Genomic DNA, 54,375 nt, shown 5'->3' with positions numbered 1-54,375 from the left:
TGGGCAGCTGGTCGAGGAAGGGGTGCAGGGCCGCGTCGGGCGCGGCGTCGGAGTCGGTCATGGCGTTGGACGCGGAGCCGGTGACCGGCAGCAGGCCGTACTGGCGGGAGAACTCCAGGACGTTCTTCGTGCTGTAGACGAAGTTGAGGAAGTCGCCTATCCGGTCGGCGTGCCCGTTCTGCTTGAAAGCCATCATCCAGTCGGCGACGCCCATGGAGGCCCTGGCCTTGCCGGTGCGGCCCGGCATCGGCACCATGCCGAACTTCACGCCCTTCTTCTCGGCCTGCTGGATCAGCGTGGGGTGCCCGTTGAGCATGCCGACCTGGCCGTCGGCGAACGCGGTGAAGGCGTCCGCGCGGTTGAGCTTGCCGGGCGCTACCGGCCCGGTCAGGCCCTTGCCGACCAGGTCGTCCTTGAGCCAGGTGAAGGTCTCGACGTTCTGCGTCGAGTCGATGGTGTAGGTGCCGATGTCGTCGGTGTAGCCGGTGCCGCCGCTCGCGCCGCTGAGCATCCACTGCATGGTCTCGGCCTGGGCCTCCTCGGGACCGAGGGGCAGCGCGACGGGGTACTTCACGCCCTTGTCCTTGAGCACCTTGGCGTCGGCGGCCAGCTCGTCCCAGGTGGTGGGCGCGGTGGTGATGCCGGCCTTGGCGAAGAGGGTCTTGTTGTAGAAGAGCACGCGCGTGGAGGCACCGAAGGGGATGCCGTACTGCGTGTGGTTCCACTGGCCGGCGTCGGAGAGCTGGGAGAGGAAGTCGGCCTGGGTGCGGATGGAGAGCAGGTCGGAGGCCGGGTAGAGCTTGCCGGCGGCCGCGTAGTCGGCGTAGGCGCCGATCTGGGCCATGTCGGGGGCATGGCCCGCGGCGACCATGTCCTTGACCTTGGCGTCGACGTCGTTCCAGGAGTACACGCTGACGTCGACCTTCACCCCGGGGTGCTTGGCCTCGTACGCCTTGACCAGGGCGTCCCAGTACTTCTTGGAGCTGCCCGCGGCCGAGTCGCCGTAGTCGGCGGCGACCAGTCTCAAGGTCACGTCGGAGGAGCCCGTACTCCCGCAGCCGCCGAGGACCGTCGTCACGCCCAGTGCGGACACCACTGCGATCGTTCCTGCCGTACGCCGACGCAACCTCAAAGCCCCAACCCTGCTGTCTGGCCGTTCAATATATGGACAGATAAGGTCTACACCACGTGAGTGGACTAGACCTCTCGCGGGTGGGCGGGCCACACTAGAGCCGTGGTGAGACATGTCATCGCCCTGGACGTGGGCGGTACCGGGATGAAGGCCGCCCTCGTCGGCGACGACGGCGAACTGCTGCACCGTGCCCGCCGCGCCACCGGACGCGAACGCGGTCCGGACGCGGTGGTCGAGGCGATCCTCGACTTCGCCGCCGAGCTGCGGGCGTACGGCGCCGAGCACCACGGCGCACCGGCCGTCGCCGCCGGTGTCGCGGTCCCCGGCATCGTCGACGAGGAGCGGGGCGTCGCCGCCTACGCGGCCAACCTCGGCTGGCGCGACGTACCGCTGCGCGCGCTGCTCACCCGGCGGCTCGGCATCCCCGTCGCCCTCGGCCACGACGTGCGCACCGGCGGGCTCGCCGAGGGCCGGATCGGCGCGGGCCGGGGCGCCGACCGGTTCCTGTTCGTGCCGCTCGGCACCGGGATCGCGGGCGCCATCGGCATCGACGGCCGGGTCGAGGCGGGCGCGCACGGCTTCGCCGGCGAGATCGGCCACATCGTCGTACGACCGTCCGGAACCCCCTGCCCCTGCGGCCAGATGGGCTGCCTGGAGCGGTACGCCTCCGCCTCCGCCGTCAGCGAGGCCTGGGCGGCGGCCTGCGGGGATCCGGACGCGGACGCCGCCGACTGCGCCAAGGCCGTCGAGTCCGGCGACCCGAACGCCGTCCGCGTCTGGCAGGAGGCGGTGGACGCACTCGCCGACGGCCTGGTCACCGCGCTCACCCTGCTGGACCCGCGCACCCTGATCATCGGTGGCGGTCTCGCGGAGGCGGGGGAAGTGTTGTTCCAACCCCTGCGGGACGCCGTCCGGCGGCGGGTCACCTTCCAGAAGCTGCCGAGCATCGTCCCCGCCGCGCTCGGCGACACCGCCGGCTGCCTGGGCGCGGGGCTGCTCGCTCAGGACCTGCTCGACTCCACCGACCTCGACCCCACCGACCTCCCGGAGGTAACCGCCTGATGGCTCCCAGCTTGGTTCTCACAGGTGCTCGGGTGGTGCTGCCCAGCGGAGTGGTGGACGACGGTCGCGTATCGGTCGAGGGTACGCGGATCGTGGCCGCGGCTGCCGAGAACGCCCCGGTCATCGACGTATCCGGCCATTGGCTGATCCCCGGCTTCGTCGACATCCACAACCACGGCGGCGGCGGAGCCTCCTTCTCCGGCACCCCGGACGACATCCTGACGGCCGTCCGCACGCACCGCGCACACGGCACCACCACCACCGTCGCCTCCACCGTCACCGACGAGATGGACCTGCTGGTGCGCCAGGCCGGGCTGCTGAGCGAGCTGACCGAGCAGGGCGAGATCGCGGGCATCCACTTCGAGGGGCCGTTCATCTCGCCGTGCCGCAAGGGCGCCCACTCCGAGGCGCTGCTGCGCGACCCGGAGCCGGCCGAGGTGCGCAAGCTGATCGACGCGGCGCGCGGCAAGGCGAAGATGGTCACCCTCGCCACCGAACTGCCGGGCGGCGTCGACTCCGTACGGCTGCTCGCCGAGCACGGCGTGATCGCGGCGATCGGGCACACGGACGCCACCTACGAGCAGACGGCCGAGGCCATCGACGCGGGCGCCACGGTCGCCACCCACCTCTTCAACGCCATGCCCGCCCTCGGCCACCGCTCCCCCGGACCGATCGCCGCCCTGCTGGAGGACGAGCGGGTCACGGTCGAGCTGATCAACGACGGCACGCATCTGCACCCGGCCGCCCTGGAGCTGGCCTTCCACCACGCGGGCGCCTCCCGCGTCGCCTTCATCACGGACGCGATGGACGCGGCCGGCACCGGCGACGGCCGCTACATGCTCGGCCCGCTGGAGGTCGAGGTCAGCGAGGGCGTGGCCCGGCTGGTGCAGGGCGGCTCGATCGCGGGCTCCACGCTCACCCTGGACCGCGCGTTCAAGCGGGCGGTGACCATCGACAGGCTGCCGGTCGAGGACGCCGTACAGGCCCTGTCGGTCAACCCGGCCCGCCTCCTCGGCCTCTTCGACCGCATCGGCTCCCTGGAGCCAGGCAAGGACGCCGATCTGCTCGTGCTGGATGCGGACTTCGAGCTGAAGGGCGTGATGCGGCAGGGCGAGTGGGTGGTGGCTCCGCCGCGGCCGGCTCAAATTGCTTGCTCATGACAAGTTCAGGGTCCTAGATTTACGGTCATGACCAGAAAACTGAACATGTGGACGCGGGCGGCCGGCGCTGGAACGGCGGGAATCGCGCTGGCTGTCGCCGTGTCCGGCTCCGCGCACGCCGCCGCGGATCCTGAGTACGCCGGCTGCACGACGACCGGAGCGAGCGCCATCGTCAGGGACATCCAGCTGACCGCGAGCCCGAGCGGCAAGCACGACGTGCACTTCGAGATCTCGGACACCGCGAAGGACGGCCGCAACGCGCGCGTGCGGTACCTCACGCAGATGGGCAACGGAAAGACGCGTTACTGGAATTGGCACGCCAACACTGGAGGCCCCGGCACCATCGTGGTCAACACCACGGCGCAGGACAACGACAACGGAATCTTCGGAGTCGGCATCCAGGTGGCCCGCGCCAATGGCGACACGATCCTGAACTCGTGCACGGACTGGGCCTACAAGAGCGCGTGACCGGATCAGAGGTGCGGGAGCTGTGACAGCTCCCGCACCTTTGGCATGATCGAGGCCCCGGAAACGACGACACGCACCAGGACTTCGAGGGAGGCCGGCCGGGTGATCCTCACGGTCACGCTGAACACCGCTCTCGACCTCACCTATCGCGTACGGTCGCTGCGGCCGCACGCCTCGCACCGGGTCTCGGAGGTCATCGAACGGCCAGGCGGCAAGGGCGTGAACGTGGCGCGCGTGCTGGCGGCGCTCGGACACGAGGTGACGGTCACCGGCTTCGTCGGCGGCGGTACCGGCCGCGCGGTACGCGACCGGCTGTCCGGCACCGCAGGCCTGACCGACGCACTGCTCCCGGTCACCGGCGCGACCCGGCGCACCATCGCCGTCGTGGACGAACTCTCCGGCGACACAACCCAGTTGAATGAGCCTGGCCCACAGATATCCCGGCCGGAATGGGCCACCTTCCTCGCCCACTACGAGGCCCTCCTGCCTTCGATGTCGGCCGTGGCCCTGTGCGGCAGCCTCCCGCCGGGCGTCCCGGTCGGCGCCTACGCCAACCTGGTCCGCGTGGCCCGCACACGCGGCGTTCCCGTGCTGCTGGACACCAGCGGCGAACCACTGCGCCGCGGCGTCGCCGCCCGACCGGACCTCATCAAGCCGAACGCCGGCGAACTGGCCGAACTGACCGGCTCCCACGAGCCGTTGCGCGCCACGCAGGACGCCCGCCGGCGCGGCGCCCACACGGTCGTCGCCTCCCTCGGCGCGGACGGCCTGCTCGCCGTCACCCCGGAGGGTCGCTGGCGCGCCACCCCGCCGGCCCGGATACCCGGCAACCCGACCGGTGCGGGCGACTCGGCGGTCGCGGGCCTGCTGTCGGGCCTGATGGAGAAGCTCCCCTGGCCGGAGCGCCTCGCCCGCGCGGTCGCCCTGTCGGCGGCGACGGTGGCGGCCCCGGCGGCGGGCGAGTTCGACCGCAGGACGTTCGAGGAGTTGCTGGGGCGGGTCTCGCCCCGCCTTATCGCGTAGCGGAGACGCGATCGAAGAGTTCTCCCGCGATCGTGCCGAGGAGACCTTCCTCCGGTTCCTCTTCGGCATCGGCAGACCTCTTGGCCCCACCGTGCGCGCTCTCGGCCTTCTGCCCCTCGCGCTTGCCGTCACCGCCGGGGAAAGGGTGGCCGACCGCCCCCTCCGTCCTCGGATTGTGCCCAGCGGTCGCAGACGCGCCGGTCATTCCGACCGCGGCGAACAGGACAGGGGTGGCAATCGCGATGGCCAAGGCTCTACGTGCACGCATGGATTCCGCCTCGTCTAGGACAACATCACCGCCAAGCTCCCCCCGCCGATCATTCCGAAAAACCGCTCACCGAACTAACCACTCGTACGGCCGAGGCCGTTTGCGAGGTGGTCGAACTCTCCGGCCTTGACCCCCTCGATCATGGCGGCTATCTCTGATCGGGTGTAGAGGAGGGCCGGGCCATTGGGGGCCTTGCTGTGGCGAATGGCGATGCCGCCCTCATAGGCGGCGAACTCGACACAGTCACCATCACCTCCAGAGCTAGATGACTTCTGCCCTGCGACGTCCAGCGTGGAGGCGTCCGGGATTATGTGCTGCGACGGCATGCTCACTTATCCTTTGCGGTAATTGTTGAGGTGGCGGTCGACGAGTTCCAGTGATTCGACCTTTCGGAGGGAGGCCGCCACCATGAGGCGATTGAACAACCTGCTGTACGCCTGAACTTCCGCGACCTCTTCCAGGAACCTGTTACCGGTCAAACCCTCCAGATAAACAATGTCAGGCTCCCATCGCTCGGGAAATGAGAGGACGACGAACGGTCCGAATAGTGCCGCATGAGCTTCCGAGGCTTCCGGCAGTACGTGAATGTTGACCGTTCCGGGATTTCCTTCGGCCAGGATGAGTAGTTGCTCGAGTTGCTCGGCCATCACGCCGGGTCCGCCGATGGCGTGCCGGAACACAGATTCGGAGATCACACCCCAGAAAACCAAGGGATTTGCTCGATTGAAGACCTGTTGCCGCCTGTCACGAATAGCGAGCCGTTCGCGCCTCTCATCTTCCGGGATACCAGGCAAGTGCAGGTCGAGCACTGCCGCCGCGTATGAGTGCGTCTGCAACAGCCCGGGAACCAGGGCGGTTTGAACGTTGTATGTGTCTGATGCGTCCGATTCGTAGCCGATGTAATCGGCATACATGGGGCTCACGACCGACCGGATGTCGGTTTCCCAACTGCGAAGTCGTAGGCGCCGATGGTCGACGGTACGACAGGGGTCGCCCGGCGTGATAGCGGCCGTACGTAGGCGCCCCTTCAGCGGCGTACTGCGGGGTGCCAAGATGGCAGTCTCGCCCACATGGCGCGGAAGCCTGCTCGCCGTGCCCACGAGGGCCGCTTGCGCGCCAACACACCCACCCGGCTCCACGGCAACCCGACCAGCGCGGGCGGATCGGCGGTGGCGGCCTGCTGACCGGGCTCGTCGAACAGCCCCCGCGGCCCGACCGCCTGACCCGCGTGGCCGCCTTATCGGCGGCGATGATCGTGGCTCCAGCGGCGGGTGAGTTCGACCAGTCGGCGTACGAGGAACTGATGCCTCGGCCGCATGACCGCGTATGGCCGAGAATCCCCCTAATCCTCGGCGTCGAACATATGATCCCTAGTGACCAAGATCCCGTTTTCGCTGGGGGAACATGTGCGCAAGTCTAAAGCCGTCAGGCAGATCACTGCTCTCGGCATAGCCTCCGTGGGGCTCCTCGTCTCCATGAGCTCCCCGGCATCGGCGGACGTCGGCGGCGTCTGGATGAAGGGTAGTCACCCTTTCACCATCCGCGCCCAGGCCAGCGCCTCGTCCGCCAAAATTGCCACCATCACCGACCGTAACGTCCAGGTTCCTTGTCTTACCGCGGGCGGTGGCGATTGCATCCGACAGGAGCCCGGCGGCTCATACAGGTGCTGGTCTGGCGGCCCTTCCGGTAATGCCTGGCTGAAGGTGCGCTGGGCCGGCAAGAACGGTTGGGTAGCCGACGCGTGCGTCGACGTCGGGCGTATCGGCTAGTCAGGCCTGGTGACGGCTCGTCACCCAACAATGCTCTGCCCGATGGCCGTCGGAGGTCGATACCACCGACGGCCTTCCGGCCAAAAACCCCTGCCGTCAATCGTTGGACTTAACCAAGCCCTTGGCCAGCCAGAACTCGTCAATGTTGGCATCGCACCGGTCGCCGCTCCCGGCAGCGACCGTACGAGCGCCTGCGGCAGGCGAGTTCGACCGGGCGGCGTACGAGGAGCTTGCGGAGCGGGTCGCGGTGACCAGCACAGTCAGCGCGGCTTAGCTCCGCCCAACCTTGCCCTTCTTCAGCCAGAGCTGGTCCAGGAGGACGTTGCACTTGTCGCCGGGCTGGCAGGAGAGCGAGATCGTGTTGGAGCCCTTGTTCAGCGTGGGGAACGCATAGCTCTCGGTCCATGCCTGCGTCGGGTCGGACTGGTGCGTCCAGTTGGCGAAGTTGAAACCGCCGCCGAATTTCGCGCCGTTGACGGTGAGGGTCATCCTCTGGTCCTCACCGGCGTTGTCGTACCGCGCGAGCAGGGTGTAGGTGCCTTCCTCGGGGATGTTGTCCACGGTCCACGTCACCGAGGCGCCCACCGCGCTCAGGCCACCCACATACTTGCCGCCCGCACCCTGGGCACCCTTGACGTCCGACGCCATGGCGGCGCCTCCGGCCAGCTGTACGGAACTGCCCACGGCGTCGACCTTCGGCAGCCCCCCGCTCCCCTTCGAGCTGCTCCCCGACGGGCTCGGCCCCTGGCTCTGGGACTGGCTCGGGGTGTTGCCCGCCTGGTTGCCGTTCTTCTTGTCGTCGTTGCCGTTGAGCATGGCGACGCTGATGCCTATGACGACCGCGGCGACCACCGCGATCGCGCCGATCAGCAGGCCCTTGGTGTTGGGACCGCCGCGGCGGGGCGCGGGCGGCGCGGACCGGGGGCCGCTCGGCGGGGCGCCGCCGGGCATGGTCTCCGGGGCCTGGTAGTGGGCGCTCGGCTGGCCGTAGGCACCCTGCTGCTGCGGAATGGTCTGCTGCCCGTACTGCGGCTGCTGGCCGTACTGACGCTCACCGACCGGACGCACCCTGCCGACCGAGTTCGGGTAGCCGTAGCCGCCGGACGGCGGCTGGGCCCCTCTGGCCTGGCCGTCTGCGTACAGATAGCCGAACGGGTCGTCGTCCTCGGGCGTGCTCGCGCCGTTGTCGCCGGGCGTCATCCCTTGGTACTCCTCAACAGGTGCGGGCGGATGCATACGGGGTTGGAATGGCGAGCCTACCCGCTCCGGCTGAGCCAAACGGGTGACTCGCACCGCACCGCGTCGCTGACCTGCGGATCACCCGGCGCGTCGATGTTGTTTGGGACGAGATCGTTTCTCTACGTACATCCGCTCGTCAGCGGACTTCAACACCTCGTCCGCAGTCATGCCGCAGTGTGCCCATCCGATGCCGAAGCTGGCGCCCACCCGGACGGCCCGGCCCTCAGCGCGGATCGGCTGGATGATCTCGTTGCGCAGCCGTACGGCGAGGTCCTGGGCGTCGGCCCGGCCGAGGCCGTCGGCGAGGATCACGAACTCGTCGCCGCCGAGGCGGGCCACCGTGTCACCGTCGCGGACGCCGTGCGTGAGGCGCCGGGCGACCTCGATGAGGACCGCGTCGCCCGCGTTGTGCCCGAAGCGGTCGTTGATCGACTTGAAGCCGTCGAGGTCGCAGAAGAGGACCGCGAGGCCCTTGGTGCCGTCGTCGTGCCCCTCCTCGGGGGCGACGGTGTGGACGTGGTGGTCGAAGCCGTCGTAGCCCTCCGCGCCCGGCCTGAAGTCGAAGCCGTGGCCGGCGGGGGCGTCGAAGGCGGGGTGGCCGTAGGCCGCGTCCAGGGACTCCAGCTCTCCGGCGTGGGCCGGGCGCCGGCACAGCCGGGCCGCGAGGCGCGAGCGCAGCTCGGCGGAGTTCGGCAGGCCGGTGAGGGAGTCGTGGGAGGCACGGTGGGCGAGCTGCAGCTCGCGGCGCTTGCGCTCCTCTATGTCCTCGACGTGGGTGAGGAGGAAGCGGGGACCGTCGGCGGCGTCCGCGACGACGCTGTTGCGCAGGGACACCCAGACGTAGGAGCCGTCCCGGCGCCCGAGGCGCAGCTCGGCCCGGCCGCCCTCGGCCGAGGTCCGCAGCAGGGTGCCGATGTCCTCGGGGTGGACGAGGTCGGAGAAGGAGTAGCGGCGCATCGCGGAGGCGGGCCGGCCCAGCAGGCGGCACAGGGCGTCGTTGGTGCGCAGTATGCGGCCGTGCTCGTCGCCGCCCATCTCGGCGATGGCCATCCCGGAGGGGGCGTACTCGAAGGCCTGCCTGAAGCTTTCCTCACTGGCCCTGAGGGCCTGCTGGTCGCGTTCCAGGCGGACCAGTGCCCGCTGCATATTCGCGCGTAGACGCGCGTTGCTGATCGCGATGGCGGCCTGGAAGGCGTACATCTGCAGGGCCTCGCGGCCCCAGGCGCCGGGGTGGCGGCCGTTGCGCGGCCGGTCGACGGAGACGACCCCGAGCAGTTCGCCGCAGGAGCCGCCCGGCACGCCCGGTGTGTACATGGGGGCGAAGAGGCGGTCGGAGGGGTGCCACTCGTCCTCGAAACGCGGCGCGGGCCCGTCGGTGTACCACTGCGGGACGTCGTCGTCGTCGAGGACCCAGCCCTCGGTGTGCGGGATGAAGACCAGGTCGCCCCAGCGCTCACCCATGGTCAGCCGCCGCTCCCAGGACTCGCGGGAGCCCACCCGGCCGGTGATCAGGGCCTCGGCGGCCGAGTTCCCCGAGAGCGCGGCGACGACGAGATCGCCGTCCGGGCGTACCAGGTTCACGCACGCCATCTCGTACCCGAGGGCGTTCACGGCGCCGTCGGCGACGGTCTGCAGTGTGTCCGCCAGACTGCGTGCCGTGTTCATGTCGGCCATGACCTGGTGCAGCTGACGCAGGGACGCAAGACGGACATACGGCTCCGACTCGGTCTCCATGCTCGCCCTCCCCCCGAGACCTCGCAGCGAATCAAGGGTTGTCTTCGGCGCTTCCTTAGGGTGCCTCTTACGGTGTTGTCTGAGTTTCCCCGCCACTGAATCACAGCGCGCTGCCCACTCGGTACACAGGGTCAACAATTCCTGCCCCTTGTGACTCAAGTCACAGGAGAACGTGAACAATTGAGTGGAGTTTCTGCGTTTGCCCTGTGCGTTTCCTGAACGCAAGTTTTGGGTGCGTGCGCACATGATGCACGCAGTTGTCGCACGAACGACCACCGGCCGAGGTGGCGCGTTCCCGTCGGGTGCCCGACCGGCAGCGTACGGGCTCGTCCGCTGGTCCTAGGACCCGGCTCGGGCGAACGCCCGATGCGGCCCGCGCGGAGCGGAGATTAGCGTTTCCGGCGTGCTGAAGACTCCCTCACCCACCGCCACCGCCGCTCCCGGGCATGCTGAGGGGGTGAGCAACGACGAGTTCCGGGCCGTCATGTCCCGACTGGCCGCCGGGGTGGTCCTGGTGACCGCGCAGGAGCCGCCGCTGGACCCGGACGACCCGGACGCGCCCGGCGTGGAGGACGTCGGCATGACCGCCACCGCCTTCATGTCGGTCTCCCTCGACCCACCACTGGTCATGGTCAGCCTGCGCGCGGGCTCCCGCATGGACGACCTGCTCGACGAACAGCCCCTGTGGGCGGTGTCGGTGCTCACCGAGAGCCAGCGGCACATCGCGGGCCGGTTCGCGATGAAGGGCCGCATCAGCGACCGGCTGCTCTTCGCGGACGTCCCCCGCGTCCGCGGCGAGGCCACCGGCGCCCCGCTGGTCGACGGCGCGCTGGCCACCCTGGAGTGCCGCACCGAGCAGCGGGTGACGGCCGGCGACCACACCCTCGTCATCGGCCGCGTCCTGACCGCACGGGCCCCGAGCACGCAGGGCGGCCCGCTGCTGTACTTCCGCGGCCGGTACCGGCAGTTGGGCTGAGCCCCGGACCCGGGCGCCTCCTCCAGGAGTCGACCGGAGCCCGGTCAGGCGGGCTCGACGGTCAGCGTGGACAGGTCCGTCGGGTTCGTCACGATGTCGATGGACGTGATCCGGTCCGCGACGAAGGTGAACGTCAGGACGCGCTCGACACGGTCGTCGACGTACACGACCAGACCGGTCGCACCGTCCACGAGCGCGGGCCGCGCCACGCGCGCGAGATGGGCGAAGCTCTTCGCCCCGGAGGCCACCCCGGCCGCGCCGACCGTCGCGCCGCCCTCGCCGCGCGCCACCACGTCCGGGTCGAGCACGGCCAGCAGACCGTCGAAGTCACCGTCCCGCGCGGCCGCCAGAAAGGCGTCGACGACCTCCCGCTGCCGGACCAGATCGGACTCCGGCGCATCGGCCCCCCGCACCCGGCGCCGCGCCCGGCTGGCCAGCTGGCGGGCCGCGGCCGGGCTGCGCCCGAGGACGCCGCCGACCTCCTCGAACGGCACACCGAACAGATCGTGCAGCACGAACGCCAGCCGCTCGGCCGGCGAGAGCGTGTCGAGGACGACGAGCAGCGCCATCCCGACCGAGTCCGCGAGGAGCGCGTCCTGCGCCGGGTCCGGTTCGGCGGAGGGTCCCGGATGCCAGGTGTCCAGCGGCTGCTCGCCCCGGGAGCGGCGGGAGCGGAGCATGTCGAGGCAGACCCGGCCGACCACGGTCGTCAGCCAGCCGCCGAGATTGCCCACCTCACGCGCATCGGACCGGCTCAGCCGGAACCAGGCCTCCTGCACGGCGTCCTCGGCCTCCGCGGCCGAGCCCAGCATCCGGTAGGCGACGGCCCGCAGATGCCCGCGGTACGCCTCGAACCGCTCGGCGAGAAGGTCGTCGTCGCGGTGCTGCTCGTCGTCGCTCATCGGGGTCTCCGGCCTCTGCGTCGCCACACTGTTCCTGTGCCTCACTGACGATCGACGGACCGGATGTGTGACGTGTTCACCCGCGCGCGGCGGACATCTCAGGACCAGTCCCGGCCGGAGCGTCCCCGCTTGGTGTCCGACCGCTGCTTCTTCTCCCGCAGCCGGCGTTCGTTGATGCCGCGCGGGATCCGGGTCGGCCTGCGCGGCTTCGGCGGGGGCGCGCAGGCCTCCGCGAGGAGCGCGGCGAGGCGCACGGCGGCGGTCTCGCGGTTGCGCCACTGGGAGCGGTGCTCGGAGGACCGCACGGCCACCACTCCGTCGACGAGCCGGCCCGCGAGCCGCTGCAGGGCCCGCTCCTTCCACACCGGAGGGAGGGCCTCGGTGCGGGCGAGGTCGAAGCGCAGCTCCACCTGCGAGTCGCTGGTGTTGACGTGCTGCCCACCAGGCCCGGACGACCTGGAGAAACGCCACATCAGCTCGGCCTCGGGAAGCGAGACGGAGCCACGGATGAAGAGTCTTCCGGGGGCTGCTCCCCCGGACCCCGCTGAAGGACCGGACATGCCGTCCATGGTCCCGGTCCCGCGCGTCGCCGTCACCTGGATTTCCGACTTGGTAAAAAAGGTAAAGGGACCCGGAACCACCGGGACCCCTCTCGACGTTCTCCCCGGTGACGGTAGCTTTTTTCGACACAGCTCCACAGAAATCCAAAGGAAGGGACTCCCAACATGGCTGTAAGCCTGTCCAAGGGTGGCAACGTCTCGCTCACCAAGGAGGCCCCGGGCCTGACCGCCGTCACCGTGGGCCTCGGCTGGGACGTCCGCACCACCACCGGCACGGACTTCGACCTGGACGCCTCCGCCATCGCGGTCAACCCCCAGGGCAAGGTCTACTCGGACGCGCACTTCGTCTTCTTCAACAACAAGCAGACCCCGGACAACTCCATCGTCCACACGGGCGACAACCGCACGGGTGAGGGCGCGGGCGACGACGAGGCGATCAACGTCAACCTGGCCGCGCTCCCGGCCGACATCGACAAGATCGTCTTCCCGGTCTCCATCTACGACGCCGAGAACCGCAGCCAGAACTTCGGCCAGGTCCGCAACGCCTACATCCGCATCGTCAACCAGGCCGGCGGCGCCGAGATCGCCCGCTACGACCTCTCCGAGGACGCGGCGACCGAGACGGCCATGGTCTTCGGCGAGCTGTACCGCAACGGCGCGGAGTGGAAGTTCCGCGCGGTGGGCCAGGGTTACGCCTCGGGCCTGGTCGGCATCGCCCAGGACTTCGGCGTGAACGTCTGACCCGCCCCGCGCTGAGCATCACCGGGCCGGAAGCCTCCGGTCGTGGCGCCCGGCGGCCTCCGGCCGCGTGGGACCACGACCGGAGTGCGCCCCGCCCGCCGGGACGCGCCGGACGCCCCGCTACGACAGGCCCTACGGACGGGCCGGTTTGCCGTCCCCGTAGAGCCAGTCCTTCCAGATCCCGCTGAAGTCGTGGTCCGGGGCCTTCTTGTCCACGTACGCGGTGAAGTCGGCGGTGCTCGCGCTGCCGTGGCGACGGGTGGCGGCCCAGCCCTGGATGATGTCGTAGAAGGTGTCGTCGCCGACCTTCTGCCGGATCTTCTGCAGGACCATCGCGCCGCGCTGGTAGACGGGGCTGTCGGAGATGTGGGCGGCGCTCGACGGTTTCGCCGGCGGGTAGGCCCAGATGTCCTCGTCGTCGCCGTCGTAGAGATCCGTGAAGGTCTGCTGGGCGCTCTTGCCGCCGTGGTCCTCCTGGTACAGCCACTCCGCGTAGGTGGCGAAGCCCTCGTTGAGCCACATGTCCTGCCAGGACTTGGGAGTGACCGAGTCGCCGTACCACTGGTGGGCGAGTTCGTGCACGAGCGTGCCGGTGTCGAACTGGTCGGCGGGGAAGACGGGCCGGTTCTGGGTCTCCAGGGCGTACTCGGCATCGCCCGGACGGTCGACGATCGCTCCGGTCGAGGAGAAGGGGTACGGCCCGAAGTTGTACTCCTCCCAGTCGATGATGTCCGGGATCTTCGCGAGCACGTCCTTGCTCGCCTCCGCCTGGGTGGGGTCGACGGCGGTGAGGATCGGCAGTCCGTGCGGGCCGGTGGTGCGGGTGATGTCGTAGTGGCCGATGGCGACCGTGGCGAGATAGCTCGCCATGGGCTGGGCGGTGTGCCAGTGGAAGGTCGTACGGCCGCCCTTGGTGACCTGGTCCGCCAACTCGCCGTTGGAGACGGCCTGCAGACCCTTGGGGACGGTGACGGTGAGGTCGTAGGCCGCCTTGTCGCAGGGATGGTGGTTGCCGGGGAACCAGGCCATCGAGCCGACGGGTTCGCCGAGGCCGAGGGCGCCGTCGGCGGTGGGCAGCCAGCCCTCCTTCGAACCGTCGGGGTCGGTCAGGGTGTGCGGGGTGCCCGAGTAGCGGACCGTGGTGCGGAAGGTCTCGCCCTTGCGCAGGTCGTCGTGCGGGCGGACGGTCAGTTCCTGGCCGGCCCGGGCGAAACGGGCCTTCCTGCCCTCGACGGTGACCGAGTCGACGTGCAGCCCGGCGAGATCGAGGTCGAAGGCGGACAGGTCCTGGGTGGCGCGGGCGGTGATGACGGCCGTGCCGGTGAGATGACGGCCGGCCGGGGTGTAGTCGAGGGTGAGGTCGTAGTGCCCGACGTCGTAGCCGCCGTTGCCGGCCTTGGGGAAATAGGGGTCGCGTACGCCGGAGCCGCCCGGGGTGCCGCGGACGCCGCCGTCGCACGCGCCGACGGTGAGGGCCAGGGCGAGCACGACCGCGACGGGCGGTACAAGGCGTACGGATCTGGACATGTCAGTGATCTTATGTGCGCGGGTTCGTTCGCAGGCGTGTCACCATCTCTTCCGTGCTCGACATCGGCTACGCCCTCTCCAACCGGTTCCCGGACCCCCCGCAGACCGACTACCGCCGCGCGGACGTCCACACGCTGCGCCACGACCTGTTCTGCGGTGACGTCTATCTCGCGGACACCAAGACGGACCGGGAGCTGTCCACAGCCTGGGGATGGGTGCCCGTGCTGGACTTCGCCTGGGCGCTGTGCGACATCGCGGAGCGGCTGGACCGGGATCCGATGGGCTCCCGCGCCGCCCGGCCGCAGCGGGCGGAACTGGACTTCACCGAGTCCACCGACCGGATGCTCTTCGAGCGCCGATTCGGCTGGGTGGACATCACCGCCGACTGGGTGCCCGCCGAGGAGTCCCCGCTCTCCTTCTCCCACGCCGAACTGCGCCGCGAGTCCCGCGACTTCCTGCACGACCTGATCGCGGACCTCACCGACCTCCATGAGGATCTCGCCGAGAACCCGGCCGTCTGGACGCTGCAGGCCCGCTTTCCCCGCACGCCGTAGGCCTAGGGGGTGTCGTTTGGATCAGGCCGGCCGTGACGAGCAGTGCGAACTGGCCGACGCCGGGATGATCCAGACGACACCCCCTACTCCACCCGGATCCCCAGCTCGGCCGCCAGCACGGGTGCCAGATCGAGCAGTTGCCCGGTGCTGATCACCGCGCCCGACAGCCGGTCCAGCCCCCGTACGATCTCCAGCGGGGCGGCCCCGCGCAGGTCCACGTCCTTCAGCGTCGCACTGCCGAAGTCGGCCTCCCGCAGGGCGCAGTCGACGAACTCCACCCGCTCCAGGCTCGCGCCCGCGAAGTCCGGCTCGACCAGGACACAGGACTCGAACACGACGTCCTTGAGACGGGCCTCGCGGAGGTTCAGAAAGTCGATCTTGCCGCCGCGGATCACGACCCGCTCCAGGACGGCGCCGTGCAACTGCGTGCCGCCGAGCCGGGCGTCGATCACCTCGACGTCCCGGAACGTGGACTCGGCCAGCTGCGTCCCCACCCCGCGCGGCCCGGTCAGGACCGAGTCCAGGATTCTGGCCCGGCCCAGTGCCGTCCCGTCCAGCGCGCAGCCCGTCAGCACGCAGTCCATGAACCGGGCGCCCACGCCGTCCTGCCCGGTCAGGTCGGTGTCCCGGAACTCCAGCCCGTCGTAGTCCCCGTCCGGCCGCAGCTCCTCCTCGGACCACGGCTCGGGCGGCGGCAGCCGCAGCTCCGGCCTCCGCGCGCCCTTCACCTCTGCCCGGCCCGCCGCACGGCCGCCCGTCGCTCTCCTCGCCATGCCCCCATGCTGCACCCCGCCACTGACAGTCCGGCCCGACCTGCGCGGAAGCGGCGGGCGGGACCGCTTGACCTCAAGCATGCTTCAGGTCGGAGGGTGGTGGTCATGCGCGGCACCGCCGCGCACGAGACCGTCGTCCTCCTGGGGGAACACCATGCACGCCGTCCGTCTGCACGCCTTCGGTCCCGCCGAGAACCTGACCTACGAGCGGACCGAGGACCCGGTACCCGGCCCCGGGCAGGTGCGGATCGCGGTCGCCGCGGCCGGGGTGCACCTGCTCGACACGGCCCTGCGCGCGGGGCACCGGGGCCCGCTGCCCGAACGGCCCGCCCTGCCGACCGTGCCCGGCCGGGAGGTCGCCGGAGTCGTGGACGCCCTCGGCGACGGGGTCGACGAGCTGTGGCGGGGCAGACGGGTCGTGGCCCACCTCGGCGCGGGGCCCGGCGGCTATGCCGAGCTGGCCGTCACCGACGTCGACCGCCTGCACGAGATCCCGCGGAACCTGGACTTCGCCGAAGCGGTCGCCATGATCGGCACGGGGCGCACGGCCCTCGGCATCGTGCAGTTCGCCGAGCCAGGACCGCAGGACGTGGTCCTGGTACCGGCCGCCGCCGGCGGCGTCGGCACGCTGCTCGTGCAGTACGCCAAGAACGCCGGAGCCACCGTGATCGGACTCGCGGGCGGCGACGCGAAGACCGCCCGGGTCCGGGCGGGCGGTGCCGACCTCGCCCTCGACTACACCGACACGGCCTGGCCCGCGAAGGTCCGCGCCCATCTGGCGGCGCAGGCGAAGGGGCCGGTCACGATCGTCTACGACGGCGTCGGCGGCGAGGCGGCCCGGCAGGCCGTCGCCCTGCTCGGGCCCGGCGGGCGGCACCTGGTCTTCGGCTGGTCGGCGCAGGGCGTCGGGGAGGGCGAGGGGTACGTCGTCGAGGGCGTCTCCCAGTCGGTGCTCGGCCCGCAGATGCTCCGCAGGGCGGGCGGCCTGCACGCCCTCGAACTGCGCGCGCTCGCCGAGGCCGCCCACGGCCGGCTGCGCCCGGCCGTCACCCGCTTCCCGCTCGTCCGGGCCGCCGCCGCGCACCGGGCCCTGGAGAACCGCGGCACGGTCGGGAAGGTGGTGCTGGAGCCATGACACCGCCCGGCTCCCCGCACACGGGAATGACGGCCGAGACGGACGCCCGAGTCAGCGGCCCGAGCCCAGTGCCGTCAGCGCCCCGTCCGTGAGCCGGTACACCGTCCACTCGTCCTGCGGACGCGCACCGAGCGCCTCGTAGAAGCCGATCGCCGGCTGGTTCCAGTCCAGCACCGACCACTCCAGTCGCTCGTACCCCCGCTCCACGCAGATCCGCGCCAGCTCCGCGAGCAGCGCCCGCCCGTGCCCGCCGCCCCGCGCGCTCGGACGGACGTACAGATCTTCCAGGTAGATCCCGTGCACCCCGCGCCATGTCGAGAAGTTCAGGAACCACAGCGCGAACCCGACCGGATCGCCGCTCCCGTCGTCCACGGCCATGTGCGCGAAGGCGGCCGGCCGCTCCCCGAACAGCGCCTCCCGCACCTGTTCCTCGGTCGCCCGCGCCTCCTCGGGCGCCTTCTCGTACTCGGCCAGCTCACGGATCAGCGCATGGATGACGGGAACGTCGTCAGGGCTCGCGACACGAATCATGGGGGGAGGCTAATGGCCCGAGGAGTCGGTGTGCCCGCGGACCTTCGTGAACCATCGGGCCGCGTGCCGCGTCCTCCTGATGCGCGGCCCGTGCCGGGCGGGCGCTGTGCGAGGGAGAGCAGGGGACGGATGACGGGAGAGACGATCGGTATCGGGCTGGCCGTACTGGTGGGCCTGGCGATGCTGTGGGCCGGTGCCCGGGAGGCCCGGCTGCAGATGCGGCTGAGCCGCCGCGGGGTGCGCGCCGAGGGGGTGGTGGTGGACCAGGAGCACGAGCCCGGGGACGATTATTCGAAGCCCGTCGTCGAGTTCACCGACCGGCAGGGCCGACCCGTCAGGTTCCGGCCCGCCGCGGTGGCACCTGGGCTGGCCCTCGGAACCCATGTACCGGTCGTCTACCTGCCCGAAAGGCGGGAAACCGCCAGGGTCTTCACCCGGAAGTACCGCATGTCCCCGATGGTCGGACTGTTCTTCGGAGGCATGCTCTTCCTCGGCGTCGCGGTCGGGTGCGTGCTCACACGCTGAGCTTGCTCTCTCTCCTCGTTCGCACGGACGGATCCACCGCCCGGCCCTTCGCGGGACCCACCGGACACGCTCTAGTGCCGCCCCGCCACCCGGTCCGCGATCTTCGCCAGGCGGGAGGACTCCGCGTTGGGGTGGAGGCGTTCGCGTTCGTCGGCGGTGCGGTAGGTGGCGTACATGCCGTGGACGCCGATCCAGCGGAAGGGTTCCGGCTCCCATTTGCGGACCTTGTGGTTGACCCAGGGCAGGTCCGTCAGCTCGGTGCGGCCGCCCTGGCCGGAGTCCTGCCGGACCAGGTCGCGCAGGGTGCGGGCGGCCAGGTTGGTGGTGGCGACGCCGGAGCCGACGTAGCCGCCGGCCCAGCCGAGGCCGGTGGAACGGTCGAGCGTCACCGTGGCGCACCAGTCGCGCGGGACGCCGAGGACCCCCGACCAGGCGTACGCCACCCGTACGCCCGCGAGGGACGGGAAGAAGCGGGTGAGGATCTCGTGCAGGGCCTCGACGGTCGCGGGCTGGGTGCGGCCGTCGTTGTCGGTGCGCGAGCCGAAGCGGTAGGGCACGCCGCGGCCGCCGAGGGCGATCCGGCCGTCGGCGGTGCGCTGGGCGTACATGTAGGCGTGGGCCATGTCGCCGAGGGTTTCGCGGCCGTCCCAGCCGATCGTCGCCCACTGCTCCTCGGTCAGCGGCTCGGTGGCGATCATGGAGGAGTTCATGGGGAGCCAGGTGCGCTTCTGGCCCTTCAGGGACGCCGTGAAGCCCTCCGTGCAGCGCAGGACGTACGAGGCGCGGACGGTGCCGTACGGGGTGACCGCGTGCCTCGGGCGGATCTCGGTCACCGGCGTGGACTCGTGGATGGTGACACCGAGGGCCTCGACGGCGGCCGCGAGTCCCTTGACCAGCTTGACCGGGTGCAGCCGGGCGCCGTGCGGGGTCCAGGCGGAGCCGACCGCGTCGGCCACGCGGATGCGCTCGGCGGTCTCGCGCGCGCCGTACAGCTCCCGGTCCTTCTCGCCGTACGACAGCTCGTGCTCGTGGAAGGCCCTGAGGCGGGCGAGCTGGGCGGGGGTGGTCGCCACTTCGAGGACGCCGCCCTTGTGCACGTCGGCGTCGATGCCCTCGGCCTCGGCGACCGCGATCACCTCCGCCACGGTGTCGTTCATCGCCTTCTGCAGGCGTACGGCGGCCTCGTGGCCGTGCAGTTTCGCGTACCGGTCGCGGCCGGCGATGCCGTTGTAGAGCCAGCCGCCGTTGCGGCCGGAGGCGCCGTAGCCGCAGAACTTCTGCTCCAGGACGGTGATGCGCAGGAAGGGGGCGGCCTTCTTCAGGTAGTACGCCGTCCACAGGCCGGTGTAACCGCCGCCGACGATGACGACGTCGGCCGACGCGTCGCCGGGCAGTGGCTCCCGTACGACCGGAAGGCCGTCGTCCGCGAACCAGTAGGAGATCCCGCCGTTGACGACACTGCTTGCCGAGCTGCTCATGGCCGGGACGTTAACCCCTCAGAGCGGCCAGTGTCTCCTTCGGATTCCATGCTTTTCCGCGGCCTCTGGTCAGCGGATAGCAGGCGAGACCGATCAGTGCGGCGAGGAGATGGCCGAGATCGGTGAAGGTCGGCCCTTCGGCCAGGGGCAGCCCGAAGACGAGCAGGACGGCCGTCAGATAGGCGTATCGCCAGGGTCGCGCGATCCGGTAGGTGAGTACGGCGATGACTCCGGCGAGCGCGTAACTCACCCCGATGTCCAGGGTGTTGACGGCCGTGTGCGGGGCCACGCCGTTGCGGATCGCCACCAGGAGCGCCAGTTCGCTGATCAGTGACGCCAGGATGTGCGCGAGTGCGCACACCGCGAGCCAGCGGGCCGTGCCGAGCCAGTGTTCGGCCGACGCGTGGAAGACGGTGTACAGCACGACGTAGGGGAACCAGTTGCCGCTGTCGATCCACATCGCGCTCGCGACGAGGACCCGTACGGGGTTGTGGGACAGCTCGTGGATGTTGGTCGATCGCTGCCGCAGGAAGTGGTGCTCGAACTCCGGTGACATCTGGTGCAGCGCGACGGTCGTGAGGAAGAGGACCGCCAGCCAGACATACGTGCCGGGAGCACTGCGGATGTACGCCCGCACACCGCCGAGGCCCCGGTCGATTCGCATGAGCCGATTCACGCACGCCAGTATCGTCCGGTCCATGATTGACATTCCCGGTGATCTCGCGGAAGCACAGGAGATGCACAACGGGCCGCAGGGCCGGGCGTTCGTCGCCGCGCTGCCGGATCTGGCGGCCGGCTTCCTTCACCGCTGGCGGCTGCGCATCGACGGGCCCGCCATGAACGGGGTCGGCGCGCTGGTGCTGCCGGTCGTCCGCGCCGACGACAGCCGCGCCGTCCTCAAGCTCCAGCTGCCGGACGAGGAGACCGAGGGCGAGCCCGTCGCGCTGCGGGTGTGGGACGGCGACGGGGCCGTACGACTCCTCGAACACGATCCAGGGACCGGCACGATGCTGCTGGAGCGGCTGGACGAGTCCCGGATGCTCTCCGCCGTGCCGGACTCGCGGGCGGCCGTCCTGGTCGTCGCCCGGCTGCTGGCCCACCTGACCTCGTTCCCGGCCCCGCCCGGCATGCGCCGCCTCGGCGACATCGCCGAGGCCATGCTGGAGCGGACCCCGTGGGCCCTGCAGCGCATCCCCGACCCGGCGGTCCGCCGTACGGTCGCCGACTGCGCGGCCGCCGTGCGCGAGGTCGTCGCCGAGCCGGGCGACCGGCTGCTGCACTGGGACCTGCACTTCGAGAACGTGCTCGCCGCCGAGCGCGCCGAGTGGCTCGCCATCGACCCCAAACCGCTGGCCGGCGATCCCGGCTTCGAGCTGTGGCCCGCGCTCTGCAACCGTTTCGAGGCGGGCGAGGTGCGCCGGCGCTTCGACGCGATGACGGAGGTCCTCGGCCTGGACCGGGAGCGGGCCCGCGCCTGGACGCTGGGCCGGCTGCTGCAGAACGTCCTGTGGGACGTGGAGGACGGCGACCCCGTCGAGGAGCGCCGGCTGGAGATCGCCCGCCGGCTCCGCGGCGCATGAAGAAGCCCAGGTGGGAGCTGGTCCCACCTGGGCTGTCCGGAGCCCCCTGTCGGATTCGAACCGACGACCTTCGCTTTACAAGTTCCTTCTGCCGGTGGCCAAGCCATGAGCAGGGCGGGCTTGTCCGGCGCGCGAGGTCCGCAACAGTGCCTTCGGATACGGCGGTGTCCACCGCTGTTGCCGTCAGGAACCGCCGTCAGCGTGTAGCCGACGTCGTGGTGAGAACACACTGGCAGGGCTGCCGATGTCACCTGCTGAAGTCACGTCAGCCAGGGGCTGGCCGTCGAAGGCGCACTCCTGTTTCTCTGTGGCCAGCGCTGCCAAATACGCGCCCCAGGCACTTTCACCCTCGGAACAGGTGCGAGGATTTCGCAGTCAGACGGTTCCGCTGACGGGCTCCCCGGTGAGTAGTTGGGCCCATTTGGCGGCGACTGCGGCGTCGCTGTTTTGCACGCATAGCCACAGGACACAGTCGCCACTCGGACGGCCGGGGTCCACCAAAATGGTAATGAGATCGCCCGTTCGCCCTTCCTTCGGCAAATCCAATTTACCCCCGTCCCCCTCCGGCCTCTCCACTAGCTGCGTGGGCGTTGCCGTCTGATCACCCAATCCCGTGCGGATCCTGGAGGTGGGCTCAAGTCGAATCTGAGCTGCCCTATCCGAGCTGAACGACCCACCCCGGTTTTTACGGGAAAATCCGCGTACTCCAACGCCGCCGACGCTTTCCCCGTGCACGCCTACCATGCCTGGGGCTTCTAGAGAACCCGAGACGTCTGAGGTGTGACCGTGGACTCCCGTGAGGACTCCGATGCCCTCCACGCCAGCACCCCCGGCAGTGGAGCCCGTCCCACGAACCCCGGGAGTTCCAGTTCCCAAAACCCCGATACTGCCCTTCCCTGAAACGCCAACGGCTGCAGCGCCTCCAACACCAAGAACGCCCGCACCGGCCCCCTCGGCTGGTTTGTCGCGAGATATGCCAGCCACAGTTCCAACAACGCCCGTCGTTCCCTGACCGCTTACACCAACTGCGGAATTGCTGGCATTGGCTGCGATTCCGTCGAAGCTGCCTGTCGGAGTGGAGCCACCCACGCCAGTCACGACTTCCAGGACGGCTACTCCGTTGAAATCATCAGCACCTTTCTTCACGCCCCTCAAAACCGTAGTCGTGACAGTGTCATTCGCCCCGCCAGCTATGACGTCAGTCAAGTCGCCCACCTCTTTTCTCCGGATCCTCTCCTGTCCTGATAAAACTACGAGCAGACCCCTGCTCTGACATCTGGAGATGCTCCATACGAGGGAGTCAGCGTCAAAGGCTGACTTGACCGACCCGTGAGCTGCGGGACTATCTCCTCGGGCAGGTGGATGTTCACCGGTGTCGCCGTGAGGCTACAGTCAGGACAGAAGCTTCGGACCTGGGGTTTCGTCCGTGAATCCGTGTTCCGCTGGCCGTGCTGGACGCTGAGCGATCCACCCCGAAACCCGTGGACCGCCGTTCACTGCGACGCCTTCCACAACGGTCCGAACATGCTCGAAACCCTGATGAAGGTAGTACTGCTGCAAGCCAACGTTCGTGGTCCAGGCATCCAACCGGAGCCATTTGGCTCCCGCCCGGAAGGCTCGGTCTCCAGCCCAATGGAGTAGGCGACCGCCCACGTTCTGGCCGGCATGAGTGCGGGCAACGGTCAGCTTGTTGATGAACAGCGATGGTTCCGCCAGTTCCTGGTCCGTCCAGAGCCCGGCCTCTGCCTCAGGAGTGACTGTGATGGTCGCGGCCGTGGTGTCACCGTCCTTCACCATGAAGACGGTCCCCGCCTCGATCGTTTCCAGCAGCTTGTCCGCCGGGTATGGACGCTGCCATTGGTCGGTGCCGAGTCGGGAAAGCCAAGCTGCCGCCTCCTCCCGGAAGGCCAGCAGCTTGGAGACATCCTGCGGTTGAGCTGGGGCGATTATCACTGGGGCTCGTTCTCACTTCGGGCGGCAAGGTCGCCGATCTCGTAGTTCATCTGGTTCAGGTCGCCCCGGAAGGTCGTGATGGTGCACCGAATGGGGCGGTCGGTCGAATAGCCCGTACGTGTCCAGAGCATCACTGGGACGCCGGCACCGATCTCCAAGAGGCGCGCCTCCTCTGGCGTCGGCATGCGCGCGGCGATCTCGTCGAAATACCCCACCTGCTCAAGCCCCCTGGCAGCGAGGTATCGCGTGGTGCCCTCCTCGATGTCTCCTGGCTCAGCCAGGCGTGGTGACTCGTCCACCAGCCACGCCGGATAGTAGGTGGCCTGCGTTGACCAAGGGACATCGTCCACATAGCGATGACAGAACCGCAGCACCGCCTTCGTGCCCGGCGTGATCTTCAGTCGCTCGGCAATCTCCTCCGGGGACGGCAGCATCTCCACACGGAACGTCTGGTGCGGCCGGCGCCCGGCGTTGGTCACGTCGGTGTTGTAGGCGTCGCCGTTCTGCGGGAAGTTCAGGTTCTCGAACTTCGACGCGTTCAGCTTGAACACCTCATGAGATCTGACCTCGTAGCCGAGCCCCTGGCTCGACGTGATCAGCCCCTCGCTGACCAGCAGGCTTAGCCCGTTGCGGACAGTGTTCCGGGACGCGTCGAACCGCTGCTGAAGGTCGTTCTCAGAGGGCAGCCGCGCTCCCGGCGGAAAGACACCGTTGGCGATCTCTCGGCGCAGGACATCGGCGACTTGCCGGTACTTCGGCTGCTTGGTCATACAGCCATCATGACGCACTCGGTCAGCTTGTTGGTACATGTGGCCCCGAACCCCTTGACGACTCACTGCGCGTAGGTGCAGCATCACTGCATCAGCTTGTACCAACAAGCTGAGCAGGTGGTGCAACACCTTCAAGTGTGCCTGCCTGCGCTGATAGCGCCCGGAGGAAAGCCCCGCAGGGGTGAGTACGAAGGAAGCGCCAGTTCCTTGAGAACTCAACAGGGTGCTTTGAGATCGACGGGGCTTGACCCCGTCCCCGTGACGGCCGGGTGACGACCGTCGGCCCCGGTATCTAGCCGTGAGGGCGCGGAATCGACTTCCGCCCGGGGTCACTAGGCCTGCCGTGACGTGCGGCGTTGGCCTTCATCCCCGGACGCGGCGGCACTCCCGGACAGGACAGCCCGCCGCGCCGGATCTCCGGCCCTCATCATCGCCGCTGTCTGACGGCCCCTGCTGTTCCGCCTCCGCCGCCCATGGTTCATCACCAGACCAGGAGAGATCCGCCATGACCGAGACCCTCGAGACCATCCGCTACACCGCAGACATCGTGATCGTCACCCCCGACTGGCACGTGCTGCTGATCGAGCGCGGTTGGGACCCCTACGAGGGTCATTGGGCGCTCCCCGGCGGGCACGTCGACCTCGGAGAGACCAGTCTCGACGCGGCCGTCCGGGAGCTGAAGGAGGAGACCGGTGTGCACGTGACCGCCGGGGACCTGCACCAGCTCGGCGCCTGGGACCAGCCCGGCCGCGACCCGCGCGGCCGGTACGTCACCGTCGCCTACCTCGCCGTCGTTCCCGTCGGAACACCCATCGCGGCGGGGGACGACGCCCGCACCGCCCGTTGGTGGCCGCTGGGCACCCTGCCCGCACGGCTCGCGTTCGATCACGCCGACATCCTCAAGGCAGCACAGGACAAGATCGTGACCCGCAGTAGTCGCAGCGAGGAACTCCTGGCCGCGCTGGACGCCGACCTCTACCGGCGCCTGCAGGAGGCCACCGCTCGTGACGAGGAAGCCCCCGGGACCCTCGACCGGTTCCTAACCACGGTCCAGGAGGACCGCAAACAGCGGTTCGAGGCCGCCTTGTCCACCGGTCGCGACCAAGACCCACGGCGGCTCGGCCACTGACCTCCCAACCCGACGCCCCGCACCAGGCGGTGCAGTCGACAGACCAGTCCTTCCACCACCTGTGGCTGTTCGTCGCGGCGCTGGTCATCGCCACTGTCTGACATCCCCACGCCGCGCATCGGCGCGGCCTTCTCATCAAACGGCGTGCACCCCCGGAGTTGCAGCCCCGGGGGTGCTGTCGGGCCGTTCCACCTGTGAGAGGAACCACGACCCAATGGACCACATCGTCACTGTTCAGGACGCTGTTACCGCGTTCGCGGACTGGATCGAACCCACCAGCGCGGAACTGGACGCGATCGAGCAGGAGATGCCGCTGATCCTGGCGGAGGTCGACCTGCTGGACGCGCAGATCATCACCCTGGACCGCACCCCGAACGAGCTGGACGCCCGCCGGATCCGCCGGGCCCGCCGCCGGGTGCTGGCCGAGCGGGCGACGCTGGCCAACCGCACGGCCACGGCGAGCCTGCCGGGCGGTGCGGCATGAGCGCAGTGATTCCGGCCCCGTCGCCCGTTGCTCCGGCCGCTTCGGAACTGCTGGACCACCAGGGACGGGAGCGCACCCCGAGCGCAACGAACCTCACCTACGAACAGGCGCGGCTCGGCACGGCCTTCCACGAGGCGGGTCACGCGGTCCTGGCGTTGGCCTACGGCATGCGTGTCCTCACAAGTCAGGTGATCGCTTGGATCCCTGAGCCGGGGGTATCGCGGGTCACCGGGCGTACGGACGTTCAAGCTCAGGCGTCTTTCCATCTCTGGCGCTTCGCCGCGCAGGCCGCGGCCGGTCAGGTCGCCCAGGTGCGGTACCTGATGGCCTACGGCCTGTGGACCCCGGAGCGTGCCGCGGCTTGCGCGGCCGACCATGACCGCGACCAGGCCGTAGATGTACTGACCGAGTACGGCCACTGCCTGGGGATCGATCACGTGCCGCACGGCGGAAAGTCGTGGGGCATGGTCCGTGGGATGGCTTCCCGGAAGGTCGGCTATCTCTGGCCTGAGATCCGCACCGTGGCGCACGCCATGAACGAACACACCGTGCTGACCGGCGACGAGATCTCTGCACTGACCGGCCTGCCCAACGCGCCGTTCGAGGGCGGTGCGGCATGAGGGCCAAGACGGTGTTGCCCGCTGTCGCGATGACGGCGGTGTCGATGGTGTTGACCCTGGCCGTGGTGGTGATGTGGCTGGGTCGGGCGGTGCCGTGGCCGGTCGCGCTAGTCGTCGGTCTGGGGATCGATGGCGGATGGCTGGCCACCCTCGCCTACGAGCGCCGTCTCGCCGCGCAGGGCGATCACTCCCGCGTCGTGACCGGTGTCGGCTGGTGCTTCGGTCTCATCGCGGCCGGCGTGCTGGTGGCGCATGCGCTCACCGTCGACAGTGCCGCCGTGTGGCTGGCCGTGGCCTGGCTCCCCGTCGCCGCGAAGGCCCTGTGGCTGGTCCACGGGCTGTGGGAGCGCACCGCCCTCACCCCGACTGCCCTGGAGTCCATCCGGGGCATCCAGCAGGAGGCGCGCGACAAGGCAGCCGTCGACCGCGCCCGACTGCAGGCGGAAGCCGTCACCGAGGAGACCCGGCTGACTGCGGTCACCGGTGCCGGTGCCCGCGTCGCCCGCGTCCAGGCCAAGACCGCCAAGACCCTCTCGGAGGCGTGGTCGGAGCTGGAGAGGGCGCGTGCCGGTGAGGACACCGGCCGGGCGCTGGCCAGTGTGGCGAGTCGTCCCGCGCCTGGTGGCGCTCTCTGCTGGGAGCTGCCGGTGTGGGGCCCGATCGAGCCGGTTCCGGCGCCCCTGGACCCCTGGATCGACCCGGCCGACCCCGATTCCGCAAGTATGGAGGAATCGACCCAGAACAAGAGGATTCGGTCTACGGCTGACGTGCCGGAATCGACCCCCCTCGCAGTCACACTGACCCGCCTGCTGGTGCCCGATCCGATCCCGGCCGACGCTGGGAAGTCGAGTCTCCCGCTCAAGCCCGTCCCGGCTCTCACCGCCCCGATCGGATCGACTCCGGCGGGGTCGATCCGATCGGGGCGGCCGGTGGCGGCCGAGTCGACCCGCCCGGTCCGGGCCACGTTCCGGGTGCCGGAAGCGGCGAAGGCCCCCCGGGTGAAGCGCACTCCGGAACAGCTCCTCGAAGAGGCCCGGACCCTGACGGCCGACTGGCCACAGATCCACCTCACCGGGGAGCGGATCCGCCGGGAACTGCACGTCTCCCCAGCCAACGCCCGAACGCTGCGGGATGCGCTGCTCGCCGAACGCGCTGCGGGCGGTGACTCCGGGGCGGTCGCCTCGTGAGCGCCCGTTTCTGGGACCCCGACGGCGCCAAGTACGGCATCCCCACCTACCCCCTGCACCTGGCCCCGGACGGGCTCGCCACGCGTCGGCAACTGCGGGCGCGTGGCCTGCGGCCGGGCGGTCAGGAGGTGGCGGCGCAGGTGATGTGGCGCTACCCGCGCGGCATCGCCATCGCCTACCTCTACCGCGTCGACCTGGCCAAGCCCGTTCGCCCGATGACGCCGGCTCGCTGGCGGGCGCACGAAGCGATGATGCGCCCCCGCCGGATCTGCACCGCGTGCCGCAAGGACGTCGGCTACGTCGTGCGCACCTCGACCGGCCTGTGCGAGCCCTGCGACCCCACCCTCCCGACCGCCTGAGCGAAGGACTGACATGACCAAGTCCGACATCCGCCGCCTGGACAAGGCGATCCAGCAGACCGAACGCAAGCTGAACGCGGTGCACAACCAGGAGATGTGGCCGCTGGAAGGCCACGAGCGGCGCGCGATCCTGCGGGCCGCCGCCGGTGGCGCCTACAGCCTCCACCGGGGCAACGGCACCGCCCGCGCGGACAACAAGATCGACAACTTGTTCAACTCGGCCGAGATGCGGCTCATTGCCGAACTCACCGCGCTGAACACCGAACGCCAGCGTCTCGTGACCGAGAACGCGCAGGCCAAGGCCGCCAAGAAGTCGTCGGGCTGGTGGTGACCACGCTCCCGCCACGCGCTCTTCCCACCGCCTGACACGCGGCCCGTACGCCTCGAATGCCGGGGCGGCCGTCCCTGCCACGGACCCGGCCGCCTCGGTGTTCCCTCAACTCCCGCCCCGATCAGGGCAGTCAGGAGCAGTCCCAGCATGACCGAGAACGTGGTTCACCTCTACAAGACCACCGACCGCGAGCCCACCGGCTCTCCCGCTGATGAGGGGGCGACACTGACTCTCGTCACCGACCCGTCGGCCGAACCGGCGGCGTCGATGCTGCCGTTGTGGGTGCGCTCCGGCCGCGCCGTCAAGACCTTCGTCACCCACGAGACGACCCGGACCACCGCCCGCGCGGTCGCCCGGCACACCCTCTACGTGGCCGGCGGGGCCCGGATCGCGGCCCGTCGCACCTGGGACGGCCGCACCGCCGCCCGCTACGAGCGGATGCTGCGTGCGGCGGAAGCCGCAGGGAACCACGAGGCGGCTGCCGAGTGGGAAGAGCGCGGGCAGCGCTACCGCGAGGCCCGCCACCGCCGCCGCATGGATCTGCTGCACTCCCCGCTAGACGCCGCGAAGGGTGCGGCCGTCAGCGTCGGTATGGGTGTCGGCTCTCTGGTGCTGCTGGGTGTCGTGATGGCGATCGCCACGAAGGACGCCACCGAGGTCGTCACGCCGCTGATGGCGGTCATCAAGTTCATCAACCTGATGATCACCATCGTCCAGGTGGTGTGGGGGCCCGCGATCACGATCGGCCCGCTCCTCGCACTGCTGGCCCTGTGGTCGGTCGGCGCCCACCAGCAGGCCGCACCCCAGTGGGCACTGCCGGCAAGCGTCCGCTCAGGCGAGGGGGAGCCGATCACCCCGTCCATCGTCGTCAAGGCCCTGCGCGACCTCGGGGTGCCCGCGCTGCGCAACGCCATCAAGGAGATGGGCGACGCCGGCGCATCCATGCTGGGTCCGATCACGATCGCCGGATGCGGCGTCGAGGTCGACGTCACTTTGCCGTCTGGGGTGTCGACGATCGAGGTGCAGAACCGGCGCCGCAAGCTGGCGGAGAACCTGACCCGGCATGAGCACGAGGTGTTCATCACTATCCCGCAGGCGGCCCGCACGGTGCGGCTGTGGGTGGCCGACTCCGGCGCGCTGGACGAGCCGATCGGCCCGTCCCCGCTGGTCACCGACGAGACGATGACGGCGAACTACAAGACCGGCAGGGCCCCGTGGGGCCAGGACCTGCGCGGGGATGCTGCCGCGCTGAGCCTGTATCAGCGCCACCTGCTCATCACGGGTCTGTCCAACCAGGGCAAGACCGTGGCCCTGCGCTCCCTCGCGTTGTGGCTGGCGCTGGACAAGTCGGTGCAGTTCCTGATGGGTGACCTCAAGGGCGTGGGCGACTGGGCGATGTTCGACGGTCTTGCCGACACTCTGATCCAGGGCCCGACCGACGAGCACGTCATCCAGGTCACGGAAATGGTCGAGGGCGCCGTGGACGAGATGAACCGCCGGATCCAGGCCCCGCCCGGAACCGTCTTCCCGCCGCTGATCGTGCTGGTCGACGAAGCCCAGGTCGCGTTCATGTGCCCGGCCAAGGACGAGGACAAGCGCCCGTACGGCGGCGCCAAGGCCAACTCCCGCTATTTCATGGCCGTCCGCAAGATCCACAATCAGGGCCGTGCCGTGAACGTCCTGATGTGGCAGGGCACCCAGGACCCGACGAACGAGAACCTGCCCAAGCTCGTACGCGAGGGCGCCCACACCCGGGCCTCGCTCGCGCTCGGTACAGAGTCGCAGGCCCGCATGGCGCTGGGAGACAAGGCCGTCGACGGCGGGGCCGCACCCAACCTGCTGCGTCCCGGCCTGGACCAGGGCACCTTGGTCCTCGCGTCCTCCGGCATCGACATCCCCGCGGGGCAGTCGTCCATCACGGTGCGCACGCACTACATCGACGACGATGCGGCCAAGGCCGTCACCGACCGCGCCAAGGCTTTGCGGGACGGCGTCACCACCCTGCACGCCATCGACCGAGCCGAGGAGCACGACCCGCTCGCCGACATCGCGGCCATGATCGGCACCGACGTACGGGTCCGCACGAAGGACGTACTCAAGCGGCTCGCGATGCTCAACGAGAGCGCCTACGGCGGCTGGTCGTTCCTCGACCTCAAGCGCGTCCTGGACGACGCCGGCGCCGAGCCGTACAAGTCCGACGGCGTCATGGTCGTCGCCCGTGACCGCGTCTTGCACGCCCTTACCAACCGTGACACGGACGGTTCCGCTTCCGCCTCGTGAACCAGGGAGGCGACCGGTGCCGGGTCAGGGAGGCAGGGAGAACTCCCTTACCCCCTCCCTGGCCCGCCTCCATGGCCCTGACCTGCACAAATGATCGTTCAGGGAGGCAGGGAGGCGCCCCAGGTCAGACCCTCGAAACCCCCTCCACAGCGCCCCTGACAGGGGATGCATCCGCCTCCCTGACCCACGCCCGGAAGGGATTCCGCATGTACCCCGAACATGCCCGCCGCGTGCCCGCTGCGCAGGCCGTGGAAGTCCACCAGCCCACCCTCATCACCCCCGCCGTACCCCTTGCCGCGGCGATCGTTCCGGTCCAGCCGGGCAACGTCCCGACCGTGGCGAGCATCGTCCTGCCCGACGGGAGGGTCGTCACCGGCTACGCCATCGAGCCCGCCAAGCCCGAACCGGTCGCCTCGAAGCCGGCCGTCTCCCGCGCGGCCGTCAACGTCGCTCTGGGAGGGGTGGGATTCCTCGCCGTGTGCGGCGGACTGATCCTGCTCACCTCGTTCATCGCCGCACTCGCTGCCTTCATCCACCAGCTCATCATCCTCGCCGCCGTCATCTTCGGCGGATGGATCGCCGTGCAGGTCTTCAGCGCCGGCGGCCATCGCGAGGGGACGACGGTCAACATCCGCAAGGCCGTGATCAAGCGGAACAAGTTCTACAGCTGACAAGGAGGACCCCATGCTCAGGCTGCGTATCTGGCGCACCGCGCTGCCCCGCAACCGGCTGATCCTGACCGACACGCCCCGCCCCGACTGCCCCGACCGTGAGGGCATCGGCGGCATCGAGCACCACTACGGGGACTACGAGACCGGCGAGTGGGCCGGTAGTGAGTGGGAGTTCTGCGGTTGCTGGACGTCGTGGTCCGTGACCCTGCTGCCGCTCCCACACCGGCCCCGGTGTCTGCGTCGCCGCAACGACGGCCGCGACCCGTGGGCCACCGGCGGCCACAGCAGCGAACCACCGTTCTAGCTACGCCAAGGGCGGCCCCCGCATCTCGCCAAAGAACCGGGGCCGCCCTTGTCCCACCAGGACCAACCAAGGAACTGGAGACATCCAGGATGACTCATCCCGCCCACATCGGGCGAGCGGTCGACGCTCCCCCGCAGGCCATCAACTTCCGCACCGAGACGCGGCCCGACGGCAGCACCGTTCTGTCCCTGCTCACCGTGACGGCGCCGTACGTCGTGACGGAGCACCGTTTCGAGCTGGACCCGCACCTTGCCCGCTTCTTGCTCGGTGCCCTGCTCCGGGACCTGGACGGCATTCCCGACCCCGGCCCCTGCCCCGAGGCCGCCGCCCTGCTCGCCGCGCTCGACAGCCCCGACCCCACCGCGTTCGACACCGCGATGGACGCCTACCACGCCCACCTGCACCACCTGCTGACGAACGGGGGCAACGGGGCATGACACACTCCCTCCCCATCCGGCGGGCGCATGGCCGACGGCCGCGCCTGCTGGACTTGTACTGCTGCCAGGGCGGCGCCGGCAAGGGCTACACCGACGCCGGGTTCGACGTGACCGGCGTCGACAAGGACCCCCAGCCGCGCTACCCGTTCCGGTTTGTGCAGGCGGACGCCATCGCGTTCGTCCTCGAACACGGCGCAGAGTTCGACTTCATCCATGGCTCCCCGCCCTGCCAGCACGACACCGCCTGCCAGCGCATCCAGGGCAACACCCACCCCGACCTGATCGCCCCCACCCGCACGGCGCTGGAGACAACCGGGCGCCCGTGGGTGATGGAGAACGTTGGCGGCGCGCTGCCCAAGCTGCGTACTCCGGTAATGCTGTGCGGACAGATGGTCGGCCTGGAGAACTACCGGCACCGGTACTTCGAGACCGGCGGCGGCTTCACTCTCGACCAGCCGCAGCACCCGGCGCACCTGGTGCCGCAGGCCAAGATGGGCCGTCCCGTCCCGCCCGGTCACTACGGGCAGTTCGTCGGCAACTTCTCCGGCGTCCCCCTCGCCCGCCGTGTCCTCGGAGTGCCGTGGATGAACCGCGATGGCATCCGCGAGTGCATCCCGCCCGCCTACGCCCACCACATCGGCCGCGCCGCTCTCGCCCACCTGACGACCAGTGACCTGGGAGTGGCGGCATGAGCGAGCATCTGTTGCGGGCCGCCCTGGACGCGGCCGGACGCGGCTGGCACGTCTTCCCCCTCCGGCCCGGCGGCAAGCCCCCCGCCCTGCACGGAGAGACGTCCTGCCCCGGCACCGGGGAATGCGCGGCCGGACACCGCAAGTGGGAGCAGCGCGCGACCACCGACCCGGACCGCATCCGCGCGGCCTGGTCGCGGGCCCCGTTCAACGTCGGGATCGCGACCGGCCCGTCCGGTCTGCTCGTCGTCGACCTGGACGTGCCCAAGGACAAGAGCAGTTCGGACGCGCCTGACGGCGCGGCGACCTTTGGGGCGCTCTGCGAGCGCGCCGGTCACACCGTCCCCGATACCTACCGGGTGCGGACCGCGAGCGGCGGAGAGCACCTGTACTTCGCTGTCCCGGCAGGGGTCCGGCTGGCCAACACCGCTGGGACCGTGGCCCGTTCGGTCGACACACGGGCATGGGGCGGGTACGTCGTCGCCGCCGGCAGCACCACCCCCACCGGGGCATACGAAGCCCTGTGCGCCCCTGTAGTGACCCCTCTGCCGCTCTGGCTCCAAGCCATCCTGCAACCCGCTCCCAAGCCCGCAGAGACCCCCTCAGGGTCCGTAGCGGGGCAATCCCACCGATATGCGGATGTGGCGCTCGCCAACGAGACCCGGAACGTGGCCACGGCCCAACCCGGGGCGCGGGAAAGCTCGTTGTTCCGGGCGGCGCGCGCTCTGGGGCGGCTGGTCGCGTGGGGCGACCTCCCCCGGCACGTGGTCGAGCAGGCTCTTCAGGAGGCGGGGCAGAGGGCCGGACTGTCCGCCGCCGAGTGCCGCTCGACCCTCCGCAGTGCCCTGGACTGGTCCATCGCCCACAACTCGGCTCGCAGGGCGACGGCATGAGCGTCCCCTCCCGCCCCCTCCTGAAGAGCATCACCACCACTCCGACCGGCCCGCACGCCGCGCGACCGGCCGAACCGACGGCGACCGTGGGCGAACCGAAGGACGTCGCCCGTCAGGGCGTCCGCACTGCCCTTCGCCCTGACTCGCAGACACCCGACCCGGCCGACCCGACGCCGGAGCGGCCCGGGATCCGGATCTACGCGCCGCCGGTCTATCGCGACCACGAGGACGGGGCCCGCTGGTCCAAGCGCTACGGCGACACCCCCAGGGCCGCCTACGCCTGCTCCTGCGGACAGGCCAACATCGCCACCGGCCCGCGCACCATCCCCGCTCTGGTCACGGAGTACGAGGTGCACAAGCTCGTGTGCGACGGCTCGCCCGCATCCCACACGGAAGGAAGGGTCGCCGCATGACCCCCACCATGGACGGGGCCGCCCTGCTCAACGAAGTAGAGGCGTTCCACCGCCGGTTCAACGTCTTCCCCACCGAGGCCGCTTACGTCGCCGTGGCGCTGTGGGACGCGCACGCCCACCTGCTCGACTGCTTCGACTCCACCCCACGCCTGGCTTTCCTGTCCCCGGAACCGGGGTCGGGCAAGTCCCGCTCGCTGGAGATCGTGGAAACCCTGGTCCCCCAACCGATGACGGCCGTCAACGCCTCCGCCGCCGCGCTGTTCCGGTCCGTGTCCAATCCGAACGGCCGCCCGACGATTCTGTTCGACGAGATCGACACGATCTTCGGGCCCAAGGCAGGGGACAACGAGGAACTGCGCGGCTTCCTCAACGCCGGACACCGCCGTACCGGTGTCACCTACCGGTGCATCGGCGACGGAGGCAACCAGACCGTGCAGGCGTTCCCCTCGTACTGCGCCGTCGCCGTCGCCGGACTTGGCTCCCTGCCCGACACGATCATGACCCGCTCGATCGTGATCCGAATGCGCCGTCGAGCACGCAACGAACGCGTGGAAGCCTTCCGCGCCCGCGTCCACGAAGCAGAGGGGCACAAGCTGCGTGACCGGCTCGCCCAGTGGGCCGAACACGCCCGTGGATTCGTCATGGGCGCCTGGCCCGACATGCCGGACGGCGTCACCGACCGCCCGGCCGACGTATGGGAGCCCCTCCTAGCCATCGCCGACGCAGCCGGCGGCGACTGGCCCGACCGGGCCCGCACAGCATGCGTGACTCTGGTGACAGCCTCCAAGACCAACGACAAGGGCAGCCTGGGAGTCCGGCTGCTGACCGACCTGCGCGATCACGTCATGGTCGGCATCGACCGCCTGCCCACCGTCGCCATCCTGGACCGGCTGAACGCCCTGGACGACGCCCCCTGGGCCGATCTGCACGGCAAGCCGTTCGACAACCGACGTCTGTCCAAGATGCTCGCCGAGTACATGACGGCCGACAACGAGCCGATCGCCTCTCGCAACATCAAGACCGCCGGGAGCGTCCTCAAGGGCTATTACGCCGCCGACCTCCGGGACGCGTGGGCCCGCTACTGCCCCCCTCCCCCGGAAAGTCCGCTACTTCCGCTACCCGGCACGGAAAACACGGCCTGACCAGCAGCAACGGGGTAGCGGCAAGCACCATCGCGAGCCGCTACCCATCCGCTACCGCTACCCCCTCCCGCTACCTCGAACAGGCCCCTGACCTGCGCGGTAGCGGCGGTAGCGGAAGTAGCGGACTTCTCAGAAGGGGGCCGAGGCGCCCCGTTCAATTCTCGGAGGTTCGACGTGCGCACCGCCGTGCCTGAAACACCCGAAGCCTTCACCGTCCCCGAAGTCATGACCGCCCTGCGCTTGAGCCGCAGCAAGGTCTACGACCTCATCCGCTCGCGCGAGTTGGCGAGCTTCACCATCGGGCGCGCGCGCCGCGTCTCCCCCGACAGCGTGCGCGCATTCATGCAAGAACGAATCGAGGAGAACGCGGCCTGATGCCGAACAAGAGGAATCCCAACGGCGCTGGCAGCATCTGGCAGCGCAAGGACGGCCGCTTCGAGGCCCGTGTATACGTCCCGCAGCCTGACGGCACCCGCAAGCGCAAAACGGTCTACGGCTTGACCTGGGAGGAGTGCGACGAGAAGCGTCAGGAACTGGTGCGCCGAGACCGTCAGGGGATCCCGACGCCTTCACGGTCCGCGAAGCTCTCCGAGTGGCTGCCGTACTGGTTGGAAGAGCACATCAAGCCCAACCGGAAGCGCACCACGTACATCAAGTACGAAATGCACGTACGGCTCTACCTCGTCCCCCTCCTCGGAAGCCGTCGGTTGGAGTCACTGACCACGGCGAATGTCCGACGGATGATCTCGGAAGTCACCAAGAAGTCGTCGGCGGCCACCGCGAAGGAGGCGCACCGAGTGCTACGCACAGCCCTGACGGCCGCCTGCCGTGAGGAGCTGATCAGCCGCAACGTCGTGCAGCTCGTTCCCGCCCCCCGAGTCGAGCCACGCGAGCTGCACCCCTGGTCACTGGACGAGACCCTGACATTCCTGGAAGCCGCGCGGACCGACCCGCTCTACACCGCGTTCGTCCTCGCCGTCGCGCTCGGTCTGCGGCGCGGCGAGATCCTGGGGTTGCAGTGGAAGGATGTGGATCTTGACCGGCGGACGCTGACGGTCCGGACCACGCTGAATCGCGGCGGTAAGCAGCTGTATCTCGACACCACCAAGAACCGGCGAGCCCGGGTGATCCCGATTCCGCTGATGTGTGTGGCGCCGCTCCGATGGCAGCGTCTGCGGCAAGCGGCCCGGCGTGCCGCTGCCGGCGCGGACTGGCATGAGAGCGATCACGTGTTCACCACACGCAGCGGTCGACCGATCGAGCCCCGGAACCTGTATCGGTCGTTCCTGCGGATCGCGTCGTCCGCAGATCTGCCGCAGGTCCGCTTGCACGACACCCGTCACGGATGCGCATCACTGTTGTTCGCCGCCGGCGTTGCACCTCGAACCGTGATGGAGATCCTTGGGCACTCGCAGATCGCGGTGACGATGAACGTCTACACCCACGTGAGCGACGGCGACCGGCGAGAGGCCATGGGCCACATGGATCGCCTGCTCAAGCGACGTCGTTAGGCGGGACTGCCGTCAAGAACTACCGTCAATGCCCTCACGATCATGGATCGTGAGGGCATTGACGCAGGTAGAGCTAGAGCCCCCTGTCGGATTCGAACCGACGACCTTCGCTTTACAAGAGCGGCGCTCTGACCAGCTGAGCTAAGGAGGCCTGCGCATGGGCGCCCGTGCAGTGTACCCAGGTCCCGGCCGGCTTCTGTCGAAAATTTCCGCGAAGTTCACCGTCGCCGGGGTACTGACAGATCGCGTGAACGGCGGGTACCGTCCTGAGCCAGTTCACTCGTGTGGACTACACCAACCACCTTCCTACAACGGATCGTCCGGCACGTTCCTGCCGGTAGAAGGGGGCCCATCACCATGGCCACTGTCACGTTCGACAAGGCGACCCGGATCTACCCGGGTTCCACCAAGCCCGCCGTCGACGGACTCGACATCGCGATCGAGGACGGCGAGTTCCTCGTCCTGGTCGGCCCGTCGGGTTGCGGAAAGTCCACCTCGCTGCGGATGCTCGCGGGCCTGGAGGACGTCAACGGCGGCGCCATCCGCATCGGTGACCGCGACGTCACGCATCTGCCGCCCAAGGACCGGGACATCGCCATGGTGTTCCAGAACTACGCCCTCTACCCGCACATGACGGTCGCCGACAACATGGGCTTCGCGCTCAAGATCGCCGGCGTCAACAAGGCGGAGATCCGGCAGAAGGTCGAGGAGGCCGCGAAGATCCTCGACCTCACCGAGTACCTGGACCGCAAGCCGAAGGCGCTCTCCGGCGGTCAGCGCCAGCGTGTCGCCATGGGCCGCGCCATCGTGCGTGAGCCGCAGGTCTTCCTCATGGACGAGCCGCTGTCCAACCTGGACGCCAAGCTCCGTGTGTCGACGCGTACGCAGATCGCCTCCCTGCAGCGCCGTCTCGGCATCACCACCGTCTACGTCACCCACGACCAGGTCGAGGCCATGACGATGGGCGACCGTGTGGCGGTCCTCAAGGACGGTCTGCTCCAGCAGGTCGACTCGCCGCGGAACATGTACGACAAGCCCGCGAACCTCTTCGTCGCCGGCTTCATCGGCTCCCCCGCCATGAACCTGGTCGAGGTGCCGATCACCGACGGCGGCGTGAAGTTCGGCAACAGCGTCGTCCCGGTCAACCGCGAGGCCCTGAAGGCCGCCTCCGACAAGGGTGACCGCGCAGTGACCGTCGGCGTCCGGCCCGAGCACTTCGACGTGGTCGAGCTGGGCGGCGGTGCCGCCGCCTCCCTGTCGAAGGACAGCGCGGACGCCCCGGCCGGTCTGGCCGTCTCCGTGAACGTGGTCGAGGAGCTGGGCGCCGACGGCTACGTCTACGGCTCCGCCGAGGTCGGCGACGAGGTCAAGGACCTGGTCGTGCGCGTCAACGGGCGCCAGGTGCCGGAGAAGGGCTCCACGCTGCACGTGGTGCCGCGGCCGGGCGAGATCCACGTGTTCTCGACGTCCACGGGTGAGCGCCTCTCCGACTGATCCCTCGGATCCCTCGGACTGAGCAGCGCGTTTGTACTGAAGTTGACGAATAGGGCCCTGCGGTGTGCCGCAGGGCCCCTTTCGTGTGGCATCCACCCCCGGATATACCCCGGCACAGCGATCATTTCGGGCTCGGCGCGTCAACCCCCTACCCAGAAAGAAGCGCCTTTCCATCCCCCGAAGGGGTGACTAAATGTCGCCAAATCATTACCCCGCGCTACGCTCACACGCGTGAAGCACTCCACCATCCCGCAGACACGACGCGGCCATCGGGGCGGCCCTGCCCGCCGGATCGGCCGCACTCTCGCCCTCGTCCTGCCCGTCGTCCTGGTGCTCTCGGGGACCCTCGCGGTCACCCGGGTCAACTGGACGGGAAGCCCCTCGAGCTCGCTGCTGGCCGCCTCGGACGTCTCCTCGGCGGAGGTCTCCGCCAAGAAGGTCTCCCGCGCCCCGCAGGACGCGCTCCGCGACCAGCTGATGGGTGAGCTCCAGGAGAAGAACCCGGGCATCGTCCTCACCCACCTCCAGCAGGCCGTCAACGGACGCCCCTCGCTGGCCCGGCACTGCACCGCCATCGCCCGCGCCCTGGGCCAGGCCGCGGTGCGCAAGTACGGCGCCTCCCGCGCCCAGTCCTACGCCCGCCCGGTGTGCGACACGTCGTTCGCCTCCGGCGTGCTCGCCGCGCACAGCTGAGGCGTGCCGCTCCCGGCCGGCCCGAGCGGGGCGCCACGTACAGTGCGGTCATGACCCATCCCAACGCCGCGTCGCGCCCCACTCAAGCCGTGGTCCTGGCCGGTGGCCAGGGCTCCCGGCTGCGTCCCTACACCGACGACCGGCCCAAGCCGATGGTCGAGATCCCCGGTACGGGCACTCCGATCATCGGCCATCAGCTCACCTGGCTCGCCGAGGAAGGCGTGACCGACGTGGTGGTCTCCTGCGGCCACCTCGCCGACGTCCTGCAGAAGTGGCTGGACGCGGCCGATCTGCCCGTCTCGGTCACCACCGTCGTGGAGACCGAGCCCCTCGGCCGCGGCGGCGGCCTCAAGTACGCCGCCGCGCACCTTCCCCGCCCCGACCAGCCCTGGTACGCCACCAACGGCGACATCTGGACCCGCTTCTCCCTGCGGGACATGGCCGACTTCCACAGCGAGCGGGACGCGGTCGCGACCCTGGCCCTGGCCCGGCCGCGGATCCCGTGGGGCGCGGTCAGGACCGACGGGTTCGGGCACATCACCGACTTCATCGAGGCTCCGCCGTCGACGTTCGAGATCAACGCGGGCGTGTACGTGTTCTCGCCCGAGTTCGCCGATCTGCTGCCCGAGCGGGGGGATCACGAGCGGACCACGTTTCCCCGGTTGGCCCGGGAGGAGCGGCTCTTCGGCTTCCCGATTCCTCAGGGTGCCTACTGGCGGGCCATCGACACGGCCAAGGACCTGACCGAGGCGGCCAAGGAGTTGGCGACGCTCGGACGGTAGCACCGAAAAGGCCCCGTACCGCGACCGGTACGGGGCCCTCTCATGTGGCGCGCGGTCAGCCCAGCAGGCCGCCCACCAGGCCCGACTCGCCGGAGGACGAGGAGCCGCCCGTACCGCTCGAGGACGTGCCGCCGCCGGCCTGGGAGCCGCCGGTGCTCGTCGGGCCGGCCGTCGTGCTCGGGACACCGCCGGACGGGGAGGACTGACGGGGCGAGGTCTGGCCCATGGTGCCCTGGGTCTGGCTGGGCGTCGTGGTCGTACCACCGGCGGACCGGGTGGCGCCCGGGGTCGCCGCCGCGCCGGACGGGCTGGCGCCGGCGGTGGCTCCGCCCGTGGGCGAGCCGGAGGCCGACGGGCTCTGCTTGTGCCGCTGGCCGGGTCCCTGCGGGACCGGCGTGCCCGGGAGGTCGTTGCGGGGGGCCTCGCCGGGGCCGGGGACGACCACACGGCTGGAGTCGCGTACGGCGCCGCCGAGCAGGGAGCCGACGAGCAGGGTGAGACCGACCGTGACGACCGTGATCAGGGCGCCGCGGCGCAGGACGTAGTGGCGCAGGTCCCAGATGTCGGCGCGGGGGCCGAGGCGGCGCCAGGCGCTGGCGGCGAGACGGCCGTCCACGGAGTAGACGGGGGCGCCGGCGATGATCAGCGGGGACCAGGCGGCGAGGTAGATGATGTCGGGGGCGTCGTAGGCGGGGACCGTCTTCCAGCTGACCGTGACGATCAGGGCGGCGGAGAGCAGGGCGCCGACGACGGCGGCCACGCGCTGCCAGCAGCCGAGGACGGTCATGACGCCGACGACCACCTGGAGGAAGGCGATGACCAGCCCGGAGCCGACCGGGTGGTGCAGGGCGACCTGGCGCAGCGGTTCGGCGACGTCCCACGGGTGCAGGGTGTTGAGCCACTTGACCATCGAGCCGCGCTTGCCGCCGTCGAAGTAGACGGGGTCGCACAGCTTGCCCATGCCGGCGTAGATGGAGATGAAGCCGAGGAAGACGCGGAGCGGGAGGAGGACGACGCCGAGGTTCATCCGGCGGCCGGGGTAGTAGGCGTGCCGGGCCGGGTCGTCGCCGTGACGGCGGGCGGGGTGCGGGTCGTCGGGGTCGGAGGAGTCGGCGTAGTCGTCGAAGTCCTCGTAGCTGTCGTAGCCGTCGTACGACGCGAAGCCGGTGTCCGTGTAGGGGGGGTCGTCGTAGGCGCCGCCGACGTTACGCATGTGTGGCAGCAGGCGGGTGCCGTCGGTGTCGTCGGGGGCGGTGCGCTGGTGGCCCACGACCGGGGTCTCGACCGTCTGGTCGAGTCCGTCGTAGGTGTCCGCGTAGCCGGTCTCGACGCGCGGGATGACCTGGGTGGCGCCGGGCTTGGGCTCTTCGGCGTGGCGGACGCTGCTGCCCCGCACGGCCTGGAGGAGGCGGTGTGCGCCGGTGTCGTCAGGGGCGGACTTGCCGCTCCACACGACGGGGCGGCGGCGGCCGGCGGTGCCCACGACGGGCATCCGGGCGGAGTCCGGGGCGGCGCTCAGATGCCGGGCGATCCGCGGGGATTGGGTGCGTTTCGCCGACGGGCCCAGCTGCACGCGGAAACTGGGGTGGTTGACGATGACCTGCGCCGGATCGCTCGGCACCTTCACCATGCTCAGCGCGGGAGCGTCGTCGGACCCGGACTGGAATCCCGACGAGCGGTCCCCCGTGGGTGTGCGGGGTGTTCTGGTGTCCACACTCATCTAACCGAGTGACGTGGAGTTAGGACACTGCTTTGACCGGGGCGGATGTGTCCGGACCCCGTCAAAGCAGTCTTGAACCCCGCAGGGGCACCAGAATTACCCCGTAAGGGTGAAGTTCCGGACGGGTGTTCAGCCGCGCCTGCGCGCCGCCTCGTAGAGCACGATCCCCGCCGCGACACCCGCGTTCAGCGACTCCGCGCCACCCGGCATCGGGATGCGCACGCGGACGTCGCAGGTCTCGCCGACCAGGCGGGACAGGCCCTTGCCCTCGCTGCCGACCACGATGACGACCGGGCCCGCGAGGGCTTCGACGTCACCGAGTTCGCTCTCGCCGTCGGCGGCGAGGCCGACGACGGTGATACCGGCCTTCTTGTAGGCCTCCAGGGCGCGCGTGAGGTTGGTGGCACGGGCGACCGGGGTACGGGCGGCCGTACCGGCGGAGGTCTTCCAGGCACCGGCGGTCATGCCGGCCGAGCGGCGCTCGGGCACGACCACACCGTGACCGCCGAAGGCGGAGACGGAGCGGACGACGGCGCCGAGGTTGCGCGGGTCGGTGACGCCGTCCAGCGCGACGATCAGCGGGTCGGCGCCCTCGTCGTAGGCCGCGTCGGCGAGGTCCTGGGGGTGCGCGTACTCGTACGGCGGGACCTGCAGGACCAGGCCCTGGTGGTTGAGGCCGTTCGTCATGCGGTCCAGCTCGGGGCGCGGGGCCTCCATCAGGTTGATGCCACCGCGCTCGGCGGCGAGCTGCAGGGCCTCGCGGACGCGCTCGTCGTTGTCGATGAACTGCTGGACGTAGAGGGTGGAGGCGGGCACGCCCTCGCGGAGCGCCTCGACCACGGGGTTGCGGCCCACGACCATCTCGGACGACGACCGGCCGGCGCCCCGGCGCTGCGGCGCGCGGACCTGTGCGCGGCGGGTCTTGGCCGCGGCGGCGCGCTGCTTGGCGTGACCCTTGCGCATCTCGGCGGGCGGGGTCGGGCCCTTGCCCTCCAGGCCCCGGCGCCGCTGGCCGCCACTGCCGACCTGCGCGCCCTTCTTGCCGGACATGCGGCGGTTGTTCGCGGCCATGAGTTACCTGTCTCCGTGAGCGTCGTACATACGTCTTATGCAGTGTGCCGCCCGAGAGGCCGGGCGGCACAATCGATCAAGCAGTCGACCGGGCCGGGGCTAGCGTGCGCCGAGGCTCCAGCGCGGGCCCTGCGGGCTGTCCTCGATGACCAGCCCGGACTGGGTGAGCTGGTCGCGGATGGCGTCGGCGGTGGCCCAGTCCTTGCGGGTGCGGGCGGACTCGCGCTGGTCGAGGACGAGGCGCACGAGACTGTCGATCACGCCGTGCAGGTCGTCGCCCTGGTCGGACTCGCCCGCCCACAGGTCGTCGAGCGGGTCGAGGCCGAGGACGCCGAGCATGGCCCGCACCTCGGCGAGCCGGGCCACGGCCGCTTCCTTGTCGTCGGCGGCCAGCGCGCTGTTGCCCTGCCGGACCGTGGTGTGGACGACGGCGAGGGCCTGCGGGACGCCCAGGTCGTCGTCCATCGCCTCGGCGAAGGCGGGCGGGACCTCGGCGGCGGGGTCGACCGTCTTGCCGGCCAGTTCCGTGACCCGCTGCGCGAAGCCCTCGATGCGGGCGAACGCCGACTCGGCCTCGCGCAGTGCCTCCTCGCTGTACTCGATCATCGAGCGGTAGTGCGGGGTGCCGAGGTAGTAGCGCAGGACGACGGGCCGCCACCGCTTGACCATCTCGGACACGAGGACGCTGTTGCCGAGCGACTTGGACATCTTGTCGCCGGCCATGGTCACCCAGGCGTTGTGCACCCAGTACCCGGCGAAGTCGTCGCCGTAGGCCTTGGCCTGGGCGATCTCGTTCTCGTGGTGCGGGAAGATCAGGTCCAGGCCGCCGCCGTGGATGTCGAAGGCGGAGCCGAGGTACTTGTGCGCCATCGCCGAGCACTCCAGGTGCCAGCCGGGGCGGCCGGGGCCCCACGGCGTGGGCCAGGTCGGCTCGCCGGGCTTGGCGGACTTCCACATGGCGAAGTCACGCGGGTCCCGCTTGCCGGTCTCGCCCTCGCCGGACGGCTGCAGCAGGTTGTCCAGCTCCTGCCGGGACAGCTCCAGGTACTTCGGGAAGGACCGCACGTCGAAGTAGACGTTGCCGTCGGCAGCGTAGGCGTGACCGCGCTCGATCAGGCGCTGCATCATCTCGATCATCTCGGTGATGTGGCCGGTCGCGCGCGGCTCGTACGTCGGCGGCAGGCACCCGAGTGCGGTGTAGCCCTCGTTGAAGGCGCGCTCGTTCTCGTACCCGATCGACCACCAGGGCCGGCCCTGCTCATGGGCCTTGGCGATGATCTTGTCGTCGATGTCCGTGACGTTCCTGACGAACGTCACCTCGTAGCCGCGGTAGGCGAACCAGCGGCGCATGATGTCGAAGTTGAGGCCCGAACGGATGTGGCCGATGTGCGGTGCCGCCTGCACGGTGGCGCCACACAGGTAGATCGAGACACAACCCGGCTTGAGCGGGGTGAAGTCACGGATCTGCCGGGCGCTGGTGTCGTACAGGCGAATGGTCACCACTCCAGGGTAGTGGGCGCAGGGGGGTGCCTGGCGCCCTTCCCCGCAATGCCGGGGCTCAGATCCCCCCGACGACCTTCTGGGGCGTGATCCGTACGACGACCCGCTGGGCGTCCTCCTTCGACGCCGGGTTGAAGTCGGCGTACCTCTTGCCGGTGTACTTCAGACTCAGTTCGTCGATGAGTTCCGCGCCGCCCTCGGTGGTCAGCTCGGCGGTGCCGCGGATCTCGGCGTACGTGTACGGCGCGTCGAAGGGCTGGAGGAGGACCGTCACCCGGGGGTCGCGGCGCAGGTTCCGCTCCTTCTGGCGGCCGACCGTCGTGGAGAAGAGGATGTCGTCGCCGTCCCGCTTCACCCAGACCGGGGACATCTGCGGGCTGCCGTCGGGCTGGACGGTGCCGACCGTGATGAACACCGGTTCGTCGAGCCTGGACTTGAGCGCGTCGGGCAGGGCGACGGACATGACCACCTCCGGGGGACCTCGGCCGACAGGGGCACAGGGGCCACAGGGGCACAGAGACGCGGGGTACGGAGACACAGGGACAGCGGTGACTCTCCGGCCACCCTCGCACGCTCCCGGCGCACGCGCACCACGAGCGCGTGCACCGTCCGCGACACCCCCCTCAGCCCGCCGTCCGCACCACCAGTGCCGTCGCGACCGCCATCAGCCCCTCCTCGCGGCCCGGGAAGCCGAGGCCGTCGGTCGTCGCGCCGGAGACGGAGACCGGGGCGCCGGCCGCCTCGGAGAGGATCTTCTGGGCCTCGTCGCGGCGCTTGCCGATCTTCGGGCGGGGGCCGACCACCTGGACGGCGACGTTGCCGATGGCGAAGCCCGCGTCGCGCACGATCCGGGCCGCCTCGGCGAGGAGGGTCACCCCGGGGGCGCCGGACCACTCGGGGCGGCCGGTGCCGAAGTGCTGTCCCAGGTCGCCGAGTCCGGCGGCGGAGAAGAGGGCGTTGCAGGCCGCGTGGGCGACGACGTCCGCGTCGGAGTGCCCGGCCAGGCCCGGCCCCTCACCCTCCCACTTCAGGCCCGCGCACCACAGCTCGCGGCCCTCCTCGAAGGCGTGGATGTCGGTGCCGATGCCGACCTGGGGCAGCACCACGGGAGTCTCAGAAGCCATCGTTCAGCCTCCTGCGGGCCAGGACCGCCTCGGCGAGGACGAGGTCGAGGGGGCGGGTGACCTTGAAGGCCTCCTCGTGACCGGGGACGGCCACGACTGTCAGCCCCAGCTGCTCGACCATGCTCGCGTCGTCCGTGACGTTGTCGGTGACGGTCTCGTGCGCGCGGATCAGCGTCGTGCGGTCGAAGCCCTGCGGCGTCTGGACGGCGCGCAGCCGGGCCCGCTCCGGGGTGGCGACCACCGGCTCGGGCTCCCCGGCCTCGGCGGCGGGCTCGACCTCCTTGACGGTGTCGGCGAGCGGGAGCGCGGGGACCACGGCGGGCGCGCCCGCGCGTACGGCCTCGACGACCGCGTCGACCGTGTCGACCGGGACGAGCGGGCGGGCCGCGTCGTGGACGAGGACGACGCCGTACTCGGGGGGAAGGGCGTCCAGGCCGAGCTTGACGGACTCCTGGCGGGTGTCGCCGCCGGGCACGACCAGGAAGTCGGTCCTCTCGGGCAGGGCGTGCGCGTCGAGCAGGGACTTGACCTCGGCGGCGCCGTCGGCCGGGGCGACGACGATCACCAGGGAGACATGGCGGGACGCGGCGAGCGCGCGGACCGCGTGGATGAGCATGGGCGTGCCGTTCAGCGCGCGGAGCGCCTTGGGGGCGCCCGGTCCGAGGCGTACGCCCCGGCCGGCGGCGGGAATCACGGCGGCGACGGCGGTCTGCGCGGGTGAAGGGCGCGATTCGTCAGACATCGGTTCCTGTCAAGGTTTGTGTGCTCGACCCAGGTGGGTATGGCCTGGAGGAGTGCCGGGCGCGACGCTTTGACCGGACCCTTTCCGTGACCCTGGTCGAGCCATCTGCCCGGGCCCGGCACATCAAGTATCGGGGGGCTTTCCCTGAGGTGTACGGCGGGCGTTTCGGCGCTCATTTCCGGCTGCCGAAGCCGTGCGGGTTTTCCGGCGACGAAGATGTCGCTGCGGGGCCGGAGGTATCACTTCCGGGGACGAACATGCCGCAGCGCCCGGCGACAGGATCAGTGTCATCGGGCACCGCGGCATTTCACTGTGCTGAGCGTGCTGAGCGTGGTGGGGGCGATGGTTCGCCGCCGTGGCGCGTCAGGAGGCGAGCACCTCGTCGAGCAGGGCCTCGGCCTTGTCCTCGTTCGTGTTCTCTGCGAGAGCCAGCTCGCTCACCAGGATCTGGCGGGCCTTGGCGAGCATGCGCTTCTCACCTGCGGAGAGGCCGCGCTCGCGCTCGCGACGCCACAGGTCACGCACGACTTCGGCGACCTTGATGACATCGCCGGAGGCGAGCTTCTCCAGGTTTGCCTTGTAGCGACGGGACCAGTTCGTGGGCTCCTCGGCATACGGCGCGCGCAGCACCTCGAAGACCCGGTCCAGCCCGTCCTGACCGACCACATCACGCACACCCACGAACTCAGCATTGTCCGCTGGCACACGCACCGTCAGGTCGCCCTGAGCGACCTTCAGCACCAAGTAGGTCTTGTCCACGCCTTTGATCTGGCGAGTTTCGATGGCCTCGATCAGCGCGGCCCCGTGATGGGGATAGACCACGGTGTCGCCAACCTTGAACGTCATGTGACAGGTACCCCTTCCGTGGCTATCCAGGGTAACACGGATACGGCGTCTTCTGAATGGCGTTTTCGCAGGTCAGGGCATATCTCGGGGCTTGACAACTGCGACAGGAACGTGCTGCGAGGGGCCTGCGGAAGCGGGTATTCGCAGGTCGGAGGGGCTCTCCGGGCGAGGTGAAACGCGTACGTTACACACCCCCGGAGCCGTCGCCAAGTGGATGAACGTCCCGTTTTGTCCACTTCCAAGCGTACGACTTCCGCTACTCCGTTCGGTGACCCGAGACCGATCCGGACCGATTCCGGAATTGATCAACAGCCACCCGGCAGGCGTCGCGTGATCAATATCGAGGGCGCCGATCGAGGGAGTCGCGCATTCCTTCACGGAAATTTTGCGACCGGTTATGTGAATGGCGGACGAGCGCCCGGCAAAGTGACTGGAGAGTCACCTGTGGCTGGAGTGACGACGGCTCGCGGTACCCCCAGCCGGAGGCAAGCCGGGGACTTGGGGAGGGTCGGGTGCGGCGGCCCGGGAACGGCTCGGTAACCTAAGCCCGCTGACAGACACTTAGGGTGGCTTTATAAGGGGAGCCGCCCGCCCGTTCAAGGAGTTGCCGCCGCCGTGAGCAGCAGCCTTCGACGCGGCGCCCTCGCCGCCTCCGCCATCGTCTTCTCGATCGCCTCGCTCGCCGCCTGCGGCGCCGGCAACGGCTCGCAGACCCTGGAGGTCAAGCCTGACAACGCGGCGACCTCGGTCGGCAACATCAAGATCCAGAACGCCGTGGTCATCACCCAGCCCGACCTGAAGGCGACGGGGCCGGCGGTGATCTCCGTGACCCTGTTCAACCAGGGCGACATCGACGAGACCCTGCAGTCCGTCGCCATCCCGGGCGGCACCGAGACCGTCAAGCTGACCCCGGCCCAGGGCGGGAACCTGACCGTCCCGGCGCACGGTTCGCTGATCCTCGGCGGCAAGGGCAACGCCTCCGCCGAGATCCCCAACGGCCGCGAGTCGGTCCAGGACGGCAACGCCCAGAAGGTCACGTTCACCTTCAGCAAGACCGGTGACGTGAGCCTGCGCGCCTTCGTGGTGCCGGCCACCAGCTACTTCGACAAGTGGGGCCCGAGCCAGATCCCGTCCGTCCCGAGCGCCCCCACCGGCGCCCCGGGCGCGAGCGCGTCCGCCGGCAGCAAGCCGGGCAAGGGCAAGGGCAAGGGCGGCAAGGCCACCCCGTCGTCCTCCGCGACCGAGGGCGCGAGCACCGGCGCCACCCCGGGCGACTCCGCCTCGCAGTCGGCCGCCGGCCACTGAGCAGCGTCCACCCACGCCGAAGGGCGGCGCCCCAGCACGGGGTGCCGCCCTTCGGCGTGGACGAGCGCGAGCCGGGCCGGACTTCCGTCCGGCAGTCCCGACGAGCCCCGGGTTTACGGCTCGAACTTGTAGCCCAGGCCACGGACCGTCACCAGGTACCGCGGGGCACCCGGGTCGGGCTCGATCTTGGCGCGCAGGCGCTTGACGTGGACGTCGAGGGTCTTGGTGTCGCCCACGTAGTCGGCGCCCCAGACCCGGTCGATCAGCTGCATACGGGTGAGCACGCGGCCGGCGTTGCGCAGGAGCATCTCCAGCAGGTCGAACTCCTTGAGCGGGAGGTCGACCTTGGAGCCGGAGACCGTCACGACGTGGCGGTCGACGTCCATGCGGACCGGGCCGGCCTCGAGCGCGGCCGGGGTGACCTCCTCCGGCTCGCCGCGGCGGCGCAGGACGGCCCGGATACGGGCGACCAGCTCGCGGGAGGAGAAGGGCTTGGTGACGTAGTCGTCGGCTCCTATTTCCAGACCGACAACCTTGTCGATCTCGCTGTCCTTGGCCGTGACCATGATCACGGGGACGTTGGAGCGGCCGCGCAGCTGGCGGCAGACCTCCGTGCCGGGCAGGCCCGGCAGCATCAGGTCGAGCAGGACGAGGTCGGCGCCGTTGCGCTCGAACTCGTCGAGCCCGTCGGGGCCCGTGGCCGCGATGGCGACCTCGAAGCCCTCCTTGCGGAGCATGTACGACAGGGCGTCGGAGAAGGACTCCTCGTCCTCGACGACAAGCACTCGGGTCACGGAAGGACCTCCGGGGCGGGAAGCGGTTCGTACGGGGATGACTCGGTGGGGCCGCCGGCCTCGTCGTCGAGGTCGGGGTCGGGGTGCTGCGACGCGCGGTCGCGGGCGACGCCCGCCTCCGGCAGCCTCAGGGTGAAGGTGGAGCCCTGGCCTTCGGCGCTCCAGACCGTGACCTCCCCGCCGTGCGAGGCGACCACGTGCTTGACGATCGCGAGACCCAGACCGGTGCCTCCGGTGGCCCGCGAGCGGGCCGGGTCGACGCGGTAGAAGCGCTCGAAGATGCGCTCCTTGTCCTTGTCGGAGATGCCGATGCCCTGGTCCGTGACGGCGAGTTCGATCATGTCGCCGCCGGGGGCGTTGATCCGCCGGGCGGCTATGCCGACACGGGTGCGGGCCGGGGAGTAGTTCACGGCGTTCTCGACCAGGTTGCCGAGGGCGGCGGCCAGCTGGCCGCGGTTGCCCCAGACATGCAGATCGGCCGTGCCACCGGCGGCCATGGTGATCTGCTTGGTACCGGCCTGGTGGCGACAGCGGTCGACGGCCTCGGCGACCAGCTCGTCCACGCGGACGGGCTCGGCGTCCTCCAGCGGGTCGTCGTTCTGCACCCGGGAGAGGTCGATCAGTTCCTGGACCAGGTTGGTCAGGCGGGTCGCCTCGATCTGCATGCGACCCGCGAAGCGCTGTACGGCCTCGGGGTCGTCCGAGGCGTCCATGACCGCCTCGGACAGCAGGGAGAGGGCGCCGACGGGGGTCTTCAGCTCGTGGCTGACATTGGCCACGAAGTCCCGTCGTACGGCCTCGATCCTGCGGGCCTCGGTCAGGTCCTCGACCAGCAGCAGAACCAGGCGGGAGCCGAGCGGGGCCACACGCGCGGAGACGGCGAGGGCCTCGCCGCGTCCGGTGCCGCGCCGGGGCAGGTCCAGCTCGACCTGGCGTATCTCGCCGTCGCGTCTGGTGTCCCGGGCCATCTGAACCATGGGCTCGATGGCGAGCTTGCCTCCGCGCACCAGCCCGAGGGCGTAGGCGGCGGAACTGGCCTTGACGACGGCGTCGGCCTCGTCGAGGACGACGGCCGAGGAGCGGAGCACGGACAGCACGGTGTCCACGCCGGGCGGGAGTACGGGATCGATGTGCAAGGAAGTCCTGGTCGGTCGCTTCTGGTCGCGTTCGCTCCAGCGGAACGCCAGCATGGCGATGACGCCGGTGGCTACCCCGGCGATCGCTGCCGCTGCGGCGACCGCCGCGTTCACGTCCATGCCTCCAGGTTAAGCAGGGCGTACGACAAGACCACAGCCGTCGGGGTGCGACCTCGAACACTCGTCGCCCAGAGTTCACCTTGGAGCCAGTAGTGGTTCATTTGGGGTGGCAGAAACGGACGCGTACAGGCCACAGCGTGGGAGCGTGGGGTTCGCACCGCCGGTTTTCGCCACGGGGCGCGCGGTCCGCTTGGTGTCACAGCCCCGGAAACCCCAAGAACACGCACGTAGGAGAGGAAACCCTGATGCGGGACGCGTACCACGAGGAACTTGACTCGATCGGTGACAGTCTGGTGGAGATGGCTCGTCTGGCCGGGTCCGCGATCGGACGCGCCACGACCGCCATCCTGGATTCCGACCTCAAGCTGGCCGAAAGTGTGATCGAGGCGGACCAGAAGGTCGACGAGCTCCAGCACGACCTGGAGGCGCGCGCGATAGCCCTGCTCGCCCGCCAGCAGCCGGTGGCGACCGACCTCCGCATAGTCGTCACCTCCCTGCGCATGTCCGCCGACCTGGAGCGCTCCGGCGACCTCGCCCAGCACGTGGCGAAGCTGGCCCGGCTGCGCTTCCCCCAGCGCGCGGTCCCGCAGGACCTGCACGCCACGATCCTGGAGATGGGTCAGCTCGCCCAGCGCCTCATGGCGAAGGCGGCCGAGGTGATCATCACGAAGGACGTCGACCTCGCGATGCAGCTGGAGCAGGACGACGACGAGATCGACCAGCTGCACCGCACGCTGTTCCAGCACCTGATCGACGACCGCTGGAAGCACGGCATCGAGACGGCCGTCGACGTCACCCTCCTCGGCCGCTACTACGAGCGCTACGCCGACCACGCCGTGGCCGTCGCCAAGCGGGTCGTGTACCTGGTCACGGGCGAGCACGCCGACGAGCTGCAGGCGGACATCAAGCCGGTGACGGGCGTCGAGGGCGCCTGACCCGCGGGAGCCCGCAGGGGCGGGGACCCTCGGGAGTCCCGCGCACGGGGCTCGCGGAGCGGTGCCAGGGGCGCGTGGACGCGTGAGCGCCTCCGTGCGCCGTTGATGCGCCCAGGGAAGCGGGCATGAAATGGACGAGGGCACCCCTGCCCCAGCGTCTAGGAGGGACCCATGGCCGAATCCCCCAGCACCACGCCCGACCCCACGCAGGAGCGCGAGACCGACCGGCCCGCCGACACGAAGAACCTTCCGCTGATCGGCGCGTGCGGCTGCGGCTCCGGCTGCGGCTGCGGCTGCCAGTCGGGTGGCCCCTGCCAGTGCGGCTGAGAGCGGTACGACGTCGCACGGGCCGGTGTGAACCCGCTTCACACCGGCCCGTGCCCCGCTCTCTCACGTGAGTGTGCCGCCCACCGGCCAGATCCCTGTCGGATATCGCCGATTCGACGCACCTTCCTGCCGCCCCGCCGCGAATCGAACGACTCTGTTGGACGCGAGGAGATACCTACGCGCCCAGTCCAGAGGAGTCTTCGTTGCCCACCGCGTTCGATCCGGTCACCGTCGGCCGGCTCACCCTGCCCCACCGCATCGCCATGGCCCCGCTGACCCGCCGCCGCGCCTACGGCGAGGGGCTGTCCGCGACGCCCCTCATGGCCGAGTACTACCGGCAGCGCGCCGGCGCCGCACTGATCGTCTCCGAGGCCATCCAGCCCAACCCGGTCGGACAGGGGTACACCGACACCCCCGGCCTGCACGACGTACGCCAGGTCGCGTCGTGGCGTCCCGTCACGGCCGCCGTGCACGACGCGGGCGGAGTCATCTACGCCCAGCTCATGCACGCCGGCCGCAACAGCCATCCCGAGCTGCTCGGCGGCGGACTGCATCCGCTCGGCCCGTCCGCGGTCGCGGCCGACGGCGTGGTGCGCGTCAACGGCGCCGAGCCCGCCGTCCGCAGGCCCTACCCGGTACCGCAAGTCCTCACCGCGCGGGGGATCGCGGACACCATCGCCGCGTTCGCCGACGCCGCGGCGCTCGCGATCGACGCGGGCTTCGACGGCGTCGAGTTGCACGGTGCGTACGGCTATCTCATCCAGCAGTTCCTCTCCGGCAACGCCAACCGCCGCACCGATCGCTACGGCGGAAGCATCGCCGGACGCGTCCGCTTCCCGCTGGAACTGGTCGACGCCGTCGCCACGCGCATCGGTGCCGAGCGGCTCGCACTGCGCATCTCGCCCGGCAGCGGGGCGTTCGGCCTGGTGGAACCCGAACTGCACGAGCTGTACCGGACCCTGGTGGACGGCCTGCCGCCCGAGCTGGCGTATCTGCACGTGTTCGAGTTCCCCGGCTACCGCGACCTCACCGCACGGCTGCGGGAGCGGTGGCCGGGGGTGTTCATGCTCAACCCGCACGAGAGCGCCCTCGACCGGCCGGCCGGGCCGGCGGACCTCCGGCTCGTCGACGAAGGCCTCGCGGACGTCCTGTCGTTCGGGACGCTGTTCATGTCCAACCCCGACCTCGTCGAGCGCCTGCGCACCAAGGCCGCGCTCAACGACACCGACGCCACCACGTTCTACGGCGGCGACCATCGCGGCTACACGGACTACCCGACACTGGCCCAGACGACGGCGTGACCACCGCACCACCCCACCGACGCGCCGCCGCTTCCCGGACAGCCCGAAGTCCGGGGAGCGGAAGGTTCGTTGGGGACGAGCGCCGGTACGGATCCGGCGCTAGTCTTACCTCCAAGATCACGCCATCGGGGGATGGCTGTTCGATTCGCGGACTGTCCTCCGTGCAACGGAAGGGCAGTGCATGAGGCCGGCATTCGTCAGGGCATCCGTCGCCGTCGTCGCCATCGGGTCGCTCGCGGCCTGCGGTGGCGGGACGGGAGGGCGACGTCCTCCGACGGCACCGGGAAGCCTTCCGGGCCCGCCTCGGCATCGGTACCCGCCCCCTCGCTCAAGCTCGAAGTGCCCGCCGGGTACGACACTTCACGAGGCTGGCAGCTGACGGGGAAGCAGCTCGGTACGTACGCCGTACTGCCGAAGGCCGGCGCGATAGCCACGATGACCGAGTCGGGGTCCACCTACCGGGTCACCGTCCGGGACGCGACGACGGGCCAGGTCCGCTGGACGGGCAAGCCGTTCAAGAACCTGTCCGAGGGCGAGGCGCCCGGCCTCCTCGTCGTCCCCGCCGGCGGCAAGGACCATCTGGTGACCTGGTCCGAGGGGGCGACGGGCGGGGACGCCCTGTCCAAGGCGAAGCAGATGTACGCCGTGGACATCTACGCCGCCGACGGCTCGGGCGACGCGGTCGCGCCCGCCCACCATGTCGAGATCCCGGCGAGCGACTACGGCACCGAGCGGGTCAAGGACGCGGGGGAACGGCTCCTGGTCCCCGTCTCGGACAAGCACCAGGTCGCCCTCGACGTGACCACCGGCCGCACCACCGCCTACGACACCGACTCGCTCAAGGCGCCCGGCTGCTCGTCCTGCTCCTTCGGCAACGAGATCGCCGCCCTGACGGAGCGGGACCCGGTGGTGGCCAACGGGGACGGATCGTTCGGCGTCCCCGGTTCCTGGGACGCCCGCCGGATCACGCCGGCCGAGGCCGATCCCACGACCGGCACGGTGTGGCCCGGCAGCGGCGGGCACCTGATCGCCCGCTGGGAGCAGAAGAACCTCGGCGACCACAACGTGTGGGCCGTGCTCGACGACAGGACCGGCCAGGTCCAGGCGTCCGTGCTGTGCCCCAAGCCGTTCATCGCCACGGCCGACGCGCCCGACTCCGCGCTGTCACCGAACGGCCGCTACCTCGTCTCCGGGCACCTCGCCTTCGACCTGCAGACGAAGAAGGGGTACTGCTTCGAGGAGACCGACGACAGCAAGCCGCTCACCTTCGACTCCGTCACCGACGACGGCACGGCCTACGGCACCTCCCTCACCAAGGGCAGCCTGACCGGCACCAAGGCCCCCGTCCAGCTCACCCTGGCCACGGGCACCCCGAAGCCCCTGCCCGCACAGGAGCAGGGCCCGATCGCCGACTTCGCCGGGGTGGGTGTCTTCACCCACGACGAGGGCAACGTGCCGTACCTGGTCGTCTACCGCCACAAGGGCTAGGGGGTGGGAGCTAGGCCGCCTCGGGTCGCGCCGCGCGCGTGCCCCAGGCGGGCTCCTGTACCTCCTCGGGGAGGAAGGCTTCGTCTTCCCCGAAGTCCGGGGCCTGGAAGGGGTTCGTCGCCGGCGGCGGCGATGCTGGAGCCGCACGGCGGGGCTGCCCTTCCAGGGCGGAGAACAGCGACGTCAGATCGATGAGAGGTCTCGCTTTCGTGGCAGGTCCCCGCAGGGGCCTGGCGTGCCGTGACCGGGCACAGCGGTACTACAGCTTGGTCATCTTGGCGTACGGGCTCAAGATCCGCATTTGCTCCGAGCCGAAATCCACGAGAGCCGCGATTCCGTCCTCGATGCCGATCACCCGGCCGAGACCGTACACGTCGTGTGTCACCTTGTCCCCCACAGCGAAGTGCTTGGGGGCCGGGGCGACGGGAGCTTTGAAGGGACTGGTGGGCAAATGACGCTTCGGTGCAGCAGGCTTTGTCATCGCCCCCAGTATGCGCCTACGAACTGCGCTGGTGGCTACCCCCGCTGATCGACGGACTCCGCACCGGCGAGGGCTGAGCCTGCCGACCGGCCGGCTCGCAGAGGGCGCCCTGGGCGGTTCGGCTTCGTAGGAAGCCGGACCAGCCCGTACCCTTCGGGGACCACGGCGTCAGATAGCGGGCGCCAAACACTGGAGGCAATATCTCG

The 54,375-nt window shown here is 70.0% G+C and carries 57 protein-coding genes, 1 tRNA gene and 3 pseudogenes (1 of these 61 cut by a window edge); 36 read left to right on the top strand and 25 right to left on the bottom strand.

Annotated elements, in window-relative coordinates:
* A protein-coding gene (locus tag AQI95_RS10570) for an extracellular solute-binding protein (protein WP_482255583.1) crosses the window boundary here: on the bottom strand, window positions 1-1,126 show its 5' portion. The gene continues 161 nt to the left of window position 1, outside the view; 1,126 of the gene's 1,287 nt are visible here — the first part of the coding sequence; its start codon is at window positions 1,124-1,126; its stop codon lies beyond the left edge, outside the window.
* A gap of 111 nt (window positions 1,127-1,237) precedes the next feature.
* Between AQI95_RS10570 and AQI95_RS10565 the strand changes: the two genes are divergently transcribed.
* The 4 genes from AQI95_RS10565 to AQI95_RS10550 all read left to right on the top strand — a co-directional run bounded on the left by AQI95_RS10565 (window position 1,238) and on the right by AQI95_RS10550 (window position 4,845).
* Window positions 1,238-2,194: an ROK family protein gene (locus AQI95_RS10565; protein WP_208614154.1), complete on the top strand. Its 957-nt coding sequence runs from the start codon at window positions 1,238-1,240 to the stop codon at window positions 2,192-2,194.
* The gene (nagA, locus tag AQI95_RS10560; protein WP_067120736.1) at window positions 2,194-3,354 is read left to right on the top strand and encodes an N-acetylglucosamine-6-phosphate deacetylase; all 1,161 of its coding nucleotides are present in this window, start codon (window positions 2,194-2,196) and stop codon (window positions 3,352-3,354) included. The genes AQI95_RS10565 and nagA overlap by 1 nt, the downstream gene beginning before the upstream one ends.
* Before the next feature lie 27 nt (window positions 3,355-3,381).
* The gene (locus AQI95_RS10555; protein WP_159056499.1) at window positions 3,382-3,822 is read left to right on the top strand and encodes a hypothetical protein; all 441 of its coding nucleotides are present in this window, start codon (window positions 3,382-3,384) and stop codon (window positions 3,820-3,822) included.
* A gap of 102 nt (window positions 3,823-3,924) precedes the next feature.
* Window positions 3,925-4,845, top strand: coding sequence for a 1-phosphofructokinase family hexose kinase (locus AQI95_RS10550; RefSeq protein ID WP_067120732.1), 921 nt, complete (start codon window positions 3,925-3,927; stop codon window positions 4,843-4,845).
* Between the two features lie 342 nt (window positions 4,846-5,187).
* Here the strand turns inward: AQI95_RS10550 and AQI95_RS10540 are convergent, their stop codons facing one another.
* Window positions 5,188-5,439 carry a DUF397 domain-containing protein gene (locus AQI95_RS10540; protein ID WP_067121523.1) on the bottom strand — a complete coding sequence of 84 codons (252 nt, stop codon included), beginning with the start codon at window positions 5,437-5,439 and terminating at the stop codon, window positions 5,188-5,190.
* A 6-nt stretch (window positions 5,440-5,445) separates the two neighbouring features.
* Entirely contained in the window at window positions 5,446-6,027 is a 582-nt protein-coding gene (locus AQI95_RS10535; protein WP_244188716.1) for a DUF5753 domain-containing protein, read from the bottom strand.
* A gap of 186 nt (window positions 6,028-6,213) precedes the next feature.
* On the opposite strand from AQI95_RS10535, the pseudogene AQI95_RS48905 reads away from it, so the two are divergent.
* A pseudogene (locus AQI95_RS48905) lies at window positions 6,214-6,425 on the top strand (1-phosphofructokinase); the annotation flags it as partial.
* A 61-nt stretch (window positions 6,426-6,486) separates the two neighbouring features.
* Window positions 6,487-6,882 carry a hypothetical protein gene (locus AQI95_RS47285; RefSeq protein WP_159056498.1) on the top strand — a complete coding sequence of 132 codons (396 nt, stop codon included), beginning with the start codon at window positions 6,487-6,489 and terminating at the stop codon, window positions 6,880-6,882.
* Window positions 6,883-7,152: 270 nt separating this feature from the next.
* On the opposite strand, the gene AQI95_RS10530 is transcribed toward AQI95_RS47285, so the two are convergent.
* Entirely contained in the window at window positions 7,153-8,082 is a 930-nt protein-coding gene (locus tag AQI95_RS10530) for a carbohydrate-binding protein (protein WP_067120727.1), read from the bottom strand.
* Between the two features lie 117 nt (window positions 8,083-8,199).
* Entirely contained in the window at window positions 8,200-9,855 is a 1,656-nt protein-coding gene (gene cdgB / locus AQI95_RS10525; protein WP_067120726.1) for a diguanylate cyclase CdgB, read from the bottom strand.
* Between the two features lie 484 nt (window positions 9,856-10,339).
* Here cdgB and AQI95_RS10520 point away from each other — a divergent pair, with 484 nt between their 5' ends.
* Window positions 10,340-10,831, top strand: a complete 492-nt coding sequence (locus AQI95_RS10520) for a flavin reductase family protein (RefSeq protein WP_107121618.1) — start codon at window positions 10,340-10,342, stop codon at window positions 10,829-10,831.
* A gap of 44 nt (window positions 10,832-10,875) precedes the next feature.
* Here AQI95_RS10520 and AQI95_RS10515 read toward each other — a convergent pair whose 3' ends face one another.
* Window positions 10,876-11,733 (bottom strand): sigma-70 family RNA polymerase sigma factor, encoded by an 858-nt coding sequence (locus tag AQI95_RS10515; protein ID WP_067120721.1) that lies wholly within the window; start codon window positions 11,731-11,733, stop codon window positions 10,876-10,878.
* 98 nt (window positions 11,734-11,831) lie between these two features.
* Window positions 11,832-12,302, bottom strand: coding sequence for an alternative ribosome rescue aminoacyl-tRNA hydrolase ArfB (arfB, locus tag AQI95_RS10510; protein WP_079071180.1), 471 nt, complete (start codon window positions 12,300-12,302; stop codon window positions 11,832-11,834).
* Between the two features lie 156 nt (window positions 12,303-12,458).
* Between arfB and AQI95_RS10505 the strand changes: the two genes are divergently transcribed.
* On the top strand, window positions 12,459-13,034 hold the full coding sequence (locus AQI95_RS10505) for a TerD family protein (RefSeq protein WP_067120719.1): 576 nt from the start codon (window positions 12,459-12,461) through the stop codon (window positions 13,032-13,034).
* 132 nt (window positions 13,035-13,166) lie between these two features.
* Here the strand turns inward: AQI95_RS10505 and AQI95_RS10500 are convergent, their stop codons facing one another.
* Complete coding sequence (locus tag AQI95_RS10500) at window positions 13,167-14,561, bottom strand: M1 family metallopeptidase (protein ID WP_067120717.1); 1,395 nt, start codon at window positions 14,559-14,561, stop codon at window positions 13,167-13,169.
* A gap of 53 nt (window positions 14,562-14,614) precedes the next feature.
* Here AQI95_RS10500 and AQI95_RS10495 point away from each other — a divergent pair, with 53 nt between their 5' ends.
* Window positions 14,615-15,115 (top strand): hypothetical protein, encoded by a 501-nt coding sequence (locus tag AQI95_RS10495; protein ID WP_067121521.1) that lies wholly within the window; start codon window positions 14,615-14,617, stop codon window positions 15,113-15,115.
* An 83-nt stretch (window positions 15,116-15,198) separates the two neighbouring features.
* Here the strand turns inward: AQI95_RS10495 and AQI95_RS10490 are convergent, their stop codons facing one another.
* Window positions 15,199-15,888: a pentapeptide repeat-containing protein gene (locus AQI95_RS10490; RefSeq protein ID WP_208614129.1), complete on the bottom strand. Its 690-nt coding sequence runs from the start codon at window positions 15,886-15,888 to the stop codon at window positions 15,199-15,201.
* 154 nt (window positions 15,889-16,042) lie between these two features.
* Between AQI95_RS10490 and AQI95_RS10485 the strand changes: the two genes are divergently transcribed.
* Window positions 16,043-17,023: a zinc-binding dehydrogenase gene (locus AQI95_RS10485; RefSeq protein WP_067120713.1), complete on the top strand. Its 981-nt coding sequence runs from the start codon at window positions 16,043-16,045 to the stop codon at window positions 17,021-17,023.
* A 51-nt stretch (window positions 17,024-17,074) separates the two neighbouring features.
* Here the strand turns inward: AQI95_RS10485 and AQI95_RS10480 are convergent, their stop codons facing one another.
* Complete coding sequence (locus AQI95_RS10480) at window positions 17,075-17,554, bottom strand: GNAT family N-acetyltransferase (protein ID WP_067120711.1); 480 nt, start codon at window positions 17,552-17,554, stop codon at window positions 17,075-17,077.
* A 129-nt stretch (window positions 17,555-17,683) separates the two neighbouring features.
* Between AQI95_RS10480 and AQI95_RS10475 the strand changes: the two genes are divergently transcribed.
* Complete coding sequence (locus AQI95_RS10475) at window positions 17,684-18,079, top strand: DUF3592 domain-containing protein (protein ID WP_067120709.1); 396 nt, start codon at window positions 17,684-17,686, stop codon at window positions 18,077-18,079.
* 71 nt (window positions 18,080-18,150) lie between these two features.
* On the opposite strand, the gene AQI95_RS10470 is transcribed toward AQI95_RS10475, so the two are convergent.
* Together AQI95_RS10470 and AQI95_RS10465 are read right to left on the bottom strand one after the other, a co-directional pair.
* A complete protein-coding gene (locus AQI95_RS10470; protein ID WP_067120707.1) occupies window positions 18,151-19,557 on the bottom strand; it encodes an NAD(P)/FAD-dependent oxidoreductase in 1,407 nt (468 codons plus the stop codon).
* 10 nt (window positions 19,558-19,567) lie between these two features.
* A complete protein-coding gene (locus AQI95_RS10465) occupies window positions 19,568-20,221 on the bottom strand; it encodes a rhomboid-like protein (protein ID WP_208614128.1) in 654 nt (217 codons plus the stop codon).
* 34 nt (window positions 20,222-20,255) lie between these two features.
* On the opposite strand from AQI95_RS10465, the gene AQI95_RS10460 reads away from it, so the two are divergent.
* Window positions 20,256-21,137, top strand: coding sequence for an aminoglycoside phosphotransferase family protein (locus AQI95_RS10460; protein WP_208614127.1), 882 nt, complete (start codon window positions 20,256-20,258; stop codon window positions 21,135-21,137).
* 1,392 nt (window positions 21,138-22,529) lie between these two features.
* On the opposite strand, the gene AQI95_RS10455 is transcribed toward AQI95_RS10460, so the two are convergent.
* On the bottom strand, window positions 22,530-23,090 hold the full coding sequence (locus AQI95_RS10455; RefSeq protein WP_067120703.1) for a GNAT family N-acetyltransferase: 561 nt from the start codon (window positions 23,088-23,090) through the stop codon (window positions 22,530-22,532).
* Window positions 23,087-23,860: a GntR family transcriptional regulator gene (locus AQI95_RS10450; protein WP_067120701.1), complete on the bottom strand. Its 774-nt coding sequence runs from the start codon at window positions 23,858-23,860 to the stop codon at window positions 23,087-23,089. The genes AQI95_RS10455 and AQI95_RS10450 overlap by 4 nt, the downstream gene beginning before the upstream one ends.
* 505 nt (window positions 23,861-24,365) lie before the next feature.
* Between AQI95_RS10450 and AQI95_RS48895 the strand changes: the two are divergent.
* The 16 genes and pseudogenes from AQI95_RS48895 to AQI95_RS10370 all read left to right on the top strand — a co-directional run.
* Window positions 24,366-24,770: pseudogene (locus AQI95_RS48895) on the top strand (NUDIX domain-containing protein); the annotation flags it as partial.
* Between the two features lie 433 nt (window positions 24,771-25,203).
* Complete coding sequence (locus AQI95_RS10440) at window positions 25,204-25,473, top strand: DUF6284 family protein (protein ID WP_067120699.1); 270 nt, start codon at window positions 25,204-25,206, stop codon at window positions 25,471-25,473.
* Window positions 25,470-26,093 (top strand): hypothetical protein, encoded by a 624-nt coding sequence (locus AQI95_RS10435; RefSeq protein WP_067120697.1) that lies wholly within the window; start codon window positions 25,470-25,472, stop codon window positions 26,091-26,093. The genes AQI95_RS10440 and AQI95_RS10435 overlap by 4 nt, the downstream gene beginning before the upstream one ends.
* A pseudogene (locus tag AQI95_RS50105) lies at window positions 26,090-26,770 on the top strand (protein spdB); the annotation flags it as partial. The gene AQI95_RS10435 and the pseudogene AQI95_RS50105, both read left to right, overlap by 4 nt.
* Before the next feature lie 506 nt (window positions 26,771-27,276).
* Entirely contained in the window at window positions 27,277-27,639 is a 363-nt protein-coding gene (locus AQI95_RS10425; RefSeq protein WP_067120695.1) for an RRQRL motif-containing zinc-binding protein, read from the top strand.
* Window positions 27,640-27,652: 13 nt separating this feature from the next.
* The gene (locus AQI95_RS10420; protein WP_067120693.1) at window positions 27,653-27,970 is read left to right on the top strand and encodes a hypothetical protein; all 318 of its coding nucleotides are present in this window, start codon (window positions 27,653-27,655) and stop codon (window positions 27,968-27,970) included.
* A gap of 147 nt (window positions 27,971-28,117) precedes the next feature.
* Entirely contained in the window at window positions 28,118-30,250 is a 2,133-nt protein-coding gene (locus AQI95_RS10415) for an FtsK/SpoIIIE domain-containing protein (protein ID WP_067120691.1), read from the top strand.
* A 206-nt stretch (window positions 30,251-30,456) separates the two neighbouring features.
* Complete coding sequence (locus tag AQI95_RS10410; RefSeq protein WP_067120689.1) at window positions 30,457-30,921, top strand: hypothetical protein; 465 nt, start codon at window positions 30,457-30,459, stop codon at window positions 30,919-30,921.
* A 13-nt stretch (window positions 30,922-30,934) separates the two neighbouring features.
* Complete coding sequence (locus AQI95_RS10405; RefSeq protein WP_067120687.1) at window positions 30,935-31,225, top strand: hypothetical protein; 291 nt, start codon at window positions 30,935-30,937, stop codon at window positions 31,223-31,225.
* A gap of 89 nt (window positions 31,226-31,314) precedes the next feature.
* Window positions 31,315-31,662: a hypothetical protein gene (locus AQI95_RS10400; protein WP_067120685.1), complete on the top strand. Its 348-nt coding sequence runs from the start codon at window positions 31,315-31,317 to the stop codon at window positions 31,660-31,662.
* On the top strand, window positions 31,659-32,354 hold the full coding sequence (locus AQI95_RS10395; RefSeq protein ID WP_067120683.1) for a class I SAM-dependent methyltransferase: 696 nt from the start codon (window positions 31,659-31,661) through the stop codon (window positions 32,352-32,354). The genes AQI95_RS10400 and AQI95_RS10395 overlap by 4 nt, the downstream gene beginning before the upstream one ends.
* Entirely contained in the window at window positions 32,351-33,244 is an 894-nt protein-coding gene (locus tag AQI95_RS10390) for a bifunctional DNA primase/polymerase (RefSeq protein ID WP_067120681.1), read from the top strand. The genes AQI95_RS10395 and AQI95_RS10390 overlap by 4 nt, the downstream gene beginning before the upstream one ends.
* Window positions 33,241-33,657 carry a hypothetical protein gene (locus tag AQI95_RS10385; protein WP_244188697.1) on the top strand — a complete coding sequence of 139 codons (417 nt, stop codon included), beginning with the start codon at window positions 33,241-33,243 and terminating at the stop codon, window positions 33,655-33,657. Before AQI95_RS10390 ends, AQI95_RS10385 begins: the two co-directional genes overlap by 4 nt.
* On the top strand, window positions 33,654-34,799 hold the full coding sequence (locus AQI95_RS10380; protein ID WP_067120679.1) for a DUF3631 domain-containing protein: 1,146 nt from the start codon (window positions 33,654-33,656) through the stop codon (window positions 34,797-34,799). Before AQI95_RS10385 ends, AQI95_RS10380 begins: the two co-directional genes overlap by 4 nt.
* 174 nt (window positions 34,800-34,973) lie before the next feature.
* Window positions 34,974-35,174 (top strand): helix-turn-helix domain-containing protein, encoded by a 201-nt coding sequence (locus AQI95_RS10375; protein ID WP_067120677.1) that lies wholly within the window; start codon window positions 34,974-34,976, stop codon window positions 35,172-35,174.
* Window positions 35,174-36,310: a tyrosine-type recombinase/integrase gene (locus AQI95_RS10370; RefSeq protein ID WP_067120675.1), complete on the top strand. Its 1,137-nt coding sequence runs from the start codon at window positions 35,174-35,176 to the stop codon at window positions 36,308-36,310. The genes AQI95_RS10375 and AQI95_RS10370 overlap by 1 nt, the downstream gene beginning before the upstream one ends.
* Window positions 36,311-36,387: 77 nt before the next feature.
* Here AQI95_RS10370 and AQI95_RS10365 read toward each other — a convergent pair.
* Window positions 36,388-36,461 (bottom strand) — tRNA-Thr (locus tag AQI95_RS10365).
* Between the two features lie 206 nt (window positions 36,462-36,667).
* Here AQI95_RS10365 and msiK point away from each other — a divergent pair.
* From msiK to AQI95_RS10350, 3 genes are all read left to right on the top strand, one after another.
* Window positions 36,668-37,804, top strand: a complete 1,137-nt coding sequence (gene msiK / locus AQI95_RS10360; RefSeq protein WP_067120673.1) for a diacetylchitobiose ABC transporter ATP-binding protein MsiK — start codon at window positions 36,668-36,670, stop codon at window positions 37,802-37,804.
* Between the two features lie 231 nt (window positions 37,805-38,035).
* Entirely contained in the window at window positions 38,036-38,497 is a 462-nt protein-coding gene (locus AQI95_RS10355) for a hypothetical protein (protein ID WP_067120671.1), read from the top strand.
* Between the two features lie 50 nt (window positions 38,498-38,547).
* Window positions 38,548-39,279 (top strand): nucleotidyltransferase family protein, encoded by a 732-nt coding sequence (locus tag AQI95_RS10350; RefSeq protein WP_067120669.1) that lies wholly within the window; start codon window positions 38,548-38,550, stop codon window positions 39,277-39,279.
* Window positions 39,280-39,334: 55 nt separating this feature from the next.
* Here the strand turns inward: AQI95_RS10350 and AQI95_RS10345 are convergent, their stop codons facing one another.
* The 7 genes from AQI95_RS10345 to AQI95_RS10315 all read right to left on the bottom strand — a co-directional run bounded on the left by AQI95_RS10345 (window position 39,335) and on the right by AQI95_RS10315 (window position 46,282).
* On the bottom strand, window positions 39,335-40,999 hold the full coding sequence (locus AQI95_RS10345; protein ID WP_208614126.1) for a DoxX family protein: 1,665 nt from the start codon (window positions 40,997-40,999) through the stop codon (window positions 39,335-39,337).
* Window positions 41,000-41,128: 129 nt separating this feature from the next.
* Window positions 41,129-42,070, bottom strand: a complete 942-nt coding sequence (rlmB, locus tag AQI95_RS10340) for a 23S rRNA (guanosine(2251)-2'-O)-methyltransferase RlmB (protein WP_067120665.1) — start codon at window positions 42,068-42,070, stop codon at window positions 41,129-41,131.
* Window positions 42,071-42,169: 99 nt separating this feature from the next.
* Complete coding sequence (cysS, locus tag AQI95_RS10335) at window positions 42,170-43,570, bottom strand: cysteine--tRNA ligase (RefSeq protein ID WP_067120663.1); 1,401 nt, start codon at window positions 43,568-43,570, stop codon at window positions 42,170-42,172.
* 58 nt (window positions 43,571-43,628) lie between these two features.
* Window positions 43,629-44,033 carry a PPOX class F420-dependent oxidoreductase gene (locus AQI95_RS10330; protein WP_067120661.1) on the bottom strand — a complete coding sequence of 135 codons (405 nt, stop codon included), beginning with the start codon at window positions 44,031-44,033 and terminating at the stop codon, window positions 43,629-43,631.
* A gap of 160 nt (window positions 44,034-44,193) precedes the next feature.
* A complete protein-coding gene (ispF, locus tag AQI95_RS10325; protein ID WP_067120659.1) occupies window positions 44,194-44,694 on the bottom strand; it encodes a 2-C-methyl-D-erythritol 2,4-cyclodiphosphate synthase in 501 nt (166 codons plus the stop codon).
* The gene (ispD, locus tag AQI95_RS10320) at window positions 44,684-45,436 is read right to left on the bottom strand and encodes a 2-C-methyl-D-erythritol 4-phosphate cytidylyltransferase (protein ID WP_067120657.1); all 753 of its coding nucleotides are present in this window, start codon (window positions 45,434-45,436) and stop codon (window positions 44,684-44,686) included. The genes ispF and ispD overlap by 11 nt, the downstream gene beginning before the upstream one ends.
* A 363-nt stretch (window positions 45,437-45,799) precedes the next feature.
* A complete protein-coding gene (locus tag AQI95_RS10315; RefSeq protein ID WP_003953493.1) occupies window positions 45,800-46,282 on the bottom strand; it encodes a CarD family transcriptional regulator in 483 nt (160 codons plus the stop codon).
* Window positions 46,283-46,897: 615 nt separating this feature from the next.
* Here AQI95_RS10315 and AQI95_RS10310 point away from each other — a divergent pair.
* Window positions 46,898-47,587, top strand: coding sequence for a copper chaperone PCu(A)C domain-containing protein (locus AQI95_RS10310; protein ID WP_067120655.1), 690 nt, complete (start codon window positions 46,898-46,900; stop codon window positions 47,585-47,587).
* Window positions 47,588-47,700: 113 nt separating this feature from the next.
* On the opposite strand, the gene phoP is transcribed toward AQI95_RS10310, so the two are convergent.
* Window positions 47,701-48,372, bottom strand: a complete 672-nt coding sequence (phoP, locus tag AQI95_RS10305; RefSeq protein WP_005476807.1) for a two-component system response regulator PhoP — start codon at window positions 48,370-48,372, stop codon at window positions 47,701-47,703.
* Between the two features lie 5 nt (window positions 48,373-48,377).
* Entirely contained in the window at window positions 48,378-49,637 is a 1,260-nt protein-coding gene (gene phoR, locus AQI95_RS10300; protein WP_067120653.1) for a two-component system sensor histidine kinase PhoR, read from the bottom strand.
* Window positions 49,638-49,882: 245 nt separating this feature from the next.
* On the opposite strand from phoR, the gene phoU reads away from it, so the two are divergent.
* From phoU to AQI95_RS10285, 4 genes are all read left to right on the top strand, one after another.
* Window positions 49,883-50,572, top strand: coding sequence for a phosphate signaling complex protein PhoU (gene phoU / locus AQI95_RS10295; protein WP_067120651.1), 690 nt, complete (start codon window positions 49,883-49,885; stop codon window positions 50,570-50,572).
* A 171-nt stretch (window positions 50,573-50,743) separates the two neighbouring features.
* Window positions 50,744-50,899 (top strand): hypothetical protein, encoded by a 156-nt coding sequence (locus tag AQI95_RS47935; RefSeq protein WP_167361939.1) that lies wholly within the window; start codon window positions 50,744-50,746, stop codon window positions 50,897-50,899.
* Between the two features lie 203 nt (window positions 50,900-51,102).
* Window positions 51,103-52,200 (top strand): oxidoreductase, encoded by a 1,098-nt coding sequence (locus AQI95_RS10290; RefSeq protein ID WP_067120649.1) that lies wholly within the window; start codon window positions 51,103-51,105, stop codon window positions 52,198-52,200.
* A gap of 435 nt (window positions 52,201-52,635) precedes the next feature.
* Complete coding sequence (locus AQI95_RS10285; RefSeq protein WP_159056497.1) at window positions 52,636-53,688, top strand: hypothetical protein; 1,053 nt, start codon at window positions 52,636-52,638, stop codon at window positions 53,686-53,688.
* A gap of 259 nt (window positions 53,689-53,947) precedes the next feature.
* Here the strand turns inward: AQI95_RS10285 and AQI95_RS10280 are convergent, their stop codons facing one another.
* Window positions 53,948-54,169 carry a hypothetical protein gene (locus AQI95_RS10280; RefSeq protein WP_067120645.1) on the bottom strand — a complete coding sequence of 74 codons (222 nt, stop codon included), beginning with the start codon at window positions 54,167-54,169 and terminating at the stop codon, window positions 53,948-53,950.
* Window positions 54,170-54,375: the final 206 nt, after the last annotated feature.

The organism is Streptomyces yokosukanensis (assembly GCF_001514035.1).
Lineage (GTDB): Bacteria > Actinomycetota > Actinomycetes > Streptomycetales > Streptomycetaceae > Streptomyces > Streptomyces yokosukanensis.
Note: the sequence above shows the minus strand (reverse complement) of the source record. Positions and strands in the feature narration are given on the sequence as shown.

Excerpts from the sequence above, each read along its gene's own strand:
- AQI95_RS10460 (WP_208614127.1), top strand. The coding sequence starts at position 20,256 with ATGATTGACATTCCCGGTGATCTCGCGGAAGCACAGGAGATGCACAAC.
- AQI95_RS10485 (WP_067120713.1), top strand. The coding sequence starts at position 16,043 with ATGCACGCCGTCCGTCTGCACGCCTTCGGTCCCGCCGAGAACCTGACC.
- AQI95_RS10350 (WP_067120669.1), top strand. The coding sequence starts at position 38,548 with ATGACCCATCCCAACGCCGCGTCGCGCCCCACTCAAGCCGTGGTCCTG.
- AQI95_RS10465 (WP_208614128.1), bottom strand. The coding sequence starts at position 20,221 with ATGCGAATCGACCGGGGCCTCGGCGGTGTGCGGGCGTACATCCGCAGT.
- AQI95_RS10490 (WP_208614129.1), bottom strand. The coding sequence starts at position 15,888 with ATGGCGAGGAGAGCGACGGGCGGCCGTGCGGCGGGCCGGGCAGAGGTG.
- AQI95_RS10400 (WP_067120685.1), top strand. The coding sequence starts at position 31,315 with ATGACTCATCCCGCCCACATCGGGCGAGCGGTCGACGCTCCCCCGCAG.
- AQI95_RS10345 (WP_208614126.1), bottom strand. The coding sequence starts at position 40,999 with ATGAGTGTGGACACCAGAACACCCCGCACACCCACGGGGGACCGCTCG.
- AQI95_RS10380 (WP_067120679.1), top strand. The coding sequence starts at position 33,654 with ATGACCCCCACCATGGACGGGGCCGCCCTGCTCAACGAAGTAGAGGCG.
- phoR (WP_067120653.1), bottom strand. The coding sequence starts at position 49,637 with ATGGACGTGAACGCGGCGGTCGCCGCAGCGGCAGCGATCGCCGGGGTA.
- phoU (WP_067120651.1), top strand. The coding sequence starts at position 49,883 with ATGCGGGACGCGTACCACGAGGAACTTGACTCGATCGGTGACAGTCTG.
- ispD (WP_067120657.1), bottom strand. The coding sequence starts at position 45,436 with ATGTCTGACGAATCGCGCCCTTCACCCGCGCAGACCGCCGTCGCCGCC.
- AQI95_RS10390 (WP_067120681.1), top strand. The coding sequence starts at position 32,351 with ATGAGCGAGCATCTGTTGCGGGCCGCCCTGGACGCGGCCGGACGCGGC.
- AQI95_RS10370 (WP_067120675.1), top strand. The coding sequence starts at position 35,174 with ATGCCGAACAAGAGGAATCCCAACGGCGCTGGCAGCATCTGGCAGCGC.
- AQI95_RS10500 (WP_067120717.1), bottom strand. The coding sequence starts at position 14,561 with ATGTCCAGATCCGTACGCCTTGTACCGCCCGTCGCGGTCGTGCTCGCC.
- AQI95_RS10435 (WP_067120697.1), top strand. The coding sequence starts at position 25,470 with ATGAGCGCAGTGATTCCGGCCCCGTCGCCCGTTGCTCCGGCCGCTTCG.
- cdgB (WP_067120726.1), bottom strand. The coding sequence starts at position 9,855 with ATGGAGACCGAGTCGGAGCCGTATGTCCGTCTTGCGTCCCTGCGTCAG.
- AQI95_RS10440 (WP_067120699.1), top strand. The coding sequence starts at position 25,204 with ATGGACCACATCGTCACTGTTCAGGACGCTGTTACCGCGTTCGCGGAC.
- AQI95_RS10535 (WP_244188716.1), bottom strand. The coding sequence starts at position 6,027 with ATGTATGCCGATTACATCGGCTACGAATCGGACGCATCAGACACATAC.
- AQI95_RS10285 (WP_159056497.1), top strand. The coding sequence starts at position 52,636 with ATGACCGAGTCGGGGTCCACCTACCGGGTCACCGTCCGGGACGCGACG.
- AQI95_RS10420 (WP_067120693.1), top strand. The coding sequence starts at position 27,653 with ATGACCAAGTCCGACATCCGCCGCCTGGACAAGGCGATCCAGCAGACC.
- AQI95_RS10410 (WP_067120689.1), top strand. The coding sequence starts at position 30,457 with ATGTACCCCGAACATGCCCGCCGCGTGCCCGCTGCGCAGGCCGTGGAA.
- AQI95_RS10530 (WP_067120727.1), bottom strand. The coding sequence starts at position 8,082 with ATGACGCCCGGCGACAACGGCGCGAGCACGCCCGAGGACGACGACCCG.
- AQI95_RS10280 (WP_067120645.1), bottom strand. The coding sequence starts at position 54,169 with ATGACAAAGCCTGCTGCACCGAAGCGTCATTTGCCCACCAGTCCCTTC.
- rlmB (WP_067120665.1), bottom strand. The coding sequence starts at position 42,070 with ATGGCCGCGAACAACCGCCGCATGTCCGGCAAGAAGGGCGCGCAGGTC.
- AQI95_RS10415 (WP_067120691.1), top strand. The coding sequence starts at position 28,118 with ATGACCGAGAACGTGGTTCACCTCTACAAGACCACCGACCGCGAGCCC.
- AQI95_RS47935 (WP_167361939.1), top strand. The coding sequence starts at position 50,744 with ATGGCCGAATCCCCCAGCACCACGCCCGACCCCACGCAGGAGCGCGAG.
- AQI95_RS10330 (WP_067120661.1), bottom strand. The coding sequence starts at position 44,033 with ATGTCCGTCGCCCTGCCCGACGCGCTCAAGTCCAGGCTCGACGAACCG.
- AQI95_RS10520 (WP_107121618.1), top strand. The coding sequence starts at position 10,340 with ATGTCCCGACTGGCCGCCGGGGTGGTCCTGGTGACCGCGCAGGAGCCG.
- AQI95_RS10450 (WP_067120701.1), bottom strand. The coding sequence starts at position 23,860 with ATGACCAAGCAGCCGAAGTACCGGCAAGTCGCCGATGTCCTGCGCCGA.
- arfB (WP_079071180.1), bottom strand. The coding sequence starts at position 12,302 with ATGGACGGCATGTCCGGTCCTTCAGCGGGGTCCGGGGGAGCAGCCCCC.
- AQI95_RS10505 (WP_067120719.1), top strand. The coding sequence starts at position 12,459 with ATGGCTGTAAGCCTGTCCAAGGGTGGCAACGTCTCGCTCACCAAGGAG.
- msiK (WP_067120673.1), top strand. The coding sequence starts at position 36,668 with ATGGCCACTGTCACGTTCGACAAGGCGACCCGGATCTACCCGGGTTCC.
- ispF (WP_067120659.1), bottom strand. The coding sequence starts at position 44,694 with ATGGCTTCTGAGACTCCCGTGGTGCTGCCCCAGGTCGGCATCGGCACC.
- AQI95_RS10405 (WP_067120687.1), top strand. The coding sequence starts at position 30,935 with ATGCTCAGGCTGCGTATCTGGCGCACCGCGCTGCCCCGCAACCGGCTG.
- AQI95_RS10540 (WP_067121523.1), bottom strand. The coding sequence starts at position 5,439 with ATGCCGTCGCAGCACATAATCCCGGACGCCTCCACGCTGGACGTCGCA.
- AQI95_RS10480 (WP_067120711.1), bottom strand. The coding sequence starts at position 17,554 with ATGATTCGTGTCGCGAGCCCTGACGACGTTCCCGTCATCCATGCGCTG.
- AQI95_RS10475 (WP_067120709.1), top strand. The coding sequence starts at position 17,684 with ATGACGGGAGAGACGATCGGTATCGGGCTGGCCGTACTGGTGGGCCTG.
- AQI95_RS10315 (WP_003953493.1), bottom strand. The coding sequence starts at position 46,282 with ATGACGTTCAAGGTTGGCGACACCGTGGTCTATCCCCATCACGGGGCC.
- AQI95_RS10555 (WP_159056499.1), top strand. The coding sequence starts at position 3,382 with ATGACCAGAAAACTGAACATGTGGACGCGGGCGGCCGGCGCTGGAACG.
- nagA (WP_067120736.1), top strand. The coding sequence starts at position 2,194 with ATGGCTCCCAGCTTGGTTCTCACAGGTGCTCGGGTGGTGCTGCCCAGC.
- AQI95_RS10515 (WP_067120721.1), bottom strand. The coding sequence starts at position 11,733 with ATGAGCGACGACGAGCAGCACCGCGACGACGACCTTCTCGCCGAGCGG.
- AQI95_RS10470 (WP_067120707.1), bottom strand. The coding sequence starts at position 19,557 with ATGAGCAGCTCGGCAAGCAGTGTCGTCAACGGCGGGATCTCCTACTGG.
- AQI95_RS10395 (WP_067120683.1), top strand. The coding sequence starts at position 31,659 with ATGACACACTCCCTCCCCATCCGGCGGGCGCATGGCCGACGGCCGCGC.
- AQI95_RS10385 (WP_244188697.1), top strand. The coding sequence starts at position 33,241 with ATGAGCGTCCCCTCCCGCCCCCTCCTGAAGAGCATCACCACCACTCCG.